The sequence below is a fragment of the Epilithonimonas hungarica genome (assembly GCF_900102265.1).
GTDB lineage: Bacteria > Bacteroidota > Bacteroidia > Flavobacteriales > Weeksellaceae > Epilithonimonas > Epilithonimonas hungarica.
This window is the reverse complement of the sequence record NZ_FNBH01000004.1, coordinates 288,358-346,028: the sequence shown is the minus strand read 5'-3', so window position 1 is coordinate 346,028 and position 57,671 is coordinate 288,358. Positions and strand designations below refer to the sequence as shown.

Sequence of the window (57,671 nt, the reverse complement as noted above, 5' to 3'; positions counted from 1 at the left end):
TATAGATCAATGTGATCAGTACTATTAAATTTCTCATATCCGAAGATTTAATTGATTAGCAACTCAACAAACACCACAGTCATAATTATAAAATATTTAAATATCAGCATTAATATTTAAATATAAATACACAAATCATATTTATTTTTATACAGATATTATACCATAGTACTTCCTGGCTCTGACAATCCTAGAATATCTAGAAATACTTGCCCAACAAAGTGTTTTAAAGAAATTATGCAAAAGATTATAAATCTCTCAAAGCCAGACTGGAATTCTGATATAGATATAGTTATCACACAACAAATCTGTATGAGGAAGAATTAAAAATGAATCATAAACCGAACCTTACGCATTATAATGGTTTCGGGTTTGAGGATTCTGTTTTCTAAATTCACGTTGGTGTAAGTAAAGGGAAACAGCTGCGTAAAGTCAAACATAAGAATGGATAACGGCCGGTAACGATATCAAGTTTGATAACATTCCTTTCCTAATGCTGAAATAATCGTGATCTTTAAAGATCAGATAACATCATAATCATTGAGAGTCATTATAAAATGATGGTCAATTACATTTCGCGAGATCTCACATAATTTCATCAATTCTTCATTGCTATAGTTCTCGAAACTAAAATCATCAGGAACATCGACTGTATATTCTGCTATTTTTTCTGTATCAATAAGGTCAATTGCCATCAGGTCATTAAGCGAGCTGAGGATACTTTTTTCTCCCAGAAAAGGCATTTCCCGGCTAATGGAATCTTTAAATTTATATAGCTTAATTGTTTTCATTTCGCCATTTCTTTTTCAAAAGTAAAAAGCTGCATTCTTATAGATGTAAGATATTGCTTTAGGTCTTTAGGTGTAATATATTTCTCATTTTGCGACATAAACAAAGGGGTCTCATTTAAAAGAAAATATAATTCCGGATATAATGTCTGGATTTTGACTGTTACCTCAAAGATCTTTTTTGTAAGATCTTGTAAATTATCGATCGATTTCATACTAATTAATATGACACATACAATTATTTTCAAATAAAAAAGGACAGGGACTTAAAAGCTCCTGCCCCTTTTTCTACCAAAACTCTTAAAACATATGTACTATTTCTCGAATTTTGATAAGATCATTATGAAAACTGAGTGTTATTAAGGATCTAATAACTTTCTCACGGTTTTTGCATAGTTTATTTCTATTCAAAGATGGTTCATTATCTAGGTGAAAATGCTACATATTTCTAAAATAGATTTGCATAAATCACACTTTTTACAAATCCTCTAGGTTTTTCAAGCGTTTTTGCTTTAGTTGTTTATAAAATGAGGGAGAAAGTCCTGTTATTTTTTTAAACTGGTTTGAAAGATGCGCAACGCTGCTGTAATTGAGTTTATACGAGATTTCGGTAAGATTGAGCTCATCATACAGAAGCAATTCTTTTACCTTTTCCACCTTATTGATAATGATAAAATGCTGTAAGGTCATTCCCTTCACTTCGGAGAATGTATTGGCAAGGTAAGTGTAATCATAGCCGAGCTTTTCACTGATATAATCTGAAAAATTTTCTTTTGGAAGAGATTCGGAATAATGGATCATTTCCGTGACCGCATTTTTTATTTTCTCGATCAGAATGTTCTTTTTGTCATCCAATAATTCAAGTCCGGTTTTGAGGAGGTTTTCTTTTAACAACTTTCGCTGTTCATTGGTAATATCATCCAATATCTCCACCAAACCAAGGTCTACCAGCGCATTCTTGATGCCCAGTTTTTCCAGTTCCTGATGAACGACCATTTTGCAGCGCAGACTTACCATATATTTTATATACAACTTCATGACCCTGTACTGTATTTAAGCCCGTCAATCAAAATATTGACAGCCACTCTTCCAAAGTTAGTCCTTTAAATTTTAATAACTATGATTTATGTAACAAATTGAAAGACTATTACAAAGCTTTCCTTTTTTTATAAGTGATCTTTACATACAATAAAAAATATTTCAAATGTCAAAAGAAAAGGAAACGAACAAAAAAACAGATAAAACACCTCCAGCAAAATCACTAAAAGAGAAACGGGAGGACAAACAAAACAAAAGGAAAGACAAAGAAAATGAAAGTCGCAACGCAACAACCTAAATGGTAGAGATAAAAAAAGAAGGAATCATACTCAGAAAAACCGACCTGAGTTTTGAAAACGACGGGGTTTTGAATCCGGCAATCATTAAGGAAAATGGCAAAATACACCTATTTTACCGTGCTGTTGCAAAAGGTAATTTTTCAACTGTCGGACATTGTGTATTGTCAGATCCGCTTACAGTAGAAAAACGGTCAGACTCACCAATCATAGTTCCAGAATCCGAGTATGAAAAACACGGCGTAGAAGATCCCCGAATTGTTAAGATAGATGACCTCTTTTACCTTACTTATACAAGTTACGACGGCATCAATGCGTTAGGAACATTAACAACCTCCAAAGACCTCAGGTCATGGAAGAATAAAGGAATTATTGTTCCGAAAATTTCTTATGAAGAGTTTAAGACCTTATCGGAATCAGAAGGTTTAATACCTGAAAAATATAAAAGATACAATCAGTTCCAGATCAGTCATATAAACAGCTATCCTATTTTTTTATGGGATAAAAATTTGATCTTTTTCCCAAGAAAAATAAACGACAAATTTTATTTTCTTCACAGAATAAGACCAGAAATTCAGATCGCAAGTACAAAAAATATCGAAGATCTGAATTCTGATTTCTGGCAGGATTACTTTTTACATTTTAAAGACCATATTCTCTTATCACCGAAATATGACCACGAATCAGGTTATATTGGAGGTGGATGTCCGCCAATAGAAACAGAATACGGCTGGCTTATGATCTACCACGGTGTCTACGATACCGTTAACGGATATGTTTACAACGCCTGTGCGGCTTTATTGGACCTCGGAAATCCGGAGAAGGAAACTTCCAGGCTTCCTTATCCGCTTTTCAGACCGGAAGAAGAATGGGAACTGAAAGGTGAAGTCAACAATGTCTGTTTCCCGACAGGAACCATTATAGAAAATGACAGACTATATATCTATTATGGAGCCGCAGACGAAAGGATTGCTGTTGCATCACTCAGTATTTCAAAGTTATTGAAAGAGCTGATGATGTACGCCGTATAACGATGATCCAGTAGGAATTATCCGATTAAAATTAAAGTAAAATATGAATAAAAATATTAATTCAGATGTGGAGGACAAAGCAATTAGACAATCTTATAATGGACAAAAACACAAAACCAATAATAAAACCGAGATTATCTTTGTAAGTACTTTTCCTCCAAAGGTCTGCGGAATTGCAACTTATACTCAGGATCTCATAAGATCTCTTCATTCGAAATTCGGAGAATCATTCAAAGCAATTATTTGTCCGATGGAAACAGAAGAGGAAAATTATGAATATCAAGAATATACCGAGTATAAATTAAATATCTCAGATGCCGTTTCCTATCTGGAATTAGCTGCGAAGATCAACAAAAATGATGCGATCGATTTGGTGATGCTCCAGCATGAATTCGGCTTTTTTAATGAAACCAGAAATGGTTTGTATCTTTTTCTCAAGAATTTAAAAAAAGATGTTATTATCACTTTTCACACCGTTTTGCCAAAGCCGGATAAAGAGCTGAAGGAAAAAGTGAAAGAAATCGCCGATTTTGCAAGATCTCTCGTTGTAATGACAAGTATTTCTGCAGACATTCTTTCAAATGATTATGAAATCTCTTCCGATAAAATCACAGTGATACCTCACGGAACACACCTTTTGCCTTTTACAGACAAAATTGCGCTGAAGGAAAAATATGATCTTAAAGACAAAAAGGTCCTTTCGACATTTGGTTTATTAGGTTCCGGAAAAAATATTGAAACCACACTGAAAGCCTTACCAGCGATCATTGCTAAAAACCCTGATGTTATTTTTCTAATTCTTGGCAAAACACATCCCGCAATAGTAAGGCTCGAAGGCGAGAAATATCGTGATTTTTTGGAAGATCTCACTTGTAAACTTCATCTGGAAAACAATATCCGCTTTATCAATGATTATTTGCCACTTCCAGAATTACTAGAATATCTGCAGCTTACCGACGTTTATCTTTTCACTTCAAAAGACAGAAACCAGGCAGTGAGCGGAACATTTTCCTATGCGATCAGTAGCGGATGCGCCATTGTTTCTACTCCGATCCCACATGCTTTGGAAGTTTTAAAGGAAGATACCGGAATTATTATTGATTTTGAAGCTCCGGGGCAGTTGTCTGTTGCAGTAAACACATTGTTAGAAAATGAAAGCAAACGGGAGGAACTACGTCAGAAATCATTGGAAAAAATGGCTCCGACAGCTTGGGAAAATTCATCTATTTTACACGCTTTGCTATTTCAGGAATTTGGAAATAATAAAACAGAACTCAATTATAATCTACCGGAAATCAATCTTGACCATATCCAAAATATGACGACAGACTTCGGGATGATCCAGTTTTCAAAGATCAGCAAGCCGGATATCAATTCAGGTTACACACTGGATGATAATGCACGGGCGATGATCGCTATTTGCAGGCATTTTCAGATCAATGAAAAAAAATCAGATCTGCAGTTGATCTCAATTTATTTAAACTTTATCAAATTTTGCCAACAAAAAGACGGCAGTTTTTTGAATTATGTTGATGACCATAAACAGTTCACTCAGCAGAATTATGAGACCAATCTGGATGATTCCAATGGCAGAGCAATATGGGCTTTAGGCTATTTAATGTCTTTAAAAGAAATTTTGCCTCAGGAATTTTCTGAGACTGCGGAGGAAATCATCCAAAAAAATCTTATCTGGGCGGAAAAAATCCACTCAACAAGAGCAATGGCTTTTATTGTAAAAGGATTGCATTACCAAAACTCGGGGAAAAACCTTCCATTATTAAAAGAATTAGCGGATCGTTTGGTGAAAATGTATCAACACGAAGCAAAAGACGATTGGCATTGGTTTGAAAGTTATCTGACCTATGGAAACAGCTTAATACCGGAAGCTTTACTCTGTGCGTGGATTTCGACTAAAGATGAGATTTACAAACAGATTGCCGAGGAGTCTTTCCAGTTTTTACTGTCTAAAATTATGATTGACGGTAATATAAAAGTGATTTCCAATAAAGGCTGGCTGCAAAAAGAAAACACTGAAAACGATCTTCCAATTGGAGGAGAACAGCCTATTGATGTTACTTATACAATTTTGGCACTGGAAAAATTTCATACAGTTTTTAATGATAAAAGATATTTAGAAATGATGAAGAATTCATTCAATTGGTTTCTGGGAAAAAATCATTTGGATCAGATTGTTTACAATCCCGCAACGGGAGGTTGTTATGATGGTATCGAAGAGAAAAATGTAAACCTTAACCAAGGTGCAGAATCTACGATCAGTTATCTGATGGCAAGGCTTTGTTTTGATAAATAACTTCAAAAAACAATCAAAAAAAACTTATATAAAAAGCTGAATACGCTTTGCAAGACGACCAACTACAATAGGTCTTCCGGTACAGAAATATTGTTCTTTTTTATAAAATCAAGGAGGCCATTATATTTGGCCTCATAATCATGATCACTTCCACCACACTGATGAGAGATACTGCAAATGTCTGAAGGCTTTATATCTAAAATAGCCGACACTTTGGTAAGAATATCAAGATTGATCTTAACTTTGGAATTTTCAATATCTGAATAGGATTTTTGGGAAATCCCCATTTCAAAAGCCATATACTCCTGGGTATAATCCTTATCCCTTCTTATTTTTCTGATGTTTTCGCCACACAGTCTCATTGATTAGGTTTTTAGTAGGTTTTAGTATAATTTAGAAGTAAATCCATTAGTACTACACAAAGCTACAAAATACCTTTGTCAAAACATAAAAACTGTACTATGATATTTATTTCTATAGCCAATGCTCTTGTAAAAGGCATTTTTATGAAATAAGATCATCCTCTACTCAAAGCGTAATTATGGTGACACAAAAATTTCATTATGACAATAATATTGTCAGAGCATTTCTCTATGCAACTATTACATTTGGAATCATTGGTTTTATTCTGGGACTTACAGCTGCATTAATGCTTTTTTATCCTGAATTACCAGAATTTTTATTCGGCACGGATGACACCACTATCCAGAGTTTAAGAAGCGGTAATATTCAAGGATTGATCAATTCCCAGGGCGCGATGGGTTTTGGTAGGATCAGAATGTTGCATACCAGTGCCGTTATCTTTGCATTTGTCTGTAATTCTTTTTTCTGCGGTGCTTATTACAGTATGCAGCGACTTTTGAAAACCAGAATGTATAGCGACACACTTTCCTGGATCCATTTCTGGACTTGGCAGCTTATGATTATTGCTGTAGTTATCACATTTTTGATGGGGATCAACACTTCTAAAGAATATGCCGAACACGAATGGCCAATTGACATTCTAATCACTTTGTCGTGGGTTATTTTCGGAATCAATATGTTCGGAACAATCCTAAAACGGAGAGTACGACATCTTTACGTTGCAATTTGGTTTTATATTGGAACCTGGATCGCTGTTGCGATGCTTCATATCTTCAATAATTTAGAAGTTCCGCTATCTTTCACAGGATGGAAGTCATACTCAGCTTACGCTGGGGTCAAAGATGCTCTGGTACAATGGTGGTATGGTCATAATGCAGTTGCATTTGTATTGACTACTCCAGTTTTAGGGCTGATGTATTACTTTTTGCCAAAGGCGGCAAACCGTCCTGTATTTTCTTATAAATTATCGATCATCCATTTTTGGTCTTTGATTTTTGTTTATTTGTGGGCCGGACCACATCATCTTCAATATACTGCTTTGCCAGCTTGGGCCCAAGCAGTGGGAACAGGATTCTCTATTATGTTGATCGCTCCATCGTGGGGAGGAATGCTGAACGGGCTCTTGACCCTGAGAGGTGCTTGGGACAAAGTAAGAGAAGAACCTATTCTCAAATTCTTTGTAGTCGCCGTTACCTGTTATGGTATGGCAACTTTCGAAGGCCCACTTCTGGCAACTAAATCTTTGAATAAAATAGGTCATTATACAGATTGGGTGATTGGTCACGTTCACTTAGGTGCGCTTGGCTGGAATGGCTTTATGGCATTCGGTGTTGTTTATTATTTGGTTCCGGCCATGTGGAAAACTGAGATCTGGTCCAAAAAACTCGCCAACTGGCATTTCTGGCTGGGAACTTTAGGAATTATTTTCTATGCTGTGCCGATGTATCTCGCAGGATTTACTCAGGGATTAATGTGGAAACAATTCAATCCAGACGGAACATTGGTTTACAAAAACTGGCTGGATACTGTTACCGCTATTCTACCCTATTTCAAAATGAGATTTCTAGGCGGATTGTTCTATCTTGGTGGTGCCATTTTAATGGTGATCAATGTTTATAAAACCATTAGAATTGGTTCGTTTCAAAAGAATGTACCGGCAGAAGCCCCTGCATTAGCTAATGTCGGCAAATCCAGAAAACAAGGCGAAGGAATTCATCTTTGGCTTGAAAGAACACCTCATTTATTATCAATTCTAGCATTTGTTGCGATTGCGATTGGCGGAATTGTGGAAATTGTCCCAACCCTTACCCTACAAAGCAATGTACCGCAGATATCAGCAGTAAAACCATATTCGCCTCTTGAATTGGAAGGCCGGGATCTCTATATACGCGAGGGCTGCAACTCCTGCCACTCTCAGATGATCAGACCTTTCCGTGATGAGGTGATGCGTTTTGATGGTAAAAACGGGCAGTATTCGAAGGCTGGAGAATTTGTCTATGACAGACCATTTTTATGGGGATCTAAAAGAACGGGGCCTGATCTGCATCGTGAAGGTCAAAGGAATCCAGACTCCTGGCATTTCAAACATATGTATAATCCAAGAATTACTTCAGCAGGGTCTATTATGCCACGCTTCCCTTGGTTGATCACCAATAAACTGGACCGGTCCAAAATGGTAGATAAATTAAAATTGATGAAAAATAATTTTGACATCCCATACACAAAGACTGAAATAGATTCTGCTGATCAGTGGGCAGATAATCAATCCCAGGCCATCGTTAAAAGGATCTTTTCTGAAGCCGCCGATTTGAAAGATCAAACGGAACAAGAGAAGAAGGCAAAAGGAGATGCCTTTATCCCATTGGAACAGAGAGAGATCATCGCTTTGATAGCTTATCTGCAAAGATTGGGAACCGATATCAAAACAACAGAGGTAAAAACTGCAAGTATAAAGTAATTAATCCTGAAATTTTTAACCGACATGAAAACGAGAACTCCAATATCGATATACATTACCGTAGCTGTCATTTCAATTTTTATAGCTTTCGAGATGTCCGGCGATCCGGGCTATCTGAAGACTCCGCTTTTCTGGGGAATCCTTGTGATCATTTCTATCCTTTTGTTGATCATGGATTCTATAGGAGATCTGGTGGAGAACGCCAATTTTCAACTTTTAACTGACGATGAAAAGAAGGAATACTTAAAAGAAAAATCGATACCCTATTTTCAGAAACTCTGGAATTCGGCTTTCAAAAAACAATCGGCGAAAGAAGAGAAAGAGATTCTTATCGACCATGGTTTCGATGGGATCACAGAACTGGATAATGCATTACCAAAATGGTGGCTTGGACTGTTTTATTTTACAATCATATCCTGTGCTATATATTTGGTTGCCTTTGCGTTTACAGATTATGCCCATCCAGATATAGAATACCAGGATGAAACCAAATTTCAGCTTGCTTCAATCAAAGACTATGAAAAAATAGCACCTGCAATAAGCTTGGAGACAGCAAATTACAATGCAGATAACATTACCGAAGGCGAGCAGATATTCAAGACCAACTGCGTGTCATGCCATTCAGAATCCGGAAGAGGTGGAATCGGTCCGAATCTTACTGATAACAAATGGATCAATATCAAACAAAAAAGTCTTTTCAAAAATGTTTTCTGGATGCTTGAAAACGGTTCACCCAATAATCCGACAATGCGACCATTTATTAAAGACGGAATCATTACAGGAAGAGATGCTGAGAAAGTAGCTGCCTACATTTATCACATTAATCAGGAAAAATCCCCAATCACAGAAGCTCAAGGCGGTGCTGCGCCACAAGGTGAAGAGGCACATTGGGTAGAATAATTAAAGCTAATGAAATATTGATGTTTTCCATGAATCTATGCTACATATACATCATGCTGCACAGAATCATAATTATACCATTAGCTTCCAATCTTTGGATGATATTATATAAGTCAAAAAGCCGTAATTCCGGAATAAAATAATATTCATCATTTTTATTTTGTGCTTTTAGCTTGGTTTTATATGATTTTTAGAGGGTATTAATACAATAAAAACCAACAAGAAAATCTGTATGATAATGACACCAAAAGCAATTACCTGAATCTGAAAAGCATCATTTGAAACACGTTTGGCGTTTTCTCTGTCTTGTTTAACTCTTTCTTTCAAAACTTTTTTTTCGCACTCGTCGATATCGGTCCGGTCTTCTATTTTGTGGATAGCATCCATCGCATACCATTCGTTTTTGTTGACTGGAATATCAAGTGAACTCATTTTGATCACAATCAAATAGCAACAGATAATTATCGTGATGACGGAAAGCGAAATAGCAATTATTTTTTTCATTTTTACAGTTTAATTTTATCCGTAACAACCAAAATTTATGTTTTTTCATTCTTCCATCTTTGGAAGTTCCAATGACGATGATGGATTTATTTTTCAATAATTTTTTTCTTGCTTGGAGTAATTGTTTAACTATTAATTCTTTGCAATCATTAGAATAGATCAAAGTATGATCATCAATAACATAAGTTCTGACCTTTGGATTTTTGTTGACGATCAACCTTTCATCTACATTCTTATATTTTATTTCCACCAAATCCAATTCTACATAAAATTTTCCATTTTTTTCAAAGATATTCTCAACATAAGCATTGATTTCAGGAATATCTTCGCCTAAAATAATCTTGTTCTGCTCCTCATTATCACTTTTAGTTTTAACCTCAGCAGATTGCTTTTTAGGGTGATTATTTTCTGCGGCTTTATCACAACTGAATAAGATAAGAGCTGTTGTAAAAATTAAAAATATTGTTTTGTATCTCATCCGTGTTTTTGTTAAGGTTAAATTTAATTTTCAATCTTTAAACTCAGCGCCCGACATAAAAGCCAACGACAACAAAATGTAAATAAACATTATAAATAAAATAGGCATCATCAAAGCAAACGAAATCAAAGTAATTTTGATGTTATATCTTTCCCTCATTATTTTCTTTACCAAATAATCTGTTCCGAACCAAGCAATCGATAAAAGAGGAATGAATAAAATCAAAAAAAGAATCGTCATAGTTTAATTAAATTTCTCGTTTCCCATCAATTTCCTGAAATGTAGAAAACAAACCAGCGTACAAGCCAAATGTGGTAAAACCAAACTACCAGAAAATTTTGCAATACTTTTTATGGCTTCAAAACTGTTTCCGTTTTCTATCATATCACCGATAATCATACCCGAAAAAGTCAACAGCGGAATCAATGAATAGGTCAACAAAGACAAGAACCAATTGTTCCTGATCTTCTTAAAAAGATTCAGGAAAATAGTCACAGAAGATAAGGTCAAAAAGAAAACAAATTTTAAAGAATAAATAAAAGAAATGCCCGTAATGATTGCCATCCACCATTCATTGGAATCATCATCGAGCCCTAATAGTTGAATCAATAAAAACCTTGAAACCAAAAAACTGACTATCAAAATGATCAGCCAAGTTATCGTGAAATATCCGGTCAGTTTTCCCATTAATTCGATTATTAATTAACAATTTCAAAATAATTATCTAAGGCTTAGAAACAGGAATAAAAGCCAATCCCGTCACTTTATAACCTTGGATTGTGGTGTTCCATTTTGGCATCTCTTTGATTTTTGCAATCAGGGCTTTTTCCGTTTCGCTGTTTAATGAAAGCAATGACAGATTCTGCAAAGTCGCAGTTCCGTTTTCGTCTATTTCCAGCGTGAGGACAAGATCTTTTGTAGCCAATTCTTTTTTCAGGATTGGAGCGATATTTTTCTCAACCCATTTATTCAGTTCGGCATCACCACCGACAAATTCCGGGTGAATCGGTTTGTTATTTTTAAATTTCGGAGGCAAATCTGCAGGATAATCTTTCAAACCAACTTCTTTTTTCACAAGTACCAATTTACCTTTTGCATCAGGCGTATAAACGTAATGGTCTAAAGTCGGCGTTTCCTTGGTCTGATTAAATTCTATAAAATGAATCTCAGAATCATTCTTTCTGTAAATCCCTAAAAACGTTTCCTTATCCTTCTTTTTATCAAAAACCCGGGCGATGTGTTCCAATTTATCTCCTTTGGAATCGATGATTTGATATCTGGTTACTTCCAAATCTTTTTCGCTGGAATCCGTATCATAGATTTTAAAATCAGCATTTTTTAGTTTGATTTCTTCCCTTAGATTTTGGGCGTTAATATTTAGGCTGAAAAATATTAAGATAAATAGTTGCAAATAGTTTCTCATCATTTGTGTTTTATATCAAATTTAATACTAATCTAAATTTTATAATCGTAATATTGACAATTCGTGTTTGGAAATTATTATTCTTTGTAAAAAACTTCCGATTCGTCTTTGGATTCTCCCCAACCTGTCCAATAATCTCTGATGACCAATTTGTGTCCGTCATAAGATTCTATCTTTCGCACCCAGTTTCTTGGCGGACAACCTTTTTCAATATTTTTGGTAAAAGTGGTAACGAAAGTGTGTTCATCAATCCATTTCAGGCGCATCGTGTCCGGGTCCATCGGGAACATTTCGTTTGTCCAGCTTATCGTTTCATCATCTATAAATTCGAATCCCGCATAATCTGCACCTTCAAGAATATATTTACCTTTCAACACTTTAGAAAAATCTGTATTTTTATTTTCGGTTTTGGTTTCATCTTTTGTTTGGATGCGGTCCGATTGATTTTTGGTTACAGGAATATTTTCAGACTTTGATTTATTTTGATAAAAATCTTTACCTAAAAATCCTAAAGCAAAGAAGACAATCGCTGTCAAAAGAATGGTTAAGATTGGTTTTGATTTCATTGGATTTAGTTTTTAATCAAGTTTTTTCAGTTCTACCAAGCCAAAATGCAGCCAAACACCGAAAAATCCGGTTTTGGTAAAGAACGTTCCTTCCTTCTGGAAATCTACTGTTGTATTTGGTTTTGTCTGACAAATGAAAAAATGGCCGCCATCAATACAGCTTATTTTCTCTTCCTGATAAAGCTTTGTCCAGCCAAATTGCTCATATTCGTTATCATCATCCTCAAGATTAAAAATAAATCTGCGGATTACCAAAGCATCTTTCCTTTCATCTTTTTTGGAAGTAACAATCCATCTTTTTAAATCCGATTCAAATCTTGCAGGAACATCTTCCGATTTTACATCTTTAGTTTTTGCGATGAATAAAGTATCTAAAGCCTTTTTATCATCCTTTGGATACACTTCATAGCTTCCGCTCCAGATATCGTTCTGAGATTGGTTTTGAGCTTTGAACAGAAATGAAAAACCCAATAAAATAAAGGTCAGTAATATGTTTCTCATTTGTTTTTTTTTTAATTCGATAAATTAAGAAATAGATAAGAGCCAGAATAGCCGAAAAAACCAAAATCACCATCGTAAGAAGCTGAAAAAATGCCTTAGCAAAATCCTGACTTTCAGCATCGCAAAATAAACCATATCGCCCCAAATATCAATTCCTTTTTGACCTTCGTACATCGTTTCGTCACAAGCGCAATATTCCGGAACTACAACTCCAAGATAGAATAACAAAATCGGAATGCCAATGAAGAGCAAAAGTGCTACGATTGCTTTTAGGATCTTGATCTTTTCAATTCGCTTCATTCTTATTTATAAAAAATTTGTAATTAAATATGAAAATCACAATGACAGACATTATCAAAATCGGGAAAAAACCTTGGTTTAATGTTGCATGAATTTCTTCCTCAAAAAGATATGTGCTCCAGGAAGATTCCCTTTCCACAAAATCCGAATAATCGATAAAAAACCACCAAAATGATAGTAACAAAAATTCCAGAATGAGTTTTAAATAAAGATTCTTGATTCTTGAAATCAACATAAAAAACAAGCTAAAAAAAACAGCCGAAAACAAAGAAACAAACAACGTATCCAAAGCAAAACTACAATCTAAACAACTGCTGGAAAGCTTGTCTGACAAATAACCCATCGCCCAATAGACCTGCAAGTAAGTTCCTGCAAAAATCACAAGAAAATAAAAGGAGAACTTTTTTAGGAAAAAAATCAGTTTTTGCATCAAAAAATATTTTGAATTAAAACTTGGTCAGCCAAATAAACAACAAGATCGCCCACTGAGCACCAATTGTAATCCAAATCATATTGCGGCTTGGTTCTGAAATATTTTTCAGCGTTTGGATGGTTTTTACTTTGATGATGTCGTAGAAATTGAGGTTTTCCTGAGTAAAATCAATGTCATCCATTTTCACTTTTTTCATTCCGAAAACAATGATTTTCCTCAGCCATTTGTTCTCAGATTTATCTTTTCTGATGGCCTGGATGATTTTCAGCTTATTCATAGAATAATCGCCTGTGTTTCGTAAAACGTTGGGTTGTTTCGCCTGGAATTTGTTTAAGACCCTGTCCAAAATCGGAATGATGAGACTTTCCGATTTATCTGTAATGACCTTGTTTGTGATTTTGGAAATGATATACTGATTCCCAAACAGAAAGAAAACGTACGGACTTGCAAGACAGGTCAAATACCACAAAACAGAGCCGACAGGCCTAGCGAAAAACATCATCAGCAAAAACGGAATCGCGCTTGCGTGTGCAGAATGTCCTGCATCAATCCCTTTTATCAGGATTGTAAACTCGAGGATGATAACGATGACGGTGGAGAGAGCTCCTAAGATGTTTATTTTGAGAAAACTGGATGCTGCAGAAGCAGATAATTTGGCAATGTACTTTAAGTTTTCGTTCATTTGGTTTGTGTTTTTTATTTCAAATCAAATATAAAAATTTTAGATCTAGTAAAACAAAATGCACAAGCAACATTGGTTAGCTCTGCACTTGTCAAATTAAATTCATATCATTTTATTTTTCTTACCAATTTTAATCAGTTTAAAATCAGTACAGCAATTTTTAGATTTGTGCATTTTTTTAATGGCATCATATTTTTTGATAGAATCTAAAATAAAGCAAAATTTAAAATTAACGTTAGTCATTTACAATCCGCTGGGAATGAATTGTAATTCGTTGGTTTTAGCTTAGAAACCGATTATGGAATTTAGTTTTATTTCCATTTCTCAATCCATTTCTTTTCCCCGTCAGTAAGGATTTCAGCATTGGGCTGATAATTCGGATTTGGGATATACCAATCCATTTTTTTGTAAAACTGATTCAAATCCTGATTCTGAAAAACATAACCGCGTCTTGCAAAAGGCAGGTTCTTTAATACTTTTCTTTGAAAATCATTTTTCGGCTGAACGATTTTGTCTTCCTGATAATACGAAAAAGGAATATACTCCAAGTCCTGAATTCCTAAATAGTTTTGAGCATACAAAAACAAATCGCCGTTGACTTTGAAATTCTTCTTTTGAAAAATAATATTCCCTTTCTGCAAATGGAATTTCAAAGCATCGTTTTCGACAAAAGCATTTTTACTTCCTTTGATATCTTCGGTTTTTCCGATGCCGTTAATCAGCCATTCATCCGAAGTTTTAAAGAAGGTTTTGTTGATGGAAAATGTCTCAAATTCTCCGTTATCAATGATCAATGTAAAATCGTCAATCTGTTTGTTTGCCCAACGATTAGCGGCAGTTAGCACATATTCAAAATCGTAATTGTAATCTATGGAACCAGACAAATCATAATTATAGGTATGTTTCACAATGTTAAGTCCTTTTTTGAAATTGGCCTCAAAATGATAGACATAAAAGAAATCGACATAATTCCCACTTTTATTCCCATCGAATTTTGTCATATCCAAAGACTTTATCGTTCCATTTTTATTGTACAATGAGTCGGAAACATACGCCACATCATATTTCAGAATAGAATTATTGAGTTCCACCGTGAAATCCCTCATGTACGGATGTTTCCCGTTTTTTGGCGATCCATCTACGTCTCCTTCCGGCGAAAATGCCTCGAAACCGACCGTTATTTTTTTGTCTTCTTTTGGATTGAAAAACTCATAATAAACCGTAACTTCTATAAATTGATTTCTGATTTTTTTAAGAGTTAAAATTTCCTTTCTGACCGTAATATCCGTCTCATTGATTGGAATCAGTTGATTGCCTTTTGCGAAAAATGCGCCATCATTCGCAAACACAGAATAGCCTGAAAGCATCAATAATATTAGAAGTATATGTTTTTTCATAAGTTTTTATTTTTCCATTTTTTGTGTTTGATATTTTTAGAATTTATTCCAGAAAGACAAAATCTCCGGAACTTACATTTCCAAAAATCTGGTTTTGAAATTCTTTTTTGATGACATACAGATAACTTTGATAATGCGGATTTTTTTCTCCGCCAATCTTCAAAGTGCTTTTTTCATCATCGAAAACCACACAATATCTTATGATCCTGTCTTTCAGTTGCCAAGTGTAAATGTCAAAATCCTGTCCTACAAATTCGCTTTTGGTGTTCTTTGAGTTTCCGTATTTTTTGTTGAGTTTGGAAACGAAATCTTCCGTTTTACCTTTATCCGTTTCGCCAGCGACTGCATTGATGAGCATTAATTTTCCATCCATATTCGTTACAAAATTGATGGCGTTGAACTCAAAATCATCAAAATTGGCAAGAACATCGCGAGTGGAAAAACTTCGCTGCCTGTATTCAATTCTTACAGGCTTTTCACTTCCAATAAATTCGCCATCAGAAACAGTGTCAACCTCGATCATTTCCGACTTGACCTTGTAATAACCAGCATATTCTTTACTTTTGGTTTCTTTCGGAAGAAGTGTGGAAATTTTGGTATTGAAATCGAAATTTTCCAATTGTAAAGATTCCTCAGAAAGTGATTTTGCCCCAGATTTGTCTTGTCCATCACAGGACAGAACAAATGGCGAAATTGTAAGTATTAGTAATAGTTTTTTCATAATTGTAACTAATAACTGATGTTTAAAATAATTGGGGGAAAATATTCCTGCTATAAAAAAGTCCTGAAAATTTCAGGACCAAGTATTGAATTTATTTTTTTCCAGCAGCTTGCATAGGATTTATTTTTCCAGTGGAGGCACCTCTTGCAGCATTTTTCTGTTTCTGTTTGAAAACCTGAAACTTGCTCTGTGTTTCTGTAGAAGTTGCAGTCCAAAGATTGTTGGAGGTATCAATATCAGCTGTTTCTCTCATAGGATCTAATTGAACAGATTTTAATTTTTTATCAAAATAATAAGTTTTAGAGGCTTTTTGTTCATTGTGTCTCCAAATCTGAACATTAATTTTGTCATTCAGTTTAGAACCATCTTCAAAGGTAAATTCAAGAATAATTGGCATTACCAACCCGCCTTTGTTTGAAAAATCGATCTGATAAGCTGTTACATTGCCATCTTTTGTAACGTCTTTGCTGGATACTTTTTCAAGATTTGCTGTCGTCATAGAATATTCTTTGGAAGTATCTACTTTCTCTTGTCCACGGTCATATCTGTAATAGAAATCCTGAACCTCTTTATCACCGTCAACATAGAATTTAATCGATCGATTCTCCTTGTTTCTTATTTTAGAAATATCTTCAAATTCGTTAAGTGCAGGTTTATCGACAGTATATTTTACATCTTCTGATTTTGGGGTTCCATCAAAATCCGGCGTTGCTACTGTTACTTTATCTATAGAAATATCAACAGGGTCTGTTCCATAAAACCATCCTCTCCAAAACCAATCAAGATCTTCTCCACTGGCATCCTCCATCGTTCTGAAAAGATCTGCAGGCTCCGGGTGGCGAAACGCCCATCTTTTCGCATAGGTTTTGAAAGCTTTATCAAATAACTCTCTTCCCATAATGGTTTCACGAAGGATATTGAGTCCCGTCGCCGGTTTAGAATAAGCATTCGGTCCAAACTTTGCGATGTTTTCAGAATTGGACATGATCGGTTCCAATTCATCTTTCGGAAGTTTCATATAATCTACGATCGTCCAGGCCGGACCACGTTTTGAAGGAAATTTGTTATCCCATTTTTCCTCTGTCAGATATTCAACAAAAGTATTGAGACCTTCATCCATCCAACTCCATTGTCTTTCATCCGAGTTGATGATCATCGGAAAAAAATTGTGTCCCACCTCGTGAATGACTACGCCTAACATTCCGTTTTTGATGGCTTCAGAGTAAGTTCCGTCTTTTTCTGTTCGTCCGTAATTGAAGCAGATCATTGGATATTCCATTCCATTGGAAGCTTCTACAGATTGCGCTACAGGATATGGATAAGGAATCGTAAATTCTGAATACGTTTTGATCGTATGAGCAACTGCTTTTGTAGAGAATTTTCTATACAATCCGTAAGCTTCTTTTCCGTAGAGGCTCATGGCCATTACTTTGTTATTGTTTTCAGGAATCGTAACTCTCATTCCGTCCCAAATAAATTTTCTTGAAGATGTCCAAGCGAAATCACGAACGTCATTGGCTTCAAAAATCCAGGTCTTTCTTTGTTTTGAGTGTTTTTTTTCTGCTTTTTTAGCTTCGTCTAATGTTACAATTTCTACCGGTTCATTAGAGTTTTCAGCTTTTCTGTATCTCGCTAATTGTTCTGATGAAAGAACTTGCTCATAGTTTTTACATTCACCCGTTCCACCGACAACGTGGTCAGCAGGAACATTCATTTTTACCTTATAGTTCCCAAATACTAAAGCAAACTCACCTCTTCCCGTGAACTGATGATTCTGCCAGCCGTGAAAATCGCTGTAGACACACATTCTTGGAAACCATTGTGTGATTGTGTAAAGGTCGTTACCATCTTCCGGAAAGTTTTCATAACCACCTCTACCGCCCATTTCAATACGATTCGGGATGTTATAATTCCAGTTGATCTTTAGGACAAACTTTTCTCCTTTTTTTAATGCTTTGGGAAGGTCGATCCGCATCATTGTCTTATTAACAACATATTTCAGAGGTGTCCCGTTAGCATCGGTTACTTTTTCCAAATTGACGCCATAGCCATTATCTGAAATCGGTAATTCGGTTGGTTTTAAGTTTTCTACAATCTCTCTTTTTGGTAATGTCGATGAAAAAGGATAATCAGCATTCTTAACAGACGATTGTTCATTCTCATCCAGCTGAAGCCAGAGATAATCCAGATCATCTGGAGAGTTGTTATAATAAGTAATGGTTTCTGAGCCTCTCAGATTTCTTTTATCTTCATCCAGATATGCCTCAATATCATAATCTGCCCGTTGCTGCCAATAGGCTTGACCTGGTGCGCCGGAAGCTGTTCTATAAATATTTGGAGTTGGAAGTATCGTTCCGAGCTGTTCGAATTTGTTACCGTGATTGCTTCCCGGATTATTTTGGATATTCTGTGCTGACAGAACAGCAGAGCAGAACAAAAGTCCTAAAACTTTTAGCTTCATTTTTCAAAGAATTAGATGATAATTTCCTACAAGTAATCAAATGTAAGAAATTGTTACGAATAAGATAAAAATTCTATATTTTATTTTCCGAATTACTGTTCATCTAGAAATACCGGCTATCTTCCCGGAAAGTGGAATCTTCGCAGCCCGAGCTGAGTGGAGCTCATCCGCCAGAGGCGGATAGCGGGAACGGAGCGCGGAAATTGCTGCCCAAATAAAATATAACAATTATTAAAAAGGAATTCTTTCCAAAGCCATTTTCAGGGATAGTGCAAAAACCCCTGAAGAAACAAACAAAATCCAATCTTTTCTATTAACTCGAAATATCTTTAGCAGAATAAAAAGAAGAATTAATATTACTGCGACCAAAATGATCTGCCCCAATTCTAAACCAATATTAAATCCTAAAAGCGGAACAAAAATGCTCTGTTCCTTCGCAATCATCATTCTTGCTGTATTTGCGAAACCCATCCCGTGGATCAAACCGAAGATCATCGCCAGATAGTAGTTCATCTGCATCAGACTTTTTTGCTTGTTTTTCATCAATATGTTATCTAATGAAGTGATAACGATCGTCAAGGGAATCAGAAACTCGATCCAGTTTCCCGGAACTCTCAAAACATTAAGAGTGCTGAGTGCTAATGTTACAGAATGTCCAATCGTAAAGGCAGTGACAAGGATCAGAATCTTTTTGAGATCATTATAAGAATAAACCGCGATCAAAGCTAAAATAAACAGCTGGTGGTCCAGCGCATCTAGTGAAATAATGTGTTCCCAGCCCAATTTCAGGTAAAGAATAAAATCCTGCATCCTATCATTTTTAAAAAGATTCACGAAAATAATGATTAATTTCGATTTAAAATTTCCAAACCAATGAAGAAAGTTCTGTCCATAATATTTGCCTTCTCTTTTATCTTTGCTTTTATATCCTTCAAACCACATCCCTATCATGTTGGTTCCATGGAGTTCAACTACAATCAAAAATCAAGGACATTTGAAATTACCGGACGTTTTTTTATGGATGACCTGGAAAATGCGATCAATAAAAAATATGGTAAAAATCTCCATTTTCAAGATATCAAATATGAAAAGGAAATGCAGGAAAATCTGAAAAACTATGCATCCGAATACCTAAAACTTAAAGTCAACAATCAATTTGTAAAAGTGAATTTTGTCGGCTACCAAGAGGATAAAGAAAGTGTCGATATTTTTTTGGAATCAGAAGGTGTATCTAACCCCAAAAAAGTGGAAACCGCTGTAAGCTTTTTATATAATCTTTTTGATGACCAAATGAATATCATCCATATCATCGTCAATAGTCAACGCAAAAGTGAAAAACTGACCTATCCCGATCGCTATCTGTATCAGGAATTTTAAAAATGTCTATTTTGATTCTGTAATTAATATACCGACAGTGCAGGATAATTATCATTTGTGATTATTTTAGATTGCGATTATTAATTTTAAATCAATAAAATGAGTTTGATCAATCACAAAATAAAAGTCCTTGTCCTTATTGCTTTGAGTTCCGGAGTATTCTTCGTTTCTGCACAAACAAAAATGGCAGCTAAAATAGAAGCTTCAAGATCTCAATCAGGAAAAGTCGTTCCCACAAATCTGAAATGGTCGGAAAGAATGATGCTTTCCGAGATGCACCGTTTCCCGGAAGCTTGGATGCTGGATTTCAGCAAAAGTCCAAAATGGACCTATCCTTCTGCCATTGTTCTAGACGGAGCCGAAAAACTCTATGCTAAAACAGGAAAGAAAGAATATTATGATTATATCAGCGACTTTGGAGAAAAACTGATTAAAGATGACGGAACTATTCTTACCTATGAGTTGGAAAAATACAACATCGACCTTCTCAATAGTGGAAACGTATTGCTTTATCTCTACGAAAAAGAGAAAAAAGACAAATATCTGAAAGCGCTTCAAACCTTACGTCTACAAATCGATGGACAGCCAAGAACCAAAGAAGGCTCTTTCTGGCACAAAAAAATCTATCCATATCAGGTTTGGTTGGACGGGCTTTATATGGGAATGCCCTTCTATACACATTATACAAAAGATTTTACAAAAGGAACAGATGCTCAAAAAGCATATGATGATATTGTTTTTCAGTTTGATTCTGTTCAGAAAAATCTCTTGGACAAAAAAACAGGACTACTTTATCACGCTTGGGATGAGAGCAAACAACAAGCTTGGGCAAACAAAGAGACCGGACTTTCTCCCAATTTTTGGGGCAGAGCAATGGGATGGTACGGGATGGCAATGGTCGATGTTTTGGATTATCTTCCTGAGAATCATCCCGGTAGAGCAAGATTGATTTCTTACATCAAGTCATTTTCAGATGCCATCATCAAAGTTCAGGACAAAAAATCCGGGCTTTGGTATCAGGTTTTGGATAAACCTCTGGAAAAAGGTAATTATGAGGAAGCAACCGCTTCGGCGATGTTTGTCTACACCATTATAAAGTCCGTGAACGAAGGATATCTGCCACAATCTTACAAAGCTGCAGCTAAAAAAGGTTACGACGGCATTATCAAAAACCTGATCTCTGTGGATGAAAACGGCGTTATAAATCTCAATAAATGCTGTGCTGTAGCCGGTTTAGGCGGAAAACCTTACAGAGATGGATCTTATGAGTATTACATCAACGAACAGATCCGTTCCAACGATGCCAAAGGGACTGGTCCATTCATCCTCGCAAGTATAGAATTTGAGAAATAGTCGATATTTTATTTAAATTAGGGCAGCTTTATCCGTCTTCCACTCCCGCTTTTTTGTTCCGCTTCGCTCCACAAAAAGAGCTCTGTTCAAGCCGGGCTGCGAATGATTCAATGTTAAAACAATTCAAAAATGAATAAAAAACTTTCCATCATATTTCTGTTTCTTTCATTAATGATATGGGCTCAGAAACCAACATTATTTTTAATTGGCGATTCTACAATGTCCAACAAAGACAATCCTGACAAAAATCCCGAACACGGCTGGGGACAGGTTTTGCCACAGTTTTTTACATCAGGAATCGAGATCCAAAACCTCGCGATGAATGGCAGAAGTTCCAAAAGTTTCCGCACAGAAGGACGTTGGGACAAAATAGAAAAGCAGTTGAAAAAAGGTGATTTTGTCATTATTCAATTCGGACATAACGATCAAAAGCTGAAAGACTCCACAAAATTCACCAATCCTTACACACAATACAGAGCCAATCTGGAAAGATATGTCAATGAAACCAGAGCCAAAGGCGCAACACCGATTTTGATGACATCCATCACAAGGAGAAATTTCAATGAAAATGGTGTTCTAATAGACACGCACAAAGAATATTCATTAGTGGTAAAATTGGTGGCGGATGCTATGAAAGTTTCTTTCGTTGATATGCAATTATTAACGGAGCAAATGGAAATTTCTGCAGGTCCAGAAAAATCAAAGCTTCTCCATCTTCATTTTAAAGCAGGTGAAAATCCTTATTACAACAAAGACAAAGCGGATGACACACACCTGTCAAGATTTGGTGCAGAATCCGTTGCAAAGCTCGCTGTCAAGGCGTTGAAACCTTTGAATATAGGTTTGGAAAAATACATTAAATAATTTTTTATTTTAATTAAATGAGAATAAAAAAATTCGGATTACTCTTTTTGATTTTATTTGTAAACTCAATTTTTGGTCAGGAAAAAATTACGCTCTGGCCAAAAGGTCAAATGCCCAATTCCAAAGGACTACCATTAAAAACCGAAGAAAAAGATGGCCGAATTGTACAGATAAAAGAACCTGAATTGTTTTCCTTCTTACCACCAAAGGAAGACAGAAAACCAATGGCTGTAATCATTATTCCGGGTGGTGGTTACTACAAACTTACATATGACCTGAACGGATTTCAGATTGCAAAATGGTTTAACACTTTAGGAATTTCAGCTTTTGTTTTGAATTACAGATTACCAATTTCTCCCGATGTGAAGCAAAGAGAAATTGCACCTTTACAAGATATTCAAGTAGCGATAAAATATCTTAGAAAAAATGCTGTTCAATATGGGATTTCTCCAGACCAGATCGGTGTGATAGGAACTTCCGCAGGTGGACATCTAGCTGCATCAGTGAGTAACATTACCACGGATTACACGGAACTGAAAGACGATTGGACATCCATTTCTACAATTCCAAATTTTGCCATTTTGGTTTCGCCTGTCATCGATCTGGGAGAATTCGCGCACATTGGAAGCCGTAACAGTTTGCTTGGCGAAAATGCCTCTAAAGAAAAGATCGCCGAATATTCTATGCAGAATCGTGTGACAGATAGAACGCCACCAACCATTCTTTTTCACGCACAAAATGATAAAACTGTCCCCGTGATGAACAGTCTTCTGTATTATCAGGTAATGACAAAAAATAAAGTTAAAGGCGCTTTATTTATTTTCCCGGAAGGCGAACATAAAATCGGAATTACAAATAAATCGGAACTGACGGACAATTGGAAAAAACTCTGTTCTGATTGGCTTAAGACTTTATTCCAAAACAAATAATCTTATAACCGACAGTGCAGGATAATTTTTCTTCGCATTAATATTAGTTTGCAATACAAGAAATTGTTTTAAAATTTGAATCTAAATCTTTATGAAAAAATATATTCTAATTCTATTCGCTTTGGTTTTGTCAGTTTCAGTATCGGCACAATACAAACCGTGGACTTCCGCAAAACAGCCTTTAAAAGAAATCAAAGCGTTAAAAAAGCAAATCAAAAAGCCTGAATTCAGAAAAGTTGATTACCTGATTACCGATTTCGGAGCTGTAGGTGACGGAAAAACGAAAAATACCGAAGCTTTCAAAAAAGCCATAGAAAAATGTAATGCAGAAGGCGGCGGAAGAGTTGTTGTTCCAAACGGAGTTTTCTTAACGGGAGCAATTTATTTAAAATCTAATGTTAATCTTCATTTGAGCGACGGTTCTACAATTTTGTTCAGTCAGGACAGCAACGACTACCCTATTGTTTTCACGCGTTGGGAAGGAATGGAATGTATGAATTATTCATCTCTGATTTACGCGTACGAAGAAGAAAATATCGCCATTACCGGAAAAGGAACGTTAGATGGAAATTCAGATTTAGACAACTGGTGGTTCTGGTGTGGTGCTACAAAATATGGATATAATGAAACTCGTCCGGGAAGACAAAATCCTGCCCGTGCGAAACTTCACGAATATATGGCGCAGAGAAAACCTGCAAGAGAAAGAATTTTTGGTGATGGATGGTATTTAAGACCAAATTTCGTTCAGCCTTACAAGTCGAAAAACTTTTATATGGCAGATGTTTTGGTTAAAAACTCTCCAATGTGGAATCTAAACCCGGTTTTGTGTGAAAACGTTTTGATTGAAAGAGTAAAAGTCATCAGCCACGGGCCAAACAACGACGGTTTCGACCCTGAAGCCTGTAAAAATGTTTGGATTAAAGATTCATATTTTGACACAGGAGACGACTGTATTGCCATCAAATCTGGAAGAGACGAAGACGGAAGAGACATCGGAAGACCTGCCGAAAACCATATCATCGAAAACTGCGAAATGAAAGATGGTCACGGCGGAGTTGTTATCGGAAGTGAAATTGCAGGCGGCGCTAAAAGCATTTACGCTATCGGAAACGTGATGGACAGCAAGAATCTTGACCGAGCTTTAAGAATTAAAACCAGCTCAAGCCGTGGCGGAACAATCGAAAACGTATTTTTCTACAACACAAAAGTGGGTGCTTACAAAGAAGCGGCAGTGCGTTTCAATATGCATTATGAAAAGCCCGGAAATCACATTCCGACCATCAGAAATATATGGGTTGAGAATTTAACGGTCGATAAAGGTGGAAAATATGCTGTATTCTCTGATGCTTATGAATCTTCTCCGGTAACTGATTTCACGATGATTAACGCAAAAATGACCGGCGTTCAGATTCCTTACAAAGTGGATTATCTGAAAAATGTGACTTTAAAAAATGTAACCGTTAACGGGCAGCCATTAACCGAGTTAAAACCATAAAATGCGAAGAAAAACCATTTTCGCCGGACTGCTAGTTTTGTCGGTATTCTCACTTTCTTATTCCCAGTCGAAACATTGGCAGAATAACGAGCGTGAACTGCATTACAAAGAAGACAAAGGCGATTTTTTATTGGTCAACGGAAAGTACAGATTCAATCGGGCTTTGTATGGCGATAACCGTGCGTCGAGAGTTGAAGCGGGAGATTTGCCGGAATTTGCTTTGTATCTTCCGGGAATGGGCGGAAATCTTCAATTCGTCATTCAAAAAGGAAATTCGATTAAAAAATTAATTCAGGCTGATAAAATTGAAACCCGTTACCGACCTGGTTCGATGTTGTATGAAATCAAAGACCCGATTTTAGGAAGCGGAACTTTGAAACTGACTGTTTTAGCACAGGCTAAAGAAGAGGGTTTAGTTTTAAAAATGGAAACTGTAAATGTAGATTCTTCAACAAAAATCTTTGCAATTTTTGGCGGTGCGAGCGGAACGACTTTCAGCAGAAACGGCGACATCGGCGCAGACCCAGAATCCGGATTTTATCTGTTGCCTGAATATTGTCTGATTAATGAATATAAAACTAGTAAAAATCATTTTCAATTAAATTATTTAAACAGGAAAAAAGAAACTCAAACCGTTAACGGAAGTTTTTCAAATATTAATTCTCTTCAATTGACCGATGCAAAAACTTTAGAAAAACTTGCTGAGTTTACTCAAAATAAAAACGAAAAATATCCAATTGTTTACGCTTCGTATTCTTCACAAAAACAACCGGTTTATATTCAGGTTGCCAAAGGAAAATCAGAAAAAAACTTTTCGGATGAAGAGTTGAAAAACATATTTAATGAAGCTGAAAAATCCCGTTTAACATTAACCAATAGAATTCAGTTAAAAACTCCCGATGCAGATTTAAATAATTTCGGAGCTAATTTGGCAGTTGCAGCCGATGGAATTTGGGAAAGTCCAACCTTCCTTCACGGCGCCGTTGCTTGGAGAATGCGACTGAATGCGTGGCGAGGCGCTTACACAGCTGATGCGTTGAACTGGCACGACCGAGCAAAAGAACATTTTGAAAGTTATGCCATTTCACAGGTTTTAAAACCAGATTCTGCGCCTGTAGAAATGGATACTTTGCTTCATTTGGCGAGAAGTGCGGAAAAAATGGGAACTTCCGTTTTTTCCAGCGGATATATTTCCAGAAATCCGAATGACAATACAAAACCGCATCATTATGATATGAATCTGGTATTTTTTGACCAGATGTTTTCGCATTTCAATTACACGGGAGACAAAGAATTTCTGAAAAAAATGTGGCCGACAATGGTTCGTCATATGGATTGGGAAAAACGAAATTTCAAGCGTGGAGATTTGTACGATGCGTATGCAACGATTTGGGCGAGCGATGCGTTACAATATTCGGGTGGAAAAGTGACGCACACTTCAGCGTATAATTACAGAGCCAACCGTGAAATGGCGAAACTGGCGAAAATCATTGGTGAAAATCCTCAACCTTACGAACAGGAAGCTGATGCGATTTTGAAGGCAATGAAAAACCAGCTTTGGCTAAAAGATAAAGGTTACTTTGCTGAGTACAAAGATGCTTTGGGCAATCAAATCGTTCACGATAAACCGGGAATTTGGTCGATTTATCACGTTTCAGATGCATTTATTTTAAATGAATTTGAAGATTACCAAAACTTACAGTACATCAATCATCATACACCTAAGATTCCGGTGACGGTAAATGGTGCACAAAATAAAGATTATTACACTTTATCAACCACAAACTGGCAGCCTTACGACTGGTCGATTAACAATGTGGCTTTGGCAGAAAATTTACAAACCGCTCTAGCATACTGGCAAGCCGGAAGAAGTGAGGATGCGTATCAACTTTGGAAGGGGAATCTGGTTGAGTCAATGTATTACGGCATCAGTCCTGGGAATTTCGAACAGCTTTCTCATTACGATGCGTTTCGTGGCGAATTGTACCGGGATTTTGCCGACCCGATTGGTGTGGCTTCACGAACTTTGACAGAAGGGCTTTTTGGGGTTTATCCGAATTTATTAGAATATAAGATTCGCATCAAACCAGGATTTCCAAAAGACTGGAATTCTGCCGAACTGAAACTTCCAGATTGGGACTATCAGTTTAAAAGAAATTCTAAAAAAACGGAATATATTTTCACTTCAAAATATCAAAATCTTGTAGCGTTGGAAATGCAGATTCCTGTGAATTATTCCAACATCAAATCGGTGAAAGTGAATGGAAAAAATGTGGATTGGAAAATTAAACCGAATTCTATTTTACAGCCAATTGTTCAGTTTGAAACGCCGACAGGAAAAGATTTTAAGATTGAAATCAATTATTCAGGAGAAGAATTAAAAAACGAACAAACCGACTACGTTAATTATATATCGGAAAGTCTTCAGTTAAATTTTGATTCAAAAAAGAAAATCAAAAACATCTACGACCCACAAGGTTTGATTAAAAATTCCCCTCCTCCGGAGGGGTGGATTCGACCGAAGGGCGAAGACGGGGTGGTCAACCACAAGTTTGAACTTAACCAGCAGGAAAGAAAAGGAACTTTTTTCGTTCAGGTCGAGCAAAACGGAACAAGTTGGTGGCAACCTGTGAATGTGGATATCCGTTTTCCTTTGGAGACAAAATGGGCGAATAAAAAACTTCAGATTCAATCAAAATCTACAAATCAAATTAATGGAAAGCTGAATATTAATGGTTTAAATAAAACTTTCACTATTCAAAAAAATCAAAGTACAACCATTGAAATTCCTTCAAATTATTTAAGTAAAGGAACCAATTCTATTGAGCTTGAATACAACGGAATTAAACAAAATATTGAAATCACAGATTGGGAAATTGAAAACCAAGGTCAATTCAACAACATTTCTTTAGCTTCAAAATACAATGAAAAAGTGACTGAGATTTTCAATCAAAAATACCTTTCACCAAGACCGGAAGTTCCGACTTTACAGCTTCCGTGGCAGGGAATCGGAAACTGGTGTTATCCGTTAATCACCGCTCAAATTGATGACAGCGGATTGATGAATAAAAGAAAAAACGGCAAAATTGAGTTTCTCGGAGTTCCATTTTTAATTGATAAAATAGATAAAAATATCGCGTTTGTAAGTCAGTGGGATAATTATTCTGATTCTCTTGAAATTCCTGTTTCAGGGAAAGGAAAGAAAATCTATTTTCTGATGGCTGGTTCTACGAATCCTATGCAATCTCAGATTGTGAATGGAAAAATTACGGTTCAATATGTTGATGGTTCAACGACAGAATTGGAACTGAAAAACCCAACGAATTGGTGGCCGATTGAGCAGGATTTATTTGATGATAATTTTGCTTTTGAAATTCCGGATGACAAAATTCCGTATCGTGTGAAATTGAAAACCGGAGAATTGTACAAAGGTGGAAATTTGAGCAAATATTCAAGCATCAAAGGATTTACAGACCGTCAGGTTGATGGTGGCTCAGCAACAATTCTGGACTTGCCGATTGACGCGAATAAAGAATTAAAGTCGATAAAACTCACAGCCGTGAGCAATGATGTCGTGATTGGAATGATGAGTGCTACAGTTTTAAAATAGAATGCAATGCCACGAATGCACAAATATAAAGTGTATGCTTATAAAAATATTCGTGCATTCGTGGCAGATAATATAGAAATATTAGTGAGAAAGACTTCGGCAAGCTCAGTCCGACAGCAGTGTAAAACATTTAGTATTAGGATTTTCAGGCTGAGCTTGTCGAAGCCTAAGTTGTAAGTTTAAAGAATAAATAAAGATAAAATGAAAAAAATTACAATATATCTCGGGATTTTCCTGATGGGATTCTCTTCACTGAATGCCCAGAAAATCGACCGCAAAAAAGTCGTTCAGCGACATAATGTAGTTAACATAAAAGCCGATACACTTTCTACTTTAACCGTAGGAAACGGGAAATTTGCCTACACCGTTGATATTACCGGAATGCAGTCGTTTCCCGAATATTATAAAAATGGAGTTTCTCTCGGAACTCAGTCTGAATGGGGCTGGAATAGTTTTCCGAATACCAAAAATTACAAGTTTGAAGAAACTTTAAAACCTTATGATTTCAATAACGATGGAAGAAAAGCGTTGTACAGTGTCCAACTGAAAGAACCTGAACGCAATAAAGGTGCTGTTGAATATTTCCGTGTGAACCAACATCGTTTGCAATTGGGAAATATCGGGATTGAATTGACTAAAAAAGATGGTCAGAAAGCGAAAATTTCAGATTTAACCAACATCAATCAGAAAATTGATTTATGGACAGGAATTATCACGAGCGAGTTTTCACTGGAAGGAACTCCGGTAAAAGTCTGGACTGCTTCTTTCCAAAATTCAGATAAAATCGGAATTAAAATTGAATCTGATTTAATTTCAAAAAATAAATTAAAAGTTTTTGCACGCTACCCTTCTCCGACCGGACAGTTTTTGGATGATGCCGCTTTTTACGGAAATGAAAATGACCATTCTTCGAAAATCGTTTCTTCACAATCTACTCAAGGATTGATTCAGCACAAGTTGCAGAGTACAGATTATTATACACAATTTAATTTTACGGACGGAAAACTTCGTGAAGCAGGAAAACATTATTTTGTTTACGAACCCTCTTCTAAAAACAAAACAATTGAATTGAGCGTTGAGTTTTCGGCTAAAAACCCGAAATCTAATAGAACTTTATTCGCTGATGCTGAAAAAGAAAGCAGTTCAGGCTGGAAAAACTTCTGGGAAAGCGGTGCAGCCGTTGATTTTGAAGGAAGTACAGACCCAAGAGCCAACGAATTGGAAAGAAGAGTTGTCTTGTCAGAATATTTAACCAAAGTTCAGTGCGGAGGAAGTAATCCTCCTCAGGAAACGGGGTTGACTTTCAATAGCTGGTACGGAAAACCGCATACAGAAATGCATTGGTGGCACGGTGTTCACTTCGCTTTGTGGGGAAGACCGGAGATTTTGGAAAAACAACTCGATTATTATTTCAGGTCATTTGACAAAGCTAAAAAATTAGCAGAAAGACAAGGTTACAAAGGCGTTCGTTGGATTAAAATGTCGGATAACGAAGGAAACGAAAGTCCGTCTTCTGTCGCTGCATTTTTGATTTGGGAGCAGCCACACATTATCTATATGACCGAACTTTTGTACCGAAACAGCAAGGATAAAAAAGTTTTGGAAAAATACAAAAATATGATTTTTGCGACTGCTGATTTTATGGCTGATTTTGCGACGTATGACAAAGAGAAAAACCGTTATAATCTAGGAAAAGGTGTAATTCCAGCTCAGGAAGTTTTCCCTGCGAAAGATACTTATAACCCTACTTATGAAGTTGCGTATTGGGATTGGGCGCTGAAAACTGCTCAACTTTGGAAAGAAAGATTAGGTGAAACGAGAGATAAAAAATGGGATGATGTCATTTCTAAATTAGCTCCGCTTCCGGTTCAGGATGGGGTTTATTTGTCGACAGAATCGGCGAAAGATTCTTTCACCTTTCCAAAATGGATGACCGACCACCCTGCCGTTTTAGGCGCATTGGGAATGGTTCCTGAATCTCCAAAACTGGATAAAAAAATTATGAAAAACACTTTGGATATCGTTTGGGAAAGATGGAACTGGGAACACACTTGGGGATGGGATTTCCCGATGACAGCGATGAACGCAGCAAGACTCGGACTTCCGGACAAAGCTTTGGATGCATTATTTATGAACATCCAGACTAATACTTATCTGAAAAACGGACATAATTTCCAAGATAAAAGGCTTAGAATTTATCTTCCTGGAAATGGTGGAGTTTTGACCACCGTTGCGATGATGTTGGAAGGTTGGGACAGTTCAACCGGACAATTTCCCGGTTTTCCGAAAGATGGTTCTTGGAAAATAAAAGCGGAAGGTTTCAAAAAGATGCCTTAAAAATAACTCTCATCTTATTTTTATTCACAGGTTTGTCTAATTCGACAGACCTTTTTTTATTGAATTTTTGAATACAGCATAGTGCAGGATGATTATGGGTTCACAAGATTCTAAATTGATGAAGTCATTTTAAAAAGAAGAAATTGAGATAAAATTGGATTTTATTTTTCTATGCAAATCATAATTTTTATCATTATCAAATCAGAAAACAGTGTTTTGTAAAATTTAAAAAATATGAAAATAAAATTTTCATTATATTGCAAATCAAACAATTATAATTAAACAAGCAATTAAATAAAATCATTAATCAGTTATTTCAAATTTTTGTAATTTGTGTTCAGTAATTGATTCTTTTTAAAATCGATCTTTATTAACTTGAAATGATATATTCCCGAATTATGATGGCAGAAACATTTGAAATCAATATTAATGAACACTCCAGAGTTCCAAAATATAAGCAAATTGTAGATTCTATCCTCAATGGGATTGATAATGGAGAAATCAAAATTGGTGAAAAAATCCCATCCATCAATGAACTCAGCGAGTCTTGTTTTCTCTCCAGAGACACGGTTGAAAAAGCTTACAAAGAGCTCAGGAAAAGACAGATCATAGAATCTGTCAAGGGAAAAGGTTATTATATTTCCAGAATTAATAAACATGATAGTATCAATATTTTTTTCCTGATCAATAAGCCGAGTACTTACAAAATGATGATTTACGATTATTTCGTACAATCTATCGGAACTAAGGGAAATGTTGAAATGTATATCTATCACTGCGACGAAACACTTTTCATCAATGCTCTCAAAAAAAATATTGGCGCTTTTGATTATTATGTGATAATGCCGCATTTTCGGGATGAGCAATCCAAACATACGAGTTCTACACAGCAGGTTATTGACATTATCGAAAAGATCCCGAAGAACAAACTCTTGATGTTGGACAACACGAAACCTAATATTTCGGGAGAATATGGGACGATTTTCCAGGATTTTGAAAATGACATCTATGAGGCTCTGGAAGAAGGATTGGATAAAATCAAGAAATACGAAAAACTCATCTTGGTTTATCCTTCAAAAGCAGCTCATCCCTACCCCTTGCGTATTGTGCATGGTTTTGAAAAATTCTGCAGGGATTTTAAATTAGATTACGAAATTCTTGACGAAATCTATCCCGATATGGAACTTCAGGACAAAGATATTTTCATTACAATCCTTGAGCGTGATCTGGTGAATCTGGTTAAGCAGATCAGACAGAAAAATTTGAAACTGGGGGAAGACATCGGAATCATTTCTTACAATGAGACACCTTTGAAAGAACTATTGGGAATTACTGTGATCACCACCGACTTCAAAGCAATGGGAGAATCTGCAGCTTATATGATTCTCAAAAATAAAAAAGAGTCTGTGAATAATGTCTTTAAATTTATTCAGAGAGATTCTTTGTAATTAGAAATACTTCTGCAATAATTAAATGAAAAAGATATAATATTAGTTATTAGTTACTTAAGACCTCCGAAACCAAATTGAATTTCGGAATTGCAACATCAAAAGTTTCGTGATTAGCATTTTCAAAAATATAAAAACCTTCCATATTTCCAACACCGGATTTTACAATCACATTAGAAAAATAACTAAATTTTTCACCACTTTCAATGACAGGAGTCAGTCCAATGACACCAGCACCTTCAACCTCGGTAAAACCAAATCCTAAATCATAGATCATCCATTTTCTAGAAAGTAATTTCACAGGATTATCACTCAGATTTTGGATTTCAATATTATAACGGAAAACATAGCGATTTTCTGAAGGATAGCTATTATGATTATCATATTCTGTCGTCACACTGACTTTGATTTCTGATGTAATTTTTGAGACCATTTTTATTAGATTTAGATTAAGAAATACAAATATCCCGCCGAACTTTTGATTCAAAAATAAGATTTTGGTTAAATCTTTGATCCAATTTTTATTTAGATTTTATTCAATCGGTTAATTTTCCTTAAATTTGTGAATCTAATAAAAAGAAAGTAAAAAAAGAAATGAATTCCTACAAGAACCCATTGGAAGAACGCTATTCCAGTGAAGAAATGCTGTTTAATTTCTCGCACAACAACAAGTTCCAGAACTGGAGAAAACTTTGGATCGCCCTTGCTGAGATCGAAAAAGACCTTGGTCTTGAAATCACAGACGAGCAAATTGCTGAACTAAAAGCGAATGCAGAAAATATCGATTACGGAAAAGCTGCCGAATATGAGAAAAAATTCCGTCACGATGTGATGGCTCACGTTCACGCTTACGGTGACGTTGCGCCTTCTGCAAAAGGAATTATCCACTTGGGAGCAACTTCGGCGTTTGTAGGAGACAATACAGATTTGATTCAGATCCGTGACGGGCTTTTAATTTTAAAGAAAAAGTTGGTCAATGTGATGAAAAATCTTTCGGATTTTGCTATTCAATATAAAGATTTACCGACTTTAGGATTTACGCACTTCCAACCGGCTCAGCTAACGACTGTTGGAAAAAGAGCGACTCTTTGGTTACAAAGTTTGGTTCTTGACATCGAAGAGCTTGATTTTTTCTTAGAAACATTAAGATTTAGGGGCGTAAAAGGAACTACGGGAACTGCAGCAAGTTTCCTTGAGCTTTTCAACGGAGATTATTCTAAGGTGAAGCATTTAGATAAAGAATTATCAAAAAGATTCGGTTTTGAGAAAGTTTTCGGCGTTTCCGGTCAGACTTATGACAGAAAAATTGATGCTAAAGTGGTTGCTTTATTAGGAAATATCGCCCAATCTGCACATAAATTCACAAACGATTTACGTCTTCTTCAGAATCTTAAAGAAATTGAAGAACCATTCGAGAAAAACCAGATCGGTTCATCGGCAATGGCTTACAAGCGTAACCCAATGAGAAGCGAAAGAATAGGAGCTCTAGCAAAATACGTAATGTCCTTAACGACAAGTTCTGCAATGGTCGCCTCAACTCAGTGGTTTGAAAGAACTTTAGATGATTCTGCAAACAAGAGATTGACGATTCCTCAGGCGTTTTTAGCGGTTGATGCGATCCTATTGATCTGGAACAACATCATGAATGGAATTGTGGTTTATCCGAACAGAATCAACAAGCATATTATGGAGGAACTTCCTTTCATGGCGACAGAATATATCATCATGGAAGAGGTAAAAGCCGGTGGCGATCGTCAGGAAATCCACGAAGTGATCAGAGTCCACTCGATGGAAGCTTCCAAAAAAGTCAAAGAAGAAGGTAAAGAAAATGACCTTATCGAAAGAATCTTAAATGACGATTCTTTAAAACTCGATAAATCAAAATTAAAAGAGGTTCTCGACCCTAAAAATTTCATCGGTTTTGCGCCAATTCAGACTGAAGAATTCATAGCCAATGAAGTTCAGCCGATTATTGATGCCAACAAAGATTTGATAGGATTGGAGGCTGACCTTAAAGTATAATCAATGTGCAGTCCTTTGGGCTGCATTTTCTATAGTATAATAAAAACTATGACAAAAACAATTATTACGGTTTTATTGATCTTAACCTGTATCATTTCAAAAGCTCAGGACAGGGTTAATTTTACAGAAAAATTCAAAAAAGAGAATCAGGGACAATATAAAATCGAAATCAATGAGGTTAAGGAATTAATCCATATTATGGCAGCCATTACCAGATCCGGGTTGGAGAACGATGATATGATACAGCAGCAGGGACAATATTATAAAAATGTTCTAACCCATTTCAAACCTTATGAAAATGAAAAGATCATCAAAACGTTTGATTCTTTGATGGTGGCATCAATTTACAATTACATTTTTCTTACGGGAAATGGTATTTCTTATGATTTCAAAGGAAACAAATTGGTTAAAAACGAAATTTTTGATTTTCCTGCAACCGGCGTTTCTGGCATTAAAATCACTGAAAACCCAATCACAACTTACAAAAAAGAAATTGAAGATTTTGCGGTAAAGTCCAAGTTCAGAGAATTTTATAAAAAACAAAAACCGTATTATTCACAGATTATATCCGATTACGATAAAAAGGCAAATCTTGGTAAACAATGGAAATGGCTGGAGAAAAATTTTAAAACCAAAATCAACAGCTACATCATTTTCTGTTCACCGCTCATTAATAGTTTGAATTATACAGGAGATTTTGACAACAACAATTTCAAACTGATCTATATGGTTTTACCACCGCTCGATAACTTTGAAAAGCTTTCGGAGCTTCAAAATGAGCTGTTCAATACAAGAGTGATGTTTACTGAGATTGACCACAATTATGTAAAAGCACCAAGTATCGCGAACAAAGAAGCTATTGATCAATATTTTAAAGACAGAACAATCTGGACAGACGAAAATACGGAAGGTATTTCTGCATATCCAGATCCGGTAAAAGTATTTGATGAATATATGACGTACGGGGTTTTTGTTTTGTTCTGTGAGGACAATTATGACCAGAAAAGTTTCCTTGAAACCAAGCAAAGCGTCATCAAGCTTATGAAAGACAGAGGTTTTCCGAAAATGCAGGAATTCACCGACAAACTGCTGAAAGTTCGTGCAAAAAACCGTGATAAGAAAATTGATGATTGGTATCCAGAATTTTTAAAACAATTCGCTGAATAAAAAATAAATCTAATAAAATCCTGAACTTCGGTTCCTGAATCTAATAAAAAATGAACAAAAGAATTTTCGTAGAAAAAAGAGGAATTTTCGATGTAGAAAGTCCAAAGATTTTTGATGAAGTAAAAGCGGTGGTCCCATCTGTGCAAAGCGTAAAAGTATACAACATTTACGATATTTTTGGGTTAAATGATGGTGAATTCGAAAAGGTTGTCAACAGCACTTTCGTAGACCCTGTTACTGATATTTTAATTGAAGAAAATCCGGCAAAGGGAACTTATTTCGCATTAGAATTTTTACCCGGACAATACGACCAGCGTGCAGATTCTGCACAACAATGTATCGCTTTATTAACTGAAAATGAGAAGTCTAAAGTAAGAAGCGGAAAATTAATAGAGTTCGAAGGAGTTTCTGAATCTGATTTAGCAAAAATCAAAGACCTTTTAATCAACAAGGTTGAATCTCAGGAAAAAGATTTGTCAAGTTTAAATATTCCTGCGGAAGAAACACCGTCAAAAGTGATAGTTCATGAAAATTTTAATTCATTTAATTCGGATGAATTAGAGCAATTTTATAATTCTCACGGTTTTGCATTAGGGTTGGATGATTTGAAATTCATTCAGGAATATTTTAAATCTGAACAAAGAAATCCTACAGAAACTGAACTTAAAGTTTTAGACACCTATTGGAGTGACCATTGCCGTCACACAACATTTGAAACAGAATTGTCAAATATTGAATTCGAAGGACAGTTTAAACATACATTGGAAACGATTTTCAATGATTATATCGAAAAAAGAAAATTCCTAGGGCGTGAATTGAAACCAATTTCTTTAATGGATTTGGCAACAGTTTGCGGAAGATATTTCCATAAAACAGGCAACTTGGAGAACTTGGTGGTCTCTGATGAAATCAATGCCTGTACCATCCAAATTGAAGCCGAATATGATGGTAAAAAGGAACCTTGGTATTTATTATTTAAAAACGAAACACACAATCACCCGACAGAAATCGAACCTTTTGGTGGTGCTTCCACCTGTTTAGGTGGTGCGATCAGAGATCCCTTGTCCGGACGTTCTTACGTTTTCCAGGCGATGAGATTGACGGGTGCTGCTGATGTTTTGGAGCCGGTTGATAAAACATTGCCGGGTAAATTACCTCAAAAAACAATCACAAAACAAGCCGCAAACGGATATTCTTCTTACGGTAACCAAATCGGTTTAGCGACTACAATGGTTTCTGAGATCTATGATGAAGGCTATAAAGCCAAAAGAATGGAAGTTGGTTTCGTTGCCGGAGCTGTTCCTGTGGATTGGGTAAGACGTGAAAAACCTGAAGCGGGTGATTCTATCATCATTTTAGGTGGTGCAACGGGTCGTGACGGTGTTGGTGGAGCAAGTGGAAGTTCAAAAGAACAGGACGAAACTTCAATTCACACGATGAGTTCAGAGGTTCAGAAAGGAAATGCGGTTGAAGAACGTAAAATCCAGAGATTATTCAGAAATCCTGAAGTGACGAGATTAATTAAAAAATCTAATGACTTCGGAGCTGGAGGTGTTTCTGTTGCAATTGGCGAAATCGCTGATTCTTTGGAAGTTAATTTAGATGTTCTGCCTTTAAAATACGAAGGTTTGAACGGAACCGAGCTTGCTATTTCTGAATCTCAGGAAAGAATGGCGGTTGTGGTTGAACCAAAAGATAAAGAACAGTTCATCAAATTCTGTGAAGCTGAAAATATTGTGGCTGTTGAAGTTGCAAAAGTGACAGATTCAGGAAGAATGCAGATGTTCTGGAAAGGCGATAAAATTGTTGATCTTTCAAGAGCATTTTTAGATACGAACGGTTGTTCAAAAAGTCAGGAAGTTAAAATTACTCATCTTAATAAATTGAAAGACAAGACTTTAGAATTCAATAAAGAGAATTTCCTAAAAATATTAAGTGATAAAAATGTTGCTTCTCAAAAAGGTTTGTTGGAAATGTTCGATTCTTCTATCGGTGCGACTACGGTTGCGATGCCTTTAGGTGGAAAATATCAGCAGACTTTGATGGAAGGAAGCGTTCAGACATTACCTATCATCGGGGCAAAAAATATTGAAACAGTTTCTTTGGCGAGTTGGGGATTTGATGCAGAAATTTCTAAACAGAATTCTTTGCTGGGGTCTTCTTATGCAGTAGTTGAAAGTGTTGCGAAAATCGTTGCGATGGGTGGCGATTATAAAAATATCAGGTTCAGTTTCCAGGAATATTTTGAGAAATTAGGTCAGAATCCTGAGAAATGGGGCAAGCCTTTAGCTTCTCTTTTAGGAGCTTACGATGCTCAGATTAATTTTGGTTTAGCGGCAATCGGAGGTAAAGATTCGATGAGTGGAACGTATCAGGATCTGAATGTTCCGCCAACGTTGATTTCTTTCGCTTGTGCTAATGGGGAAAAGAAAAACATCATCTCTCCGGAATTTAAACGGGCAGGAAATAAACTGTATTTCTTCAATCATATTCCACAGGAAAACGGGCTTCCAAACTATGAGAGTTTGAAGGTTATTTTTGAATTAATTTTCGAAAATATCAAAGGCGGAAAAATAGTTTCTGTAAAAACAGTGAAAGAAGGTGGGGTTGCTGTTGCTCTAGCGAAAATGAGCTTCGGAAACAGATTGGGTGCTGAAATTAATATTGCAGATGATAATGTTTTACTTACTAAGAATATTGGAAGTTTAATCATAGAATCAACTGAAGAACTAAGTTCTGTTAATCTTCAATTAATCGGTGAGGTTGAAAATTTAAATGTTTTGAAAATCAATAATTTGAGTTTTGAAATTGAAAAATTACTTAAGGTAAACACTGAAACTTTTGAGAATCTTTTCCCAACCGTTGAAAAAGAAAAATTAACGGTTGAAATTGATGAAAAATTCAACTCAATCAATCCAAGAAACATCATTATTAAAAAACACGGAATTGCAAAGCCAAGAGTTTTCGCTCCGGTCTTTCCAGGAACAAACTGCGAGTATGATACACTGAATGCATTCCAAAAAGAAGGCGCAATTGTAAGCAGTTTGCCTTTGATCAATATCAACCATCAGTTGCTTGATGAAAGCATTGACGCATGGGTTGAAGAAATTAAACAGTCGCAAATTTTAGCATTCTCCGGAGGGTTTTCTGCGGGTGACGAACCGGATGGTTCTGCTAAGTTTATCGTGAATGTTTTGAAGAATGAAAAGATGCGAAATGCTGTTCACGAATTGCTCGACAGAGATGGAATGGTCATCGGAATCTGCAACGGCTTCCAGGCTTTGGTGAAGTCAGGATTGTTGCCTTACGGAAGAATCAAAGATCTGGACGAAAATTCTCCGACCTTAGCTCACAACGCGATCAGAAGACATATTTCTCAGATGGTGAATGTAAGAGTTGTAAATGACGAATCGCCTTGGCTGAAAGGAATGAAGAATCAGGTTTTTACCATTCCGATTTCCCACGGTGAAGGCCGTTTTATGGCTTCGGAAGCAGAAATCCAGAAGTTGTATGAGAATGGACAGATTGCTACTCAATATTTAGATTTAGATGGAAACATCGCTCACGGAATGCCATTCAATCCAAATAATTCATTGTTTGGAATTGAAGGAGTTACGAGTCCGGACGGAAAAATATTTGGTAGAATGGGACATCCTGAACGTTTTGCAGAAGGTTTGTTTAAAAATATTCCAACTGCGAATTATCACAATATCTTTAAAAATGGAGTTGAGTATTTTAAATAAGCTTTAAGTTTAGTTAGTCAGATAACAATAAAAGGAAAATGACCGCTATTGATGGCGGTCATTTTTTTTAGACAAATTGCAACATTATTTATAATCCTGCATCTTAATAATAGTAAACCATCAAAAACTATTCTATGAAATTCAAACTATTATTAAGCCTATTTGCAATCATCAGTTCCATTGCAATATTTTCACAATCGTATAAAATCATCTACGACTTCAAATGGAAAACCGAACAACAATCAAAAGATTATAATTCTGAGTTAACTGTTCTTTTAAAAAATGATGAGAATTCTTATTTCGAATCTTTGGCAAAATTTAAATATGATTCCATAAAAACCAAGCTGGTGGATGAAGGAAGCAGAAGTTTTCCAAGTCCAAAGCTACAATGGAAATTACAGAATTTGATTCATAAGGATTTGAAATCTCAAACTACAATTACTGAAGAGAATTTTTTCGATAAAGTTTATTTGACAACTTATACTTGCAAACCAATTTGGAAGATTCAACAGGACAAAAGTAAGTTATTTAATTATAACGTTCAGAAAGCGGAAACGAATTTTGGAGGGAGAAAATGGATTGCGTGGTTCACGAATGAAATCCCAATTAGCGATGGACCTTATAAGTTTTTTGGACTACCAGGACTTATTCTTAAAATATCCGATTCGGAAGAAAATTTTATTTTCGAAATTAAAGGACTTACCAAAGAACAATATAATATCGAAGGACGTAATGCTTACGATTCCAAAGTCAACCTCACTCCTAAAAAATGGGAAGCATTTTGGAGCAAATATCAAAAAGACCCATCGATGATTTTTGCTAATCTCAATTCTCCAAATAATACTTTCACTTATGTCTATCACGGCTTAAGTGTAGACAGTAAAGAAGCCAAAGAGATCTACAACAAAACGGAAAAAGAAAAAATCGATATTTTTAAAATCCCAATTGAAACCAAACCGTGTGAACAATAATTAAAAAAATCAGAAAAAAATATAAAAAGCTGCAACATTTGGAATTGGTTTGCGTCTATTATATAGAACCATAAAAAAACGAATAACTTTTTGAAGACAACAACAGAAAATATCAGTGATAAAGAATTGTTGGAACGATGCAGTTTCGGAGACAATTCGGGGTATTCTCTACTCTATCATCGTTATTCTAAGGCTGTTTTCAATTCCATCTATCGTATCGTCAATGATAGAGAAGATTCGGAAGATATTCTTCAGGAGGTTTTCTTGAAAGCATTTTCTGAAATCAAATCTCTGAAAAATGTAGAAAGTTTTGGAGGTTGGATCAAGCGAATTGCTATCAATCAATCGCTTAATTATCTTCGGAAAAATAAAATCTATTTTACAGAAATTGAAGATGATAAAATATTGGACATAGAAGATGACGAGTTGGAAGCAAAGTTAGCTATGGAATCTCGAGTAAAAGAACTTCAAAATATTATTGCAGAATTTCCTTTGCAGACCAGAACGATTGTCAATCTTTTTCTGTTCGAGGAAATGCCACAGGAAGAAATAGCAAAAATTTTAAATATCCCGCACGGAACCGTAAGAAGTTATTACCATCGTGCTAAAAAGAAAATTTTTGAAAAATTAAACCCAAAACAACACAATGAAAGATTCGCTTAAAAAATATATCAATGACCACAGAGATGAATTTGACAATCTCGAAGTTCCTGACGAAATGTTTGACAAAATAATGTCCAAGCTGGATAGTTCTACTCCATCTGTTAGTAAAACACGTCCGCTATTTCCATTGAAAACTTGGGCAATCGCTGCTTCCGTTACGATTATTTTAAGTTTTGGAATCTTTAATTTGTGGTCAGAAAAAGAAATCGATAAAACTGTTATTGCAACGAAGCAAACTCCGAAAAAAGAAGATGAAAATCTCGTTGAAACATTAATTCCTAAAAAAGAATCAGAAACAGAGACTAAAATACGAAAAAATAACGCAAAAGTTCTTGCTAATAACAGTTCTGATTCTCCAAAACAATCAATTGGTAATCAAAATTTTGTTCCTAATTATAATACTGAAGACGAAGATCATTCTGATAAAGCCAACGCCATAGAATTGATGAATAATGAATTTTCTGCAAGTTCCAGATTGCAAGGGATAGCTTTGGTAAAGAGTTTTTCTGAGTATGATTCAAAAATAATTGATTTCCTCTCTGAAAAAGCCATCTCCGACGAAAACACGAATGTAAGATTGGCCGCAGTTTCAGCCTTAGAAATACAAAAGCAAAATCCTGCTATAACAAATAGAATTCAACAGATTTTCATTCAGCAGAATGACCCGATGGTACAGAAAGAACTCATCTCCTTTTTGGCTGAAAAACAAACCTCAGAACTTAGCGCTGAAGTTAACACGAAACTTTTGGCGCTCGCCCAAGACCCTACAACAGTAGCTTTTGTGAAAGATGAAGCCTACGCTGTTCTAATGAAATATTAAAAGCTTTTATATAAATAACTCATTAATTATTGACAAATTACATACAATGAAATCGCCATAATTAGGAACGCAAATATCTATAAAGATTCAGCGATAACATATGGCAAATAAAAACAATAAAAAATTACATATGAAAAACATATATTTGATTATGTTCGCTTTGATGACAGTTTCCTTCCAAGCGCAGGAAAATTCAACTCAAACAACTACAACAAAAGAAAATCCGAAGACATACAAAGTCATTAAAAACAAAGGAAAACTACTCATCAATCTTGGAAAAGTAACGGTAGAAGGCTACAAAGGAAATGAGATCATTTTCTCTTTGGAAGATAAAACCCCTAAGGAGGACAAACGTGCAGAAGGACTTCAGTCAATCAATGCTTTAGGACTTATAGACAACACGGGACTCGGAATCAATGTTTCTGAAAAAGATGGCATTTTGGAAGTTAATCCGTTGAAAAAAATCTCATCTCCATCCATAAAAATATTGGTTCCTGAAACTGTTATTGTTTCCTTTAAACATCAATCCCAATATGGAGAAAATGTTGTTTTCAGGAATATGCAAAATGAGATTGAAATTGCTGCAACTTACAACGATGTTCAATTAGAAAATATTACGGGACCTGCAACTGTAAAATCTATCTATGGAGATGTGGAAGCAATTTTCAGCCAGAATGTGAAAGGTCCTTTATCCATTATTTCGGTTTATGGACACACGGATGTTAGTCTTCCAAAATCAGTAAAAGCAAACCTGAAAGCAACAACTTCGTATGGCGAGATCTACATTTCTCCGGATTTTAAAATTGATATTGAAAAGAAAGACGACATGATCCGTTTTGGTGATGAACTCATCGGAAAAGTAAACGGCGGCGGAACGAATATAGAAGTTCGTTCAGATCATAGTAAAATTTATCTGAGAGCAAAATGAAAAGTCTGATAATTTTTGTAATGACTTTCGTTTTCGGAGTGATTACAGCACAAAAACCAATCAATAAAAACTTTCCCACAACCAAAAATCAGAACATATCTTTGAAATTCGATTATCCTCAATTGATCAAGATCAGCACTTGGGACAAAGACGAAGTTCAGATCTCGGGAATTGTCAACATCAATGACAATGAAAACAATGAAGCGTTTCAAATCAAAGAATCAAAAGAAGGCAATTCTCTTGTTATCGAAGGAAATGTTTCCGGAATAGACAATCTTCCGCATAGAATCACGGTTCATAAGGGAAATGAGAAACTAACTTTCAAAACCAAAGAAGATTATCAGCAATATTGTAAAGCAAACAATGCGACATTCAACACGATGTCCAACGGAGTGGATATCAATATTGAATTGGAAATAAAAGTTCCGAAATCTCTTAAAACTCAAATTGAAGCCAAATATGGATTGGTAGAAGTTAAAAATTTTGGTGGAGAAATCAGTGTGAATGCAACTTATGGAGGAATTGATGCTACGATTTTGGAGAAAAATACAGGAAAACTTTCTGCTGAAACCTATTACGGACAAATTTATTCCAATTTAGAAACCAAATTTGCCGGAAAAGATTCGGATGATTTTCATACCTTAGTGACTACAACGTTTGGAAACGGGCCACAATATAGTCTTGAATCCAAATACGGAAATATCTATCTAAGGAAATAATTAAATGAAAAACGAAATCAATAATAAAAAAATGACTGTCATCAATGGCGGTCATTTTTCAGATTTAAAAGGTTTTTACAACGAAGTTTCTGAACTTTTTATGAAAGATGAAGATTGGAAAGTCGGGACTTTGGATGGTTTTGATGACATTCTTTACGGTGTTGATTCCGATATTATCTGGAAAGATTCTCATAAATCGAGAGAAGATTTGGGTTTTGATTTGACTAAGGAATTTTATGATAATAAAATCAGGCAAGGAAAACCATTTAATGTCAAATTAATCCAACAAAAACTGGATGATTTGATTGATGGAAAAGGACAAACCTTATTTGAGATCTTGATTGAAATTATAGGATCGCACAAGAATATCATTCTCATTTTAAAATAATTAACAGCCATATAAAATGCTTTCGAATTTGAAAGCATTTTTTTTAGCACAGTCTTTGAATTAATCATAAAAATGTAAGTTTATGATTGCGGGAAATATAACAACAGTGGTGCTGAAAATATTAAAATGGTTAGGAATTACGATGGCTTCTATCCTATTTCTAATGTTCATTATTCCGATTCTTTTTCCGGGAACGATTTCTCAGCAGGTAAAGATATTCGCTAATAAACATCTTGCAGGAGAATTGGATTACAAGAAAACACACCTTACATTTTTTCGTCATTTCCCATCATTAACGGTTTCTGTGGACGATTTTCTACTCAAAGGTTCCAAACCGTTTGAACAGGATACACTTTTAGCCGCTAAAGAAGTTGCGGTTGGAATCAATCTTAAGAATTTGATTTTTGACCAGGAAATCAAAATCGATGAGATCTATGTGAACGACGCCACTGCCAATGTTTTCGTCAATTCCAAAGGTCAGGCGAATTATAATGTTTACGTTTCCAAACCTTCCGAGAAACCAAAAGATACAACAGAAGCTGGTGCATCAATCAAATTAGATTTAATTAAGTTAAAGAACTGGAATATCAAATACAATGACCACACAGCAAACGTTTTGGTTAATGCAAAAGGACTTAATTACACAGGAAAAGGCGGCTTGAGTGAAGATATTTTCGATTTGGAAACCGATTTGGATATCGATAAAGTCGATTTTGCCTTGAACAGAATCTGGTACGCACAACAGAAAACGCTTCACGCCGATTTGATCACGAGAATCAACACCAATGCCTTGACTTTTGTTTTGAGAAAGAATGAGTTGAGAATCAATGAACTTCCTTTGAAATTCACAGGATTTGTGAGTATTCTGAAGGATGGATATAATCTGAATATCAATGCGGCCTCGGAAAAAACGACGATTAAAGATATGTTGTCCGTTCTTCCTCCTCAGTATTTATCTTGGGTGAAGGATACCAAAATTGAAGGCAACAGTGATTTATTCTTTAGTTTAAAAGGGAGATTCAGCGAGCCGAAAAACCAGAAACCCGATTTGAAAGCCAGTCTGAAAGTTGGTAACGGTTTTGTTTCTAACAGCAATGCGCCGGTTCCGATGAACAATCTGAATATGGATCTGAATATCGATTTACCTTCATTGGATACCAACAAACTCCTACTCGATTTGAGAAATCTGAGTTTTGACCTAGGAAAAAACAATAAGTTCCGAGCGGTTGTGAGAACGCAGGGAATGGACGAGATGAAAATCAATGCCAACATCAAAGGCGGAATTGATTTGACCACTTTAGATTCAGCGCTTGGATTGAAAGATATTGAGCTGAAAGGTCTTATGAATACGGATATTCAATCGAACGGAATTTTCAGCCTTGATAAAAAATTATTCCCGAAAACAAAAGGTTATCTGAATCTGAAAAACGGCTGGCTGAAAACCAAATATTATCCAAATGCCATTCAGAACATCAATATTTTAGCGAATATTTATAATACAGATGGAACTTTCAAAAGTCTGGGTGTAAAACTCGATCCGTTCAAATTTGATTTTGAAGGCAATCCCGTCTTTGTGAATGCAGACCTTCAAAACTTCGAGGATTTGCTGTACAAGGTCAGAGCAAAAGGCGTTTTGAACATTGGCCGAATCTATCAGGTTTTCAAGAAAGAAGGATTTGATGTCAGCGGTTTGATAATGGCGGATTTATCTTTGAATGGCCGTCAAAGTTACGCAACCACCGGACAATACAGCAGGCTTGATAACCGAGGAAACTTGATCTTAAAAAATATCAAAGCCACAACCGAATATCTTCCGAAATCATTCTTCATAAAAGAAGGAAACTTCGAATTTGAAAATGAAAAAATGTGGTTTAGAAAATTCTTTGCAACTTATGGTAAATCAGATTTTGCTCTGAATGGATATTTGCTGAACACCATCAACTATTTCATCGAAAGAAAAGGAACATTGCACGGAAGATTTCATTTGAAATCCAATTATATTTTGATTGATGAATTTATGGCGCTGAAAGAAGGCGACAACAAAGACAAATCACTGGCCGTGGAATATGCGAAAGAAGAAAATCCGAAAAGCAGCGGTGTCGTGATTGTTCCTAAAAACCTGGATGTTTCATTGGAAGCGAATGCGAAAAAAGTAGAATTTAAAGGGCTTGGACTGAATAACCTTGTTGGATTGGCTTCTGTCAACAAAGGCGAAGTTTACCTTAAAAATACAACTTTCGATATTATCGGTAGTCGAATGGGAATAGATGCGAGATATCAGAACGAATCGCCAATTACAGCCAATTACGATGTTGCTTTGAAGGTTGATAACTTCGATGTCCAGAGAGCTTACAAAGAAATTGATATGGTGCGTGAAATGGCGACAGCTGCCAAAGATGTGAAAGGAATTGTTTCCCTGGATTACAAATTGAAAGGTGATTTCGATGCGAATATGAAACCGATTTATCCATCTCTGGAAGGGGGCGGAAATGTCAATCTCAGAGACGTGGAAGTCAAAAACCTGAAAATGCTTTCAGCTGTTGGAAATGACATTGGTGCGAATGCCTTTAATAATCCAGATATGAAAGGCGTTGACATCAAAACGAACATCAAAAACAATTTGATTCACGTTGCCCCGTTTACTTTCAAAGTATCAGTTTTAAGACCATCGATTAGCGGAACGTCCAGTTTCAACGGTTTACTCGATTTCCGAATCCGAGTTGGTCTGCCACCTGGTGGATGGATTGGTTTCCCTGTTGTAGTTACTGGTACGCACGAAAAACCAAAAATCAAGATCTTCAGCAAAACCGGACAGGGCATTCTCGAAGCTTTGTATAATACCAAATCCAACAAAGTCATCCGAGAAGAAAAACGGGATGAGAAAAAATCCAGAGCGCAACAAAGAAAAGACAAACGTGCGCAGAAAAAGAAAGCAGAGAATGCAGAGAAGCAGGTAATTAAGGATGTGAAAGAGAAATAAAGTGAAAGCTCCATTGTCTGGAGCTTTTTTTATTGCTGGTGCGAATGCCTCGCTCGTATCTTTTGTGTAGATACAAGCAAGATGCTTGCGCTTGCGTTAATTATTTCTATTTAAATAATCACCAGATATCGCGGATTTGTAATCCGTGACTTATGCATCATAAAATTAATATTAATCCCCACATCATTGTAAAAAATAAAAATCATTTCATTAAAAAACGACCGTTCCCAAACCAAACAACTTTGACAGAAGTCTCCCACAATTCGTGGGAAACAAAACGACTTTTACTTTTGTCACAAAACGAGGGTTTTCAGATCAAAGTAAAAGTCGTTTGGTCGCAAAACCCTCGTTTTCTAACCTCCGCCAAAGTTGTGCAGGTCTCAAAACGGCTTGCGGAGCATTTATGACGTTTTTCAGAAAATGAATTATTTGTTAACAATCTATTTTGGTAATTCAGGAAAAGCTTTATTTTTAGGCAAAACAAAAACAATGTCATACTATCCATTAACAAGCATACCAGATTATTATTCAATAGACTCTTTATTGACCGAAGAACACAAGCTTATCCGCGATTCTGTAAGAAGTTGGGTAGAAAGTTTTGTGATGCCGAAAATCGATGAAGCAGCACAAAACCACACTGATATTCCAGGATTGATGAAAGAATTGGGAAATATCGGGGCACTTGGTCCATATATTCCTGAAGAATACGGCGGTCCCGGACTTGACCAAATCTCCTACGGCTTGATCATGCAGGAATTGGAAAGAGGTGATTCGGCGGTTCGTTCTGCGGCTTCTGTTCAGTCTTCCTTGGTAATGTTCCCTATTTTCGAGTACGGTTCCGAGGAGCAAAAAAGAAAATACCTTCCGAAGCTGGCTTCCGGTGATATGATTGGATGTTTTGGTTTGACAGAGCCTAATCACGGTTCCGATCCATCATCAATGGAATCCAAATTCACAGACCAAGGCGACCATTATCTTTTGAATGGTGCAAAAATGTGGATCACCAACTCTCCTATTGCAGACATTGCCGTAGTTTGGGCAAAAGGCGAAGATGGAAAGGTAAGAGGAATGATTCTGGAACGAGGAATGGAAGGTTTCACAACGCCAACGACGCATAACAAATGGAGCTTGAGAGCTTCCAAAACCGGGGAATTGGTTTTCAATAATGTGAAAGTTCCGAAAGAAAATCTACTTCCAAATGTAGAAGGTTTGAAAGGACCTTTGTCTTGCCTTAACTCAGCGAGATATGGGATTTCGTGGGGTGTCATTGGTGCCGCAATTGATTGTTATTGTACCGCTGTTCAATATACCAAAGAGAGAAAACAATTCGGAAAACCGATTGCTTCCTTCCAGCTTCAGCAAAAGAAATTAGCTGAGTTTTTGACTGAAATTACCAAAGCGCAACTGCTTTGCCTTCAATTAGGAAATCTTAAAAATGCGCATAAAGCGTCGCCTGCACAAATCTCTATGGCGAAAAGAAACAATGTCAAAATGGCAATCGATATCGCCAGAGAATCGCGTCAAATGCTTGGCGGAATGGGCATCATGGGAGAATTCCCGATGATGCGTCACGCTGCCAATCTGGAATCTGTGATCACTTACGAAGGGACGCACGACATCCATCTGTTGATCACCGGGATGGATATTACAGGCATCAATGCCTTTGGATAAGACCAAATCGATCTTATATATTTTTAACAAAAACCTGCGGAATATTTTTGCAGGTTTTTTCGTTCAGATTATAAACCACAAAAGCAACAAAAGACCTATTCTCTGCTTTTGTGACTTTTGTGGTAAAAAAAACTTAATATGAAAAAATACTTCGTAATTCTTTTCTTTGTTTCCGTCACAATTCTTGGGCAGAATTTCCAATCCAAACTTTCCAATGCAGCCATTAATTTAACTAAAGACAAAGTAGTTTATGACCCGACTTATTTCGTTTTGAAATACCCGAATGGCGATGTTCCTGCAGGAAAAGGTGTTTGTACAGATGTTGTCATCAGAGCTTACAGAGCATTGGGGATTGATTTGCAGAAAGAAGTTCATGAAGACATGGCGAAGAATTTTTCCAAATATCCAAAAAAATGGGGACTGAAAAGGCCAGATACCAATATCGACCATAGACGAGTTCCAAATCTGGGGGTTTTCTTTTCGAGGTTCGGGAAGGTGAAACCTATTACCAATGATGCGAAAGATTATGTTCCGGGTGATATTGTGACCTGGGATTTGCCAAAAAATCTGACACATATTGGAATTGTTGTCAATAAAAGATCAGCGGATGGTAAACGTTATTTGATCTCCCATAACATTGGCGCAGGACAAGTTTTGGAAGATTGTCTTTTCAGTTGGACGATTACAGGACATTACTTTTATCAACGATAATCGATGGATGATAAGTGATAAGTGAAAAACTTTTGTGACTTTTGTGGTTTAAAATCGTTATGGCTAAATTTTTTCAAATATTATTTCTGAGTTTCTGTTTGGTTATTCAGGCTCAAAACCTTAAAATCATTCAAAAACCGATAGATTATTCTAAGGAAAGAATGAAGCTGAGTCTGGATTATATGAAAGAACATCACAATCTGGTTCAGAAAACCCCGAATATCACACCGAAGATCATTGTTCTGCATTATACCGCCGGCGGAACGATTGAATCCAATTTTAAATATTTCAATAATTTATATTTAGAAAACCAAAGAGCAACACTCAAAAAACAAAGTTCATTGAATGTTTCTGCTCATTTTTTGGTTGACAGAGACGGAACAGTTTATCAATTGATTGCCCCAGAACTATTTGCCAGACACACGATCGGACTTAATTATTGCGCCATCGGCATAGAAAATATAGGCAGCAAATCTCAGCCTTTGACCGACAAACAAGTTGAAGCCAACGCAGAATTGGTCAAATATCTTGCGAAGAAGTATCCGATTGAATATCTCATCGGACATTCGGAATATGGTGTTTTCAGGAATTCTAAACTTTGGAAAGAAACGGATTCCAGCTATTTTACGGGCAAGGAAGACCCAGGTGCAGAGTTTATGAAGAAAGTACGAGGAAAATTGACTGATTTGAAGTTAAAAAATCAACCTTAACTCTTCTCAAGTATAAATTTTAAACGGTATTTTGTCATTCCGTAGGAATCTCTAGATTCCTACGGAATGACAAAATTATGTTTTAGATACTTGTCAAACCTACCAACTCGCTTTCTCTTTTTCTTCAAAAGGAATCTCAGGGTTCAGGATTTCAAAAATCAAGTTTCTGATAGAATCTTCTACTTCATTATCTTCAATATCAATGAAATTGAGGTTTTGCGGACCATTGTTGACTTCTGCAAAAGACCAGATCGCAGTTTCTACATTTTCCGGTTTGATATCAAGAGAATTGGTGATGCAGAATTTATAAATTGAAAGTTGTAAAGCTTGTTTGTAATCGTCTCGAAAAAATAATTCCGGGAGTTTTTCTTCTTTATTTTTTCCTAGATTAATGGTCAGATTTTTTGGTTTTGCTGTTTTGTAATCAATGACTCTGGTGATTCCGTCCAATCTGTCTATTCTGTCGATAAAACCATAAAAAATGATTTTATCGTTTCGATTTTCATCTAGGAAAAAATCACAGTTGATCTCTTTTTCCAAATCCAAAATCTCCAAAGCCGAACCATTTTTCACCAACTCCAAATCATATTCCACAATATTGCGGACTACCCTTTTGGCAATTTCTTTGTGGATGTAATTCATTCCCCGTTCATAGAATTCCTGTTGATGTTTCAGCTTTTCAATGGCAAAATCAATTGCCAAATCTGTTTGTTGAAGTAAGCTTTCTAAATCATTAACCGATAATATTTTACCTTTAATTGGTTCGTGTAAAAATTGCAGAGCGTAATGAACCAGATTTCCATAATTTCTTTGCGAAAGCTCTTCTTCAATTTCGTTGGTCTCTCTGGTTTTGAGAAGATTATTAAGGTAGAAATCAATCGGGTTATAAAGATAGGTCACGAGATGTGAAGGGGAAACACGCTTTTTCCATTCGTTTAAGAGTCGTATTACTTCATCATTTTTCTCAATTTTCATTAGCTCCTGAGCAATTGGCTCAGAGGAATTTTCGATAATGATATGTTCTATATGATGCGGACTTTCCATTTCCAATTGTGTGATAAAACGGCTTTTTTCGCCCGTGTTAACGCCTGAACTCAAAGCATTGTAAAGCAAATGAACATTTTCCGAATTCTGAATCAATCGGTAAAAATGATAAGCATAAATACTGTCATTTTCCAGGAAGGTATTCAGTCCAAAATTCTTGCGGACATCAAACGGAATGTAAGTATTCTGAGTATTTCCTAGAGGTAATTTCCCTTCGTTAACTGACAATAACATGATATTCTTGAAGTTCAAAAGACGTGTTTCCAAAAGTCCCATGATCTGGAACCCTGCCAATGGTTCACCCACAAAATCAATACTTTCCGAATTGACCAATTGATTGATCAAAACTTCCAGCGTTTCTATTTTGACATCAATCTGATAAGGCAGTAATTGGTTTTTGATGATTTTGAAAACGTTCTCAAACAACGCAATATTTTCATACTGAATATCATCCAGTTCTTTGAATTTGAGTTCGTAGCAAAACTTAATCAGCAAATCCAAAAAAGTCTGATAGTTTTCCGGTTTTTGAAGAAGTTGGAAATAACTTAAGTTTCCAAGCAGTTCTGCCAGCAGATTTTTTGAAATGTAAACAATGTTTCTTTCCTCTATTGATGCAATAAAATCCCTGATAACTTCGGAGTCCTTTTCGTCATTTGGCAATTCTTCCAAGATTGGCAAAACATCGGCGTAATAGTAACTCGACGACTTTTTCTCCTGCTGTTTCTGAAGATAGAAAAGCTTCTTGACCGCATTACTAAACGAGAGATTCTTCAATGGAAATCCCATTGTGATGTTCACACTTTCCACAACATTCAGACTGTCTAAAACCGCTGGTAAAAGATTCTCATCCAACAAAACCAAAGCTGTTTCTGACCATTCATTTTTAGGGATTTTTTTCAGGATCTGGGGTAAGAATTTTGCCTGAACGATGTTTCCTGAAACTTCGTAAGTTTTGATATTTTTTGGTTGATTGAACTGATTTTCAATCCATTTGAAATCCCTGCTATCATTGAATTCTTTCCATTTCAAAGTTTCTCTCAGAAATTTTCCGGATTCCTGCCTTTCGTCATCGATGTAATATTGGTCGGCTTGGAAATACGTTTCTGCTTTGTTCCATTGCAAAAGCTGTCTTACCAAATGCTCTTCCACTCTGGACAACGCATTGAATCCGCAGAACACAAATTGGCGATTGGTTTGTCTGGCAAAGTTCTCAATCTTGGAAAAAGCTTCCTGATAAAGCATTCCGGAAGTGGCGAGATTTTCCTTTTCAAGTTCTGACTTCAGAAGGGGAAGAAACTCGTTCATCTTCCGCCAGAAATTGAGGTTTCGTTTTCTTGGATTGTCACCATCTCCAAGATCTTCGCCCCAATTTTTGATGCGCTCTTCGTCCAGCATCCAAAGCAGGATTTTCTGGTCGTCATCTGAGAATTTCATCATATCGTCCCAATCTTTCTGCAAAGTCGGGAACCATTTCAGAAAACCTGAAAAATCTTCGGAGGGATCAATTTTATTATAAATCCTAAATGCAAACAACCAAAGTGCGATTCCTTTGATTTCTATATTTTCAGAAAGTTCTGCGATGAGTTCATCTATTGTGACAAAGTTGGGTAAAAGTCCTTGATATTGCTTTTCCTGCAGAATCCTCTTGATAAAAACCATTGGTCTTTTTCCGGGCAGAACAATATCCAGCTCAGAAATGTCCTGGTGGTTTTCTAATAATTCTGAAATGATTTTCTGAAGAAACTGCATAAAAAAGCCTTTAAAAACTTAAAGGCTCAATTTAATTATTTTTGTTGGATTTACTTAATGTTTCAGTCTATTTTCTCGCTAATCAATTTGATTTTGCAGATTCACGTTAAGATCCTTATGGAATGACAAATCTTGTTTTTTTGTCTGATGTTCGATTAGAAGACAAAGTTTATAGCCCCGATTGCAACGGTTACCCCACAGCACGCTTTGGGAAAAGCCCGGGCGCGAGGAGTATGAGTGGAAAGCGGGATCAAGCTCCTAGATCTACTCTACTACTACTTTCTTCTCAAGGAAAGTATTGGTGCCAGCTGTATCTTTCCCTGTCCAGAATTTGAATGTGTAAGTTCCTGTCTTCGTAGGTTTAAAATTAACCCTGCTACCATCTACATAAGTTCCGTCTCCGCAAACATCGTTTGTTTTGTAGGCAAAATTAGCGACCGTTCTGACAGAATCGTTGGTATATTGATAATCGTAGCTGTAAATTCCTTCGCAAGCTTTCGTAAATGTGGAATACAGCTTCATCTCCTGTGTAACGCCAAGCGCCATTGTATCCATCGGAATCTGGACACTGTCAATCTTGGATGCATAAACATTCGTGATCTCTGTGTAATCGTCGTTGTCTTTACAAGACACAACCAATGCTGAAAACAAGGTCAACATTGATAAAATAAATACATTCTTCATAATCGTTTCTTTTATTTAGTTATTAAAATTACCCTTTGATAGGTAAACCACTTTTTTTGTATCAAAAAATTCGCCTTCGAAATAATTTTTAAGACTGAAAATCTCGCATCTTAATCCGGCAAGTTCCTCTGCTAAATCGCCACCTTTGAGATAAAGAATGCCGTTATGCTTTGGATTGAATTGTTCTTTTTCAAATTTTCCCCTTAACCAAGTTAAAAACACCGGCATTTGTGTAACAGCTCTGCTGACGACAAAATGGAACTTTTCTTTCAACTGTTCCGCTCTCATATGATGAGCTGTAACATTTTTCAGGCCAAGGCTTTCGGCTACTCCTTTCACTACTGTGATTTTTTTCCCGATGCTATCTACCAGGGTGAACTGTACATTTGGGAATAAAATGGCCAATGGAATGCCAGGAAAGCCACCTCCTGTTCCGATATCCAAAACCTTGGTCCTGTCTGCAAATTCCATTACCTTTGCTATTCCCAAAGAGTGGAGAATATGTTTTTCATAAAGACTATCTGTGTCTTTTCTGGAAATGACATTGATCTTCTCATTCCAGTCTTTGTAAAGAACTTCTAATTCTGCAAATTGATTTTTTTGCTCGCTGGTAATTTCCGGGAAATATTTTAAAATTAATTCTAAAGACATAAGGCGAAATTATGAAAAGATTTGAATATTCTGTTCATATAAAATAAAAAATCACCGAGGCTGATCAGATCATACCCCAGTGATTTGAAAGTTATATATGTAAATTGTGTTATCTCAAGACTTTTTTGGTAACCACTTTGTTACCCGATCTTACTTTGATGATATACATCCCTTCTGCAAGGTTTGTTTTGTTTATCATTACTTCTTTCTTAGCATTTTGGGTTTTGAACAACAACCTTCCGGCCAAGTCATAAAGATCAACTTCATCAATATTATCATCCGACCTCACAACGAAATTCTGATTGTCTTTTGTGACAATGATACCTTTTAATATATCATCGTTAGTTCCAAGTGTTACGGACGACCTGTAAACAATCTCGAATCTATCTTCATACTGTCCAGAATTGGTGTAGAAAATATAAGGCCCATCGGTTACGTTAACAATTTTATTCAGAGATTTGTCTTTCAAATATACTGACTGGGCATCTTTGAATATCCCGTCTCTATCAGTCAAAGAAATCGTGTAGTTCCCTGAAACTGCAGCTTTGAATCCAACCTTTGTAATATCATCTAAGTTGAAAGTAGGATCTTTTGATTGTATAGCCAGTTTATGGCTGTCCAAAATACTCCAGAAAGAGTCACTTCCTATTGCCAACAAGTCTGCATCGTAATCTATATCAAAAGCATTCGTAGCATTATTAATATATCCAATTAAAATTTCGTTGTTTACATCTGTTGGTGATTTGAACTCCAACCAGAATCTATTTTTCTGAGCTCCTCTGTTATAATAATTCGCAATATCAGGAGTTCTCATCGCATTCGTAAAGTTAAGCGGTTGACCTTTGCCTGCTTCTTTTGCCTGAATTATAAAACCTTGTCCTACAGCAATGTTCCCATTTGGTTTTCTATTGTTATATCCAAAATATGTTGCCGAAGCACCACCTGTAGAATTCAGGATCGCATAATTGTTTCCACTGTAATTAGTGCTTTGCTGGGACGTGATCTGCCCATCGTTATTGGTCCAGAAATAGGCTGTACCATTTACCTTAGTTTTGTTGTGCTCATAGAAATCATCAAAGCTAATATTGGATGGATATGGATTTCCTACCATATTATAACCTTTTGCCGCACCACTCCATCTCAAATTATATGAATTGATATCTCCATTTTGTGGTGTTCCGACAAATTGGAATTGGGATGGCGCTGTGGTAACAGTAACATTATCCGGGAAGCTATTTTTACCACGTATCGCATAACCTCTTGCAGGCAAGAAAGTGGATGAAGAGTTTAGAGCGATATTCTCCGCAGTAATCGATGTCACAAAATAGTCAGTAGCTTCATTGTAAATATAAAATCTATTCCAGGGCGTTCCTGTCCCAGTGCCTCCATTAGCTTGATTATAACCATCTGAAAACTGGTAAAGATTCTGTCCGGAAACTGGCGATGACCAATAATTATAGCCCATTTTTGGTATGATCGCTTGTTTTTTCACAGTGATGTTGCCCGTGTTAGCCGCTGCTCCATTTTGCAATAGATTGCCATTGTTTTCAATCACAAACCCTGTAGCAGAAGCATTGTTCAGAATTTGTCCATTTACAGTGACATATCCTCCGGTATTGATAGTAAGGGTTCCTCCTGTATTTACAGTAAGATTGCTACTTACAAAATTACCATAAGTGGTTGTGTCATAACCTGTATCAATGATTGCATTTTTTGTAGCATTAGGCGTTCCATTGCTCCAGTGTGGATCAGCTGGATTTAGCCATATTGTATCATTTGAAGTATTAACTAAATTATAATATATCCCTCCAATCTCAGGACCCAATCCTCCAGTGATAAACTGCATTTTATATTGAACGTAGTAGCTATTATAAAGATATAATCTAATATAAACTTTTTCGTCTGGTGCTAATTTGAATCCATTATCGAATGAGAAGTTCTGTGCAGTGTAAGCAGTAGGAACATTACCTGTAGCCATAACTACTACACCACTTGAAAAATCTGCTGTTTTGGAGTATCTTATTTCATACTTCGAGTTATTCGTCCCACTTGCATAATAATCAAATGTTTTTGGCTCAATAGTTTTATTTGTGCTGTTATTCTCTAGTACAAACTGGATATATCTTGATGAATTGAAATTTGTATTGTCCTGCCCACTCTGAGTTTCCACATAAAAAACTTTAGGGTTGGTCTCTCCTCCTACTGTTATTCCTGTACCACCATTACCCGTAACTGTTGTAGAAGTTATAAATGATTGGAACGAAGTTGCCGTAAAATTAGTATTATCCCATCTGATAAGTGGTGCAGTAACATTCGGTCCATTATTGATAATTACCGTTGCAGAATTGGAAACACCATATTCATTCGTAATAAAATATGTGAAAGCATCTGCACCAATGTAGTCTTTGGCAGGAACATAATTGATACTTTTATCAGCATTAAGTGTTGCGCTTCCGTGCGATGGCTGGGTAAATGTCAAAGAATTGATCTTATTACTGTAATCATCATTGATCAATACATTGATATCAATATCATTATTAACAATATTTGCCACAGTATCATCATATGCTATTGGTGCCGTTGAACTGAATTCAACATTTCCGAAAAATGCAGGACCAATATTATCTCCATTCTTTAAAAGGATCTGAAAGGCATTCCAGGTATTATAAACATAAACTCTCAGATATACAACCTGTCCGTCTGTCGCGATCGGTTTTGAGAAATTGGTCAGAGAGATCGTATTTGGACCAGTTCCTGTAACCATAGTTTCCGGCAAAACATTAAAAAATGTTGTAAAGCTACTACTAAGAGAATAATCTATTTTGATTTTAGCATCTCCTCCTTGTGACATACACAAGAAATTGAACTCAGACAAATTCAGTTTATAACCATTTTTCGGACTGATCGTGAACTGGATATATTTTGACTTATCTACCGTCACCGCATTTTTATCTGGCCAACCGCTAGTCTGAAAAGCATTATAGCCACTGATACTGATATTTGAAACGTATGACTGGTTTACTGTAGATGTTATATTCCCAACGTTGATATGTGTATTATAAACACTGGCTGTAAAATTGGAATTATTCCATCTTGTCAAAGGCGTATTTACATTTTCTATGACACTGATGCTGGCAGTAGCCTCATTTGACAAACCAGTAGAATTACTTGCTCTGTATTTAAAGGAATCGGTTCCGGTATATCCTGTTTCCGGCTTATATGTTACACTTGTGGTTCCATTTACTGTTAATGTTCCGTGTGCAGGCTGTTGGGTGACAGTTACTCCATTGATGGCCAACACCGAGGTATCATTACTTAAAACATTGAAGTCCGATTCGTTATTTTTGTAAGCAGTAAAGGAATCATTATTTGCAACCGGTACAGCTGTCATTACATTGATACTTACAGTAGCCTCATTTGATGAACCTGTCGCATTCACAGCTTTGTATTTGAAAGAATCTGTACCATCATAACCTGTTGATGGTACGTAGGTTATATTTGTAATTCCGTTTGCTGTTACAGTTCCGTGCGCAGGTTGTTGGGTTATTGTAATACCCGTGATGGCCGAACCTGAAGTATCATTGGACAATACATCCAGATTCGTACTGGTATTTTTATACACAGAATAAGAATCATTGTTTGCAACCGGTACAGTCGCCTGTTCTTCGGTCAACTTCAAAGTATTGGCCTTGATTCTCCAACCGCCATTCCAATTATTTCCAGATGAATAGAAACGTACGATAAGTGTTTGGGTACCCGTCAGTGTTACATTTAAGGGAATGTTTTTAACTGGATTGGCAGCAATAGGTTCATTATTCACCAATATCGTAGAACCTACACTATACATATAGGCATAATCATCGATACTGCTGTTGTTTGGTGCAACATAATATCTTATGGTATAATGTGTAGGTCCGGGATTCAGCTTTTCCTGCTCAAAAGCCAGATTCGAAATTTTTACCTGATTCCCATTAGAAGAGCTTACT

49 protein-coding genes (2 of these 49 only partly in view) are annotated in these 57,671 nt (G+C 36.1%); 26 read left to right on the top strand and 23 right to left on the bottom strand.

Features of this window, described 5'->3' with window-relative positions:
- From BLT30_RS16345 to BLT30_RS16330, 4 genes are all read right to left on the bottom strand, one after another.
- A protein-coding gene (locus BLT30_RS16345) for a T9SS type B sorting domain-containing protein (RefSeq protein WP_089874635.1) crosses the window boundary here: on the bottom strand, positions 1-37 show its beginning. 3,653 nt of this gene lie to the left of the window's left edge; the window shows 37 of its 3,690 coding nt (coding positions 1-37); the start codon lies at positions 35-37; the stop codon falls past the left edge of the window.
- Between the two features lie 484 nt (positions 38-521).
- Positions 522-791 (bottom strand): hypothetical protein, encoded by a 270-nt coding sequence (locus BLT30_RS16340; protein ID WP_089874634.1) that lies wholly within the window; start codon positions 789-791, stop codon positions 522-524.
- Entirely contained in the window at positions 788-1,003 is a 216-nt protein-coding gene (locus BLT30_RS16335) for a hypothetical protein (protein WP_089874633.1), read from the bottom strand. The genes BLT30_RS16340 and BLT30_RS16335 overlap by 4 nt, the downstream gene beginning before the upstream one ends.
- A 262-nt stretch (positions 1,004-1,265) precedes the next feature.
- Positions 1,266-1,826 carry a helix-turn-helix domain-containing protein gene (locus tag BLT30_RS16330; protein WP_221405598.1) on the bottom strand — a complete coding sequence of 187 codons (561 nt, stop codon included), beginning with the start codon at positions 1,824-1,826 and terminating at the stop codon, positions 1,266-1,268.
- 166 nt (positions 1,827-1,992) lie between these two features.
- On the opposite strand from BLT30_RS16330, the gene BLT30_RS18420 reads away from it, so the two are divergent.
- Genes BLT30_RS18420 through BLT30_RS16320 form a run of 3 tightly spaced genes read left to right on the top strand, consistent with a single transcriptional unit; the run spans position 1,993 to position 5,464 of the window.
- Positions 1,993-2,124 (top strand): hypothetical protein, encoded by a 132-nt coding sequence (locus BLT30_RS18420; protein ID WP_262488093.1) that lies wholly within the window; start codon positions 1,993-1,995, stop codon positions 2,122-2,124.
- Positions 2,125-3,153, top strand: coding sequence for a glycoside hydrolase family 130 protein (locus tag BLT30_RS16325; protein ID WP_089874632.1), 1,029 nt, complete (start codon positions 2,125-2,127; stop codon positions 3,151-3,153). It begins immediately after the preceding gene.
- Between the two features lie 43 nt (positions 3,154-3,196).
- Entirely contained in the window at positions 3,197-5,464 is a 2,268-nt protein-coding gene (locus tag BLT30_RS16320) for a glycosyltransferase (RefSeq protein ID WP_089874631.1), read from the top strand.
- Positions 5,465-5,526: 62 nt separating this feature from the next.
- Here the strand turns inward: BLT30_RS16320 and BLT30_RS16315 are convergent, their stop codons facing one another.
- Positions 5,527-5,826, bottom strand: a complete 300-nt coding sequence (locus tag BLT30_RS16315; protein WP_089874630.1) for a helix-turn-helix domain-containing protein — start codon at positions 5,824-5,826, stop codon at positions 5,527-5,529.
- Between the two features lie 179 nt (positions 5,827-6,005).
- Here BLT30_RS16315 and ccoN point away from each other — a divergent pair, with 179 nt between their 5' ends.
- Both ccoN and BLT30_RS16305 read left to right on the top strand, forming a co-directional pair.
- Positions 6,006-8,285, top strand: coding sequence for a cytochrome-c oxidase, cbb3-type subunit I (gene ccoN, locus BLT30_RS16310; RefSeq protein ID WP_089874629.1), 2,280 nt, complete (start codon positions 6,006-6,008; stop codon positions 8,283-8,285).
- A gap of 24 nt (positions 8,286-8,309) precedes the next feature.
- Positions 8,310-9,185 (top strand): cbb3-type cytochrome c oxidase N-terminal domain-containing protein, encoded by an 876-nt coding sequence (locus BLT30_RS16305; RefSeq protein WP_089874628.1) that lies wholly within the window; start codon positions 8,310-8,312, stop codon positions 9,183-9,185.
- Positions 9,186-9,353: 168 nt separating this feature from the next.
- On the opposite strand, the gene BLT30_RS16300 is transcribed toward BLT30_RS16305, so the two are convergent.
- From BLT30_RS16300 to BLT30_RS16230, 13 genes are all read right to left on the bottom strand, one after another.
- Positions 9,354-9,617 (bottom strand): hypothetical protein, encoded by a 264-nt coding sequence (locus BLT30_RS16300; RefSeq protein WP_089874627.1) that lies wholly within the window; start codon positions 9,615-9,617, stop codon positions 9,354-9,356.
- Positions 9,604-10,167 (bottom strand): hypothetical protein, encoded by a 564-nt coding sequence (locus tag BLT30_RS16295; protein WP_089874626.1) that lies wholly within the window; start codon positions 10,165-10,167, stop codon positions 9,604-9,606. The genes BLT30_RS16300 and BLT30_RS16295 overlap by 14 nt, the downstream gene beginning before the upstream one ends.
- A 243-nt stretch (positions 10,168-10,410) precedes the next feature.
- On the bottom strand, positions 10,411-10,854 hold the full coding sequence (locus BLT30_RS16285; RefSeq protein ID WP_089874624.1) for a hypothetical protein: 444 nt from the start codon (positions 10,852-10,854) through the stop codon (positions 10,411-10,413).
- Positions 10,855-10,891: 37 nt separating this feature from the next.
- The gene (locus BLT30_RS16280; RefSeq protein ID WP_139166696.1) at positions 10,892-11,593 is read right to left on the bottom strand and encodes a hypothetical protein; all 702 of its coding nucleotides are present in this window, start codon (positions 11,591-11,593) and stop codon (positions 10,892-10,894) included.
- 74 nt (positions 11,594-11,667) lie between these two features.
- Entirely contained in the window at positions 11,668-12,156 is a 489-nt protein-coding gene (locus BLT30_RS16275; RefSeq protein ID WP_089874622.1) for a hypothetical protein, read from the bottom strand.
- A gap of 12 nt (positions 12,157-12,168) precedes the next feature.
- Positions 12,169-12,657, bottom strand: a complete 489-nt coding sequence (locus BLT30_RS16270; RefSeq protein WP_089874621.1) for a phosphate ABC transporter permease — start codon at positions 12,655-12,657, stop codon at positions 12,169-12,171.
- 66 nt (positions 12,658-12,723) lie between these two features.
- Positions 12,724-12,957, bottom strand: a complete 234-nt coding sequence (locus BLT30_RS16265; protein ID WP_089874620.1) for a hypothetical protein — start codon at positions 12,955-12,957, stop codon at positions 12,724-12,726.
- On the bottom strand, positions 12,944-13,387 hold the full coding sequence (locus BLT30_RS16260; RefSeq protein WP_089874619.1) for a hypothetical protein: 444 nt from the start codon (positions 13,385-13,387) through the stop codon (positions 12,944-12,946). The genes BLT30_RS16265 and BLT30_RS16260 overlap by 14 nt, the downstream gene beginning before the upstream one ends.
- A 16-nt stretch (positions 13,388-13,403) precedes the next feature.
- The gene (locus BLT30_RS16255) at positions 13,404-14,072 is read right to left on the bottom strand and encodes a hypothetical protein (RefSeq protein WP_089874618.1); all 669 of its coding nucleotides are present in this window, start codon (positions 14,070-14,072) and stop codon (positions 13,404-13,406) included.
- A gap of 311 nt (positions 14,073-14,383) precedes the next feature.
- Entirely contained in the window at positions 14,384-15,469 is a 1,086-nt protein-coding gene (locus tag BLT30_RS16245; RefSeq protein WP_089874616.1) for a YARHG domain-containing protein, read from the bottom strand.
- A gap of 43 nt (positions 15,470-15,512) precedes the next feature.
- Positions 15,513-16,190, bottom strand: coding sequence for a hypothetical protein (locus tag BLT30_RS16240; RefSeq protein ID WP_089874615.1), 678 nt, complete (start codon positions 16,188-16,190; stop codon positions 15,513-15,515).
- Between the two features lie 91 nt (positions 16,191-16,281).
- Entirely contained in the window at positions 16,282-18,651 is a 2,370-nt protein-coding gene (locus tag BLT30_RS16235) for a M1 family metallopeptidase (RefSeq protein WP_089874614.1), read from the bottom strand.
- Between the two features lie 231 nt (positions 18,652-18,882).
- Complete coding sequence (locus BLT30_RS16230; RefSeq protein WP_089874613.1) at positions 18,883-19,461, bottom strand: HupE/UreJ family protein; 579 nt, start codon at positions 19,459-19,461, stop codon at positions 18,883-18,885.
- 63 nt (positions 19,462-19,524) lie between these two features.
- On the opposite strand from BLT30_RS16230, the gene BLT30_RS16225 reads away from it, so the two are divergent.
- The 8 genes from BLT30_RS16225 to BLT30_RS16190 all read left to right on the top strand — a co-directional run bounded on the left by BLT30_RS16225 (position 19,525) and on the right by BLT30_RS16190 (position 32,064).
- Entirely contained in the window at positions 19,525-20,028 is a 504-nt protein-coding gene (locus BLT30_RS16225; RefSeq protein ID WP_089874612.1) for a DUF6702 family protein, read from the top strand.
- Positions 20,029-20,127: 99 nt separating this feature from the next.
- Entirely contained in the window at positions 20,128-21,381 is a 1,254-nt protein-coding gene (locus BLT30_RS16220) for a glycoside hydrolase family 88/105 protein (protein ID WP_089874611.1), read from the top strand.
- 129 nt (positions 21,382-21,510) lie between these two features.
- The gene (locus BLT30_RS16215) at positions 21,511-22,245 is read left to right on the top strand and encodes a rhamnogalacturonan acetylesterase (RefSeq protein ID WP_089874610.1); all 735 of its coding nucleotides are present in this window, start codon (positions 21,511-21,513) and stop codon (positions 22,243-22,245) included.
- Positions 22,246-22,262: 17 nt separating this feature from the next.
- Positions 22,263-23,174, top strand: coding sequence for an alpha/beta hydrolase (locus BLT30_RS16210; protein WP_089874609.1), 912 nt, complete (start codon positions 22,263-22,265; stop codon positions 23,172-23,174).
- 91 nt (positions 23,175-23,265) lie between these two features.
- Positions 23,266-24,669 (top strand): glycoside hydrolase family 28 protein, encoded by a 1,404-nt coding sequence (locus BLT30_RS16205; protein ID WP_089874608.1) that lies wholly within the window; start codon positions 23,266-23,268, stop codon positions 24,667-24,669.
- Between the two features lies 1 nt (position 24,670).
- Positions 24,671-28,279: a DUF4450 domain-containing protein gene (locus BLT30_RS16200; RefSeq protein ID WP_089874607.1), complete on the top strand. Its 3,609-nt coding sequence runs from the start codon at positions 24,671-24,673 to the stop codon at positions 28,277-28,279.
- A gap of 201 nt (positions 28,280-28,480) precedes the next feature.
- Positions 28,481-30,616, top strand: a complete 2,136-nt coding sequence (locus BLT30_RS16195) for a hypothetical protein (RefSeq protein WP_089874606.1) — start codon at positions 28,481-28,483, stop codon at positions 30,614-30,616.
- A gap of 401 nt (positions 30,617-31,017) precedes the next feature.
- On the top strand, positions 31,018-32,064 hold the full coding sequence (locus BLT30_RS16190; protein ID WP_089874711.1) for a GntR family transcriptional regulator: 1,047 nt from the start codon (positions 31,018-31,020) through the stop codon (positions 32,062-32,064).
- Between the two features lie 49 nt (positions 32,065-32,113).
- Here BLT30_RS16190 and apaG read toward each other — a convergent pair whose 3' ends face one another.
- Positions 32,114-32,497, bottom strand: a complete 384-nt coding sequence (gene apaG, locus BLT30_RS16185) for a Co2+/Mg2+ efflux protein ApaG (RefSeq protein WP_089874605.1) — start codon at positions 32,495-32,497, stop codon at positions 32,114-32,116.
- Positions 32,498-32,658: 161 nt separating this feature from the next.
- Between apaG and purB the strand changes: the two genes are divergently transcribed.
- The 13 genes from purB (at position 32,659) to BLT30_RS16115 (ending at position 49,557) form a co-directional block, all read left to right on the top strand.
- Positions 32,659-34,086: an adenylosuccinate lyase gene (purB, locus tag BLT30_RS16180; protein WP_089874604.1), complete on the top strand. Its 1,428-nt coding sequence runs from the start codon at positions 32,659-32,661 to the stop codon at positions 34,084-34,086.
- A gap of 48 nt (positions 34,087-34,134) precedes the next feature.
- Positions 34,135-35,253: a DUF4932 domain-containing protein gene (locus tag BLT30_RS16175; protein WP_175487217.1), complete on the top strand. Its 1,119-nt coding sequence runs from the start codon at positions 34,135-34,137 to the stop codon at positions 35,251-35,253.
- A 50-nt stretch (positions 35,254-35,303) separates the two neighbouring features.
- On the top strand, positions 35,304-38,996 hold the full coding sequence (locus BLT30_RS16170; RefSeq protein WP_089874602.1) for a phosphoribosylformylglycinamidine synthase: 3,693 nt from the start codon (positions 35,304-35,306) through the stop codon (positions 38,994-38,996).
- A 134-nt stretch (positions 38,997-39,130) separates the two neighbouring features.
- Positions 39,131-39,967, top strand: coding sequence for a GLPGLI family protein (locus tag BLT30_RS16165; RefSeq protein ID WP_089874601.1), 837 nt, complete (start codon positions 39,131-39,133; stop codon positions 39,965-39,967).
- A 90-nt stretch (positions 39,968-40,057) separates the two neighbouring features.
- On the top strand, positions 40,058-40,630 hold the full coding sequence (locus BLT30_RS16160; protein WP_089874600.1) for an RNA polymerase sigma factor: 573 nt from the start codon (positions 40,058-40,060) through the stop codon (positions 40,628-40,630).
- A complete protein-coding gene (locus tag BLT30_RS16155) occupies positions 40,614-41,450 on the top strand; it encodes a HEAT repeat domain-containing protein (RefSeq protein ID WP_089874599.1) in 837 nt (278 codons plus the stop codon). Before BLT30_RS16160 ends, BLT30_RS16155 begins: the two co-directional genes overlap by 17 nt.
- A gap of 130 nt (positions 41,451-41,580) precedes the next feature.
- Positions 41,581-42,378 (top strand): DUF4097 family beta strand repeat-containing protein, encoded by a 798-nt coding sequence (locus BLT30_RS16150; protein WP_139166694.1) that lies wholly within the window; start codon positions 41,581-41,583, stop codon positions 42,376-42,378.
- On the top strand, positions 42,375-43,097 hold the full coding sequence (locus tag BLT30_RS16145; RefSeq protein ID WP_089874597.1) for a hypothetical protein: 723 nt from the start codon (positions 42,375-42,377) through the stop codon (positions 43,095-43,097). The genes BLT30_RS16150 and BLT30_RS16145 overlap by 4 nt, the downstream gene beginning before the upstream one ends.
- A 4-nt stretch (positions 43,098-43,101) precedes the next feature.
- The gene (locus BLT30_RS16140; protein WP_089874596.1) at positions 43,102-43,485 is read left to right on the top strand and encodes a barstar family protein; all 384 of its coding nucleotides are present in this window, start codon (positions 43,102-43,104) and stop codon (positions 43,483-43,485) included.
- Between the two features lie 82 nt (positions 43,486-43,567).
- Positions 43,568-46,465: an AsmA-like C-terminal region-containing protein gene (locus BLT30_RS16135; RefSeq protein WP_089874595.1), complete on the top strand. Its 2,898-nt coding sequence runs from the start codon at positions 43,568-43,570 to the stop codon at positions 46,463-46,465.
- A gap of 489 nt (positions 46,466-46,954) precedes the next feature.
- Positions 46,955-48,136: an acyl-CoA dehydrogenase family protein gene (locus tag BLT30_RS16125; RefSeq protein WP_089874708.1), complete on the top strand. Its 1,182-nt coding sequence runs from the start codon at positions 46,955-46,957 to the stop codon at positions 48,134-48,136.
- Between the two features lie 138 nt (positions 48,137-48,274).
- Positions 48,275-48,847, top strand: coding sequence for a DUF1287 domain-containing protein (locus tag BLT30_RS16120; RefSeq protein WP_089874593.1), 573 nt, complete (start codon positions 48,275-48,277; stop codon positions 48,845-48,847).
- A gap of 59 nt (positions 48,848-48,906) precedes the next feature.
- The gene (locus BLT30_RS16115) at positions 48,907-49,557 is read left to right on the top strand and encodes a peptidoglycan recognition protein family protein (RefSeq protein ID WP_089874592.1); all 651 of its coding nucleotides are present in this window, start codon (positions 48,907-48,909) and stop codon (positions 49,555-49,557) included.
- Positions 49,558-49,656: 99 nt separating this feature from the next.
- Here the strand turns inward: BLT30_RS16115 and BLT30_RS16110 are convergent, their stop codons facing one another.
- From BLT30_RS16110 to BLT30_RS16095, 4 genes are all read right to left on the bottom strand, one after another.
- Complete coding sequence (locus BLT30_RS16110; RefSeq protein WP_089874591.1) at positions 49,657-52,350, bottom strand: PD-(D/E)XK nuclease family protein; 2,694 nt, start codon at positions 52,348-52,350, stop codon at positions 49,657-49,659.
- A 264-nt stretch (positions 52,351-52,614) separates the two neighbouring features.
- Entirely contained in the window at positions 52,615-53,034 is a 420-nt protein-coding gene (locus tag BLT30_RS16105) for a hypothetical protein (RefSeq protein WP_089874590.1), read from the bottom strand.
- Between the two features lie 15 nt (positions 53,035-53,049).
- Positions 53,050-53,685 carry a 16S rRNA (guanine(527)-N(7))-methyltransferase RsmG gene (rsmG, locus tag BLT30_RS16100; RefSeq protein ID WP_089874589.1) on the bottom strand — a complete coding sequence of 212 codons (636 nt, stop codon included), beginning with the start codon at positions 53,683-53,685 and terminating at the stop codon, positions 53,050-53,052.
- A 109-nt stretch (positions 53,686-53,794) separates the two neighbouring features.
- Positions 53,795-57,671: the 3' portion of an Ig-like domain-containing protein gene (locus BLT30_RS16095; protein ID WP_089874588.1), read on the bottom strand. Its footprint extends 236 nt past the window's final position; only the last 3,877 of its 4,113 coding nucleotides appear in the window; the start codon falls outside the window, past its right edge; the stop codon is at positions 53,795-53,797.

Bases quoted from the DNA above. Each gene is read 5' to 3' on its own strand.
- BLT30_RS16340 (WP_089874634.1), bottom strand. From the start codon at position 791: ATGAAAACAATTAAGCTATATAAATTTAAAGATTCCATTAGCCGGGAA.
- BLT30_RS16335 (WP_089874633.1), bottom strand. From the start codon at position 1,003: ATGAAATCGATCGATAATTTACAAGATCTTACAAAAAAGATCTTTGAG.
- BLT30_RS16330 (WP_221405598.1), bottom strand. From the start codon at position 1,826: ATGAAGTTGTATATAAAATATATGGTAAGTCTGCGCTGCAAAATGGTC.
- BLT30_RS18420 (WP_262488093.1), top strand. From the start codon at position 1,993: ATGTCAAAAGAAAAGGAAACGAACAAAAAAACAGATAAAACACCTCCA.
- BLT30_RS16325 (WP_089874632.1), top strand. From the start codon at position 2,125: ATGGTAGAGATAAAAAAAGAAGGAATCATACTCAGAAAAACCGACCTG.
- BLT30_RS16320 (WP_089874631.1), top strand. From the start codon at position 3,197: ATGAATAAAAATATTAATTCAGATGTGGAGGACAAAGCAATTAGACAA.
- BLT30_RS16315 (WP_089874630.1), bottom strand. From the start codon at position 5,826: ATGAGACTGTGTGGCGAAAACATCAGAAAAATAAGAAGGGATAAGGAT.
- ccoN (WP_089874629.1), top strand. From the start codon at position 6,006: ATGGTGACACAAAAATTTCATTATGACAATAATATTGTCAGAGCATTT.
- BLT30_RS16305 (WP_089874628.1), top strand. From the start codon at position 8,310: ATGAAAACGAGAACTCCAATATCGATATACATTACCGTAGCTGTCATT.
- BLT30_RS16300 (WP_089874627.1), bottom strand. From the start codon at position 9,617: ATGAGTTCACTTGATATTCCAGTCAACAAAAACGAATGGTATGCGATG.
- BLT30_RS16295 (WP_089874626.1), bottom strand. From the start codon at position 10,167: ATGAGATACAAAACAATATTTTTAATTTTTACAACAGCTCTTATCTTA.
- BLT30_RS16285 (WP_089874624.1), bottom strand. From the start codon at position 10,854: ATGGGAAAACTGACCGGATATTTCACGATAACTTGGCTGATCATTTTG.
- BLT30_RS16280 (WP_139166696.1), bottom strand. From the start codon at position 11,593: ATGATGAGAAACTATTTGCAACTATTTATCTTAATATTTTTCAGCCTA.
- BLT30_RS16275 (WP_089874622.1), bottom strand. From the start codon at position 12,156: ATGAAATCAAAACCAATCTTAACCATTCTTTTGACAGCGATTGTCTTC.
- BLT30_RS16270 (WP_089874621.1), bottom strand. From the start codon at position 12,657: ATGAGAAACATATTACTGACCTTTATTTTATTGGGTTTTTCATTTCTG.
- BLT30_RS16265 (WP_089874620.1), bottom strand. From the start codon at position 12,957: ATGAAGCGAATTGAAAAGATCAAGATCCTAAAAGCAATCGTAGCACTT.
- BLT30_RS16260 (WP_089874619.1), bottom strand. From the start codon at position 13,387: ATGCAAAAACTGATTTTTTTCCTAAAAAAGTTCTCCTTTTATTTTCTT.
- BLT30_RS16255 (WP_089874618.1), bottom strand. From the start codon at position 14,072: ATGAACGAAAACTTAAAGTACATTGCCAAATTATCTGCTTCTGCAGCA.
- BLT30_RS16245 (WP_089874616.1), bottom strand. From the start codon at position 15,469: ATGAAAAAACATATACTTCTAATATTATTGATGCTTTCAGGCTATTCT.
- BLT30_RS16240 (WP_089874615.1), bottom strand. From the start codon at position 16,190: ATGAAAAAACTATTACTAATACTTACAATTTCGCCATTTGTTCTGTCC.
- BLT30_RS16235 (WP_089874614.1), bottom strand. From the start codon at position 18,651: ATGAAGCTAAAAGTTTTAGGACTTTTGTTCTGCTCTGCTGTTCTGTCA.
- BLT30_RS16230 (WP_089874613.1), bottom strand. From the start codon at position 19,461: ATGCAGGATTTTATTCTTTACCTGAAATTGGGCTGGGAACACATTATT.
- BLT30_RS16225 (WP_089874612.1), top strand. From the start codon at position 19,525: ATGAAGAAAGTTCTGTCCATAATATTTGCCTTCTCTTTTATCTTTGCT.
- BLT30_RS16220 (WP_089874611.1), top strand. From the start codon at position 20,128: ATGAGTTTGATCAATCACAAAATAAAAGTCCTTGTCCTTATTGCTTTG.
- BLT30_RS16215 (WP_089874610.1), top strand. From the start codon at position 21,511: ATGAATAAAAAACTTTCCATCATATTTCTGTTTCTTTCATTAATGATA.
- BLT30_RS16210 (WP_089874609.1), top strand. From the start codon at position 22,263: ATGAGAATAAAAAAATTCGGATTACTCTTTTTGATTTTATTTGTAAAC.
- BLT30_RS16205 (WP_089874608.1), top strand. From the start codon at position 23,266: ATGAAAAAATATATTCTAATTCTATTCGCTTTGGTTTTGTCAGTTTCA.
- BLT30_RS16200 (WP_089874607.1), top strand. From the start codon at position 24,671: ATGCGAAGAAAAACCATTTTCGCCGGACTGCTAGTTTTGTCGGTATTC.
- BLT30_RS16195 (WP_089874606.1), top strand. From the start codon at position 28,481: ATGAAAAAAATTACAATATATCTCGGGATTTTCCTGATGGGATTCTCT.
- BLT30_RS16190 (WP_089874711.1), top strand. From the start codon at position 31,018: ATGGCAGAAACATTTGAAATCAATATTAATGAACACTCCAGAGTTCCA.
- apaG (WP_089874605.1), bottom strand. From the start codon at position 32,497: ATGGTCTCAAAAATTACATCAGAAATCAAAGTCAGTGTGACGACAGAA.
- purB (WP_089874604.1), top strand. From the start codon at position 32,659: ATGAATTCCTACAAGAACCCATTGGAAGAACGCTATTCCAGTGAAGAA.
- BLT30_RS16175 (WP_175487217.1), top strand. From the start codon at position 34,135: ATGACAAAAACAATTATTACGGTTTTATTGATCTTAACCTGTATCATT.
- BLT30_RS16170 (WP_089874602.1), top strand. From the start codon at position 35,304: ATGAACAAAAGAATTTTCGTAGAAAAAAGAGGAATTTTCGATGTAGAA.
- BLT30_RS16165 (WP_089874601.1), top strand. From the start codon at position 39,131: ATGAAATTCAAACTATTATTAAGCCTATTTGCAATCATCAGTTCCATT.
- BLT30_RS16155 (WP_089874599.1), top strand. From the start codon at position 40,614: ATGAAAGATTCGCTTAAAAAATATATCAATGACCACAGAGATGAATTT.
- BLT30_RS16150 (WP_139166694.1), top strand. From the start codon at position 41,581: ATGAAAAACATATATTTGATTATGTTCGCTTTGATGACAGTTTCCTTC.
- BLT30_RS16145 (WP_089874597.1), top strand. From the start codon at position 42,375: ATGAAAAGTCTGATAATTTTTGTAATGACTTTCGTTTTCGGAGTGATT.
- BLT30_RS16140 (WP_089874596.1), top strand. From the start codon at position 43,102: ATGAAAAACGAAATCAATAATAAAAAAATGACTGTCATCAATGGCGGT.
- BLT30_RS16135 (WP_089874595.1), top strand. From the start codon at position 43,568: ATGATTGCGGGAAATATAACAACAGTGGTGCTGAAAATATTAAAATGG.
- BLT30_RS16125 (WP_089874708.1), top strand. From the start codon at position 46,955: ATGTCATACTATCCATTAACAAGCATACCAGATTATTATTCAATAGAC.
- BLT30_RS16120 (WP_089874593.1), top strand. From the start codon at position 48,275: ATGAAAAAATACTTCGTAATTCTTTTCTTTGTTTCCGTCACAATTCTT.
- BLT30_RS16115 (WP_089874592.1), top strand. From the start codon at position 48,907: ATGGCTAAATTTTTTCAAATATTATTTCTGAGTTTCTGTTTGGTTATT.
- BLT30_RS16110 (WP_089874591.1), bottom strand. From the start codon at position 52,350: ATGCAGTTTCTTCAGAAAATCATTTCAGAATTATTAGAAAACCACCAG.
- BLT30_RS16105 (WP_089874590.1), bottom strand. From the start codon at position 53,034: ATGAAGAATGTATTTATTTTATCAATGTTGACCTTGTTTTCAGCATTG.
- rsmG (WP_089874589.1), bottom strand. From the start codon at position 53,685: ATGTCTTTAGAATTAATTTTAAAATATTTCCCGGAAATTACCAGCGAG.